36 protein-coding genes and 1 pseudogene are annotated in these 42,806 nt (G+C 66.0%); 20 read left to right on the top strand and 17 right to left on the bottom strand.

Features of this window, described 5'->3' with window-relative positions:
- The 5 genes from ACIP0B_RS17480 to ACIP0B_RS17500 all read left to right on the top strand — a co-directional run.
- Positions 1 to 1,036 (top strand): homoserine dehydrogenase (locus tag ACIP0B_RS17480; RefSeq protein ID WP_400834202.1); only part of this gene is annotated, 1,036 nt, incomplete at its 5' end.
- A 105-nt stretch (positions 1,037 to 1,141) separates the two neighbouring features.
- Positions 1,142 to 2,551, top strand: a complete 1,410-nt coding sequence (gene thrC, locus ACIP0B_RS17485) for a threonine synthase (protein ID WP_400834204.1) — start codon at positions 1,142 to 1,144, stop codon at positions 2,549 to 2,551.
- 140 nt (positions 2,552 to 2,691) lie between these two features.
- Positions 2,692 to 4,050 (top strand): transporter substrate-binding domain-containing protein, encoded by a 1,359-nt coding sequence (locus ACIP0B_RS17490; RefSeq protein ID WP_400834291.1) that lies wholly within the window; start codon positions 2,692 to 2,694, stop codon positions 4,048 to 4,050.
- 112 nt (positions 4,051 to 4,162) lie between these two features.
- The gene (locus ACIP0B_RS17495; protein ID WP_400834207.1) at positions 4,163 to 4,570 is read left to right on the top strand and encodes a response regulator; all 408 of its coding nucleotides are present in this window, start codon (positions 4,163 to 4,165) and stop codon (positions 4,568 to 4,570) included.
- A gap of 163 nt (positions 4,571 to 4,733) precedes the next feature.
- Positions 4,734 to 5,015, top strand: a complete 282-nt coding sequence (locus tag ACIP0B_RS17500) for a DUF3509 domain-containing protein (RefSeq protein WP_400834210.1) — start codon at positions 4,734 to 4,736, stop codon at positions 5,013 to 5,015.
- 173 nt (positions 5,016 to 5,188) lie between these two features.
- On the opposite strand, the gene ACIP0B_RS17505 is transcribed toward ACIP0B_RS17500, so the two are convergent.
- Positions 5,189 to 6,082, bottom strand: coding sequence for a TIGR02285 family protein (locus ACIP0B_RS17505; protein WP_400834212.1), 894 nt, complete (start codon positions 6,080 to 6,082; stop codon positions 5,189 to 5,191).
- Positions 6,083 to 6,095: 13 nt separating this feature from the next.
- On the bottom strand, positions 6,096 to 7,295 hold the full coding sequence (locus ACIP0B_RS17510; protein WP_400834215.1) for a CaiB/BaiF CoA transferase family protein: 1,200 nt from the start codon (positions 7,293 to 7,295) through the stop codon (positions 6,096 to 6,098).
- 146 nt (positions 7,296 to 7,441) lie between these two features.
- Between ACIP0B_RS17510 and ACIP0B_RS17515 the strand changes: the two genes are divergently transcribed.
- The 4 genes from ACIP0B_RS17515 to ACIP0B_RS17530 all read left to right on the top strand — a co-directional run bounded on the left by ACIP0B_RS17515 (position 7,442) and on the right by ACIP0B_RS17530 (position 11,787).
- Entirely contained in the window at positions 7,442 to 7,984 is a 543-nt protein-coding gene (locus ACIP0B_RS17515) for a YaeQ family protein (RefSeq protein ID WP_085581262.1), read from the top strand.
- Between the two features lie 52 nt (positions 7,985 to 8,036).
- Positions 8,037 to 9,746 carry a single-stranded-DNA-specific exonuclease RecJ gene (recJ, locus tag ACIP0B_RS17520; protein WP_400834218.1) on the top strand — a complete coding sequence of 570 codons (1,710 nt, stop codon included), beginning with the start codon at positions 8,037 to 8,039 and terminating at the stop codon, positions 9,744 to 9,746.
- A 307-nt stretch (positions 9,747 to 10,053) separates the two neighbouring features.
- Positions 10,054 to 11,160: an NADH:flavin oxidoreductase/NADH oxidase gene (locus ACIP0B_RS17525; protein ID WP_400834221.1), complete on the top strand. Its 1,107-nt coding sequence runs from the start codon at positions 10,054 to 10,056 to the stop codon at positions 11,158 to 11,160.
- 93 nt (positions 11,161 to 11,253) lie between these two features.
- Positions 11,254 to 11,787: a GNAT family N-acetyltransferase gene (locus ACIP0B_RS17530; protein ID WP_400834224.1), complete on the top strand. Its 534-nt coding sequence runs from the start codon at positions 11,254 to 11,256 to the stop codon at positions 11,785 to 11,787.
- Between the two features lie 134 nt (positions 11,788 to 11,921).
- On the opposite strand, the gene ACIP0B_RS17535 is transcribed toward ACIP0B_RS17530, so the two are convergent.
- On the bottom strand, positions 11,922 to 13,547 hold the full coding sequence (locus tag ACIP0B_RS17535) for a glucan biosynthesis protein D (RefSeq protein WP_400834226.1): 1,626 nt from the start codon (positions 13,545 to 13,547) through the stop codon (positions 11,922 to 11,924).
- Positions 13,548 to 13,954: 407 nt separating this feature from the next.
- Here ACIP0B_RS17535 and ACIP0B_RS17540 point away from each other — a divergent pair, with 407 nt between their 5' ends.
- Positions 13,955 to 14,137 (top strand): hypothetical protein, encoded by a 183-nt coding sequence (locus ACIP0B_RS17540; protein ID WP_085581272.1) that lies wholly within the window; start codon positions 13,955 to 13,957, stop codon positions 14,135 to 14,137.
- A gap of 66 nt (positions 14,138 to 14,203) precedes the next feature.
- On the opposite strand, the gene ACIP0B_RS17545 is transcribed toward ACIP0B_RS17540, so the two are convergent.
- The 8 genes from ACIP0B_RS17545 to ACIP0B_RS17580 form a co-directional block, all read right to left on the bottom strand.
- Positions 14,204 to 15,688 carry an APC family permease gene (locus ACIP0B_RS17545; protein WP_400834229.1) on the bottom strand — a complete coding sequence of 495 codons (1,485 nt, stop codon included), beginning with the start codon at positions 15,686 to 15,688 and terminating at the stop codon, positions 14,204 to 14,206.
- A gap of 302 nt (positions 15,689 to 15,990) precedes the next feature.
- Positions 15,991 to 17,415: a gamma-aminobutyraldehyde dehydrogenase gene (locus ACIP0B_RS17550; protein WP_400834232.1), complete on the bottom strand. Its 1,425-nt coding sequence runs from the start codon at positions 17,413 to 17,415 to the stop codon at positions 15,991 to 15,993.
- An 80-nt stretch (positions 17,416 to 17,495) separates the two neighbouring features.
- Positions 17,496 to 18,305: an ABC transporter permease gene (locus ACIP0B_RS17555; protein ID WP_085581276.1), complete on the bottom strand. Its 810-nt coding sequence runs from the start codon at positions 18,303 to 18,305 to the stop codon at positions 17,496 to 17,498.
- Positions 18,295 to 19,230, bottom strand: coding sequence for an ABC transporter permease (locus ACIP0B_RS17560; protein ID WP_400834235.1), 936 nt, complete (start codon positions 19,228 to 19,230; stop codon positions 18,295 to 18,297). The genes ACIP0B_RS17555 and ACIP0B_RS17560 overlap by 11 nt, the downstream gene beginning before the upstream one ends.
- Before the next feature lies 1 nt (position 19,231).
- Positions 19,232 to 20,269 carry an ABC transporter ATP-binding protein gene (locus ACIP0B_RS17565; protein ID WP_400834238.1) on the bottom strand — a complete coding sequence of 346 codons (1,038 nt, stop codon included), beginning with the start codon at positions 20,267 to 20,269 and terminating at the stop codon, positions 19,232 to 19,234.
- Positions 20,270 to 20,492: 223 nt separating this feature from the next.
- The gene (ydcS, locus tag ACIP0B_RS17570) at positions 20,493 to 21,644 is read right to left on the bottom strand and encodes a putative ABC transporter substrate-binding protein YdcS (RefSeq protein WP_400834241.1); all 1,152 of its coding nucleotides are present in this window, start codon (positions 21,642 to 21,644) and stop codon (positions 20,493 to 20,495) included.
- 82 nt (positions 21,645 to 21,726) lie between these two features.
- A complete protein-coding gene (locus ACIP0B_RS17575) occupies positions 21,727 to 23,214 on the bottom strand; it encodes a gamma-aminobutyraldehyde dehydrogenase (protein WP_400834244.1) in 1,488 nt (495 codons plus the stop codon).
- A 100-nt stretch (positions 23,215 to 23,314) separates the two neighbouring features.
- On the bottom strand, positions 23,315 to 24,229 hold the full coding sequence (locus tag ACIP0B_RS17580) for a LysR family transcriptional regulator (RefSeq protein ID WP_400834247.1): 915 nt from the start codon (positions 24,227 to 24,229) through the stop codon (positions 23,315 to 23,317).
- Between the two features lie 176 nt (positions 24,230 to 24,405).
- On the opposite strand from ACIP0B_RS17580, the gene ACIP0B_RS17585 reads away from it, so the two are divergent.
- Entirely contained in the window at positions 24,406 to 25,083 is a 678-nt protein-coding gene (locus ACIP0B_RS17585; RefSeq protein ID WP_400834250.1) for a tellurite resistance TerB family protein, read from the top strand.
- Between the two features lie 56 nt (positions 25,084 to 25,139).
- Here the strand turns inward: ACIP0B_RS17585 and ACIP0B_RS17590 are convergent, their stop codons facing one another.
- From ACIP0B_RS17590 to ACIP0B_RS17615, 6 genes are all read right to left on the bottom strand, one after another.
- Entirely contained in the window at positions 25,140 to 25,400 is a 261-nt protein-coding gene (locus tag ACIP0B_RS17590) for a PAAR domain-containing protein (protein WP_400834253.1), read from the bottom strand.
- Positions 25,401 to 25,464: 64 nt separating this feature from the next.
- Positions 25,465 to 25,740, bottom strand: coding sequence for a hypothetical protein (locus ACIP0B_RS17595; RefSeq protein ID WP_400834256.1), 276 nt, complete (start codon positions 25,738 to 25,740; stop codon positions 25,465 to 25,467).
- A gap of 105 nt (positions 25,741 to 25,845) precedes the next feature.
- Positions 25,846 to 27,009 (bottom strand): T6SS immunity protein Tli4 family protein, encoded by a 1,164-nt coding sequence (locus tag ACIP0B_RS17600; RefSeq protein ID WP_400834258.1) that lies wholly within the window; start codon positions 27,007 to 27,009, stop codon positions 25,846 to 25,848.
- 104 nt (positions 27,010 to 27,113) lie between these two features.
- A complete protein-coding gene (locus ACIP0B_RS17605) occupies positions 27,114 to 28,820 on the bottom strand; it encodes an esterase/lipase family protein (protein ID WP_400834261.1) in 1,707 nt (568 codons plus the stop codon).
- 79 nt (positions 28,821 to 28,899) lie between these two features.
- The gene (locus ACIP0B_RS17610; protein ID WP_400834264.1) at positions 28,900 to 31,395 is read right to left on the bottom strand and encodes a type VI secretion system Vgr family protein; all 2,496 of its coding nucleotides are present in this window, start codon (positions 31,393 to 31,395) and stop codon (positions 28,900 to 28,902) included.
- A gap of 144 nt (positions 31,396 to 31,539) precedes the next feature.
- Entirely contained in the window at positions 31,540 to 32,055 is a 516-nt protein-coding gene (locus ACIP0B_RS17615; protein WP_400834267.1) for an Hcp family type VI secretion system effector, read from the bottom strand.
- A 525-nt stretch (positions 32,056 to 32,580) separates the two neighbouring features.
- Here ACIP0B_RS17615 and ACIP0B_RS17620 point away from each other — a divergent pair.
- From ACIP0B_RS17620 to ACIP0B_RS17660, 9 genes and pseudogenes are all read left to right on the top strand, one after another.
- Entirely contained in the window at positions 32,581 to 34,203 is a 1,623-nt protein-coding gene (locus tag ACIP0B_RS17620) for a methyl-accepting chemotaxis protein (RefSeq protein ID WP_400834270.1), read from the top strand.
- Complete coding sequence (locus ACIP0B_RS17625) at positions 34,203 to 34,739, top strand: chemotaxis protein CheW (RefSeq protein ID WP_400834273.1); 537 nt, start codon at positions 34,203 to 34,205, stop codon at positions 34,737 to 34,739. Before ACIP0B_RS17620 ends, ACIP0B_RS17625 begins: the two co-directional genes overlap by 1 nt.
- Entirely contained in the window at positions 34,736 to 36,019 is a 1,284-nt protein-coding gene (locus ACIP0B_RS17630; protein ID WP_400834276.1) for a CheR family methyltransferase, read from the top strand. The genes ACIP0B_RS17625 and ACIP0B_RS17630 overlap by 4 nt, the downstream gene beginning before the upstream one ends.
- Complete coding sequence (locus ACIP0B_RS17635; protein ID WP_400834279.1) at positions 36,016 to 36,699, top strand: chemotaxis protein CheW; 684 nt, start codon at positions 36,016 to 36,018, stop codon at positions 36,697 to 36,699. Before ACIP0B_RS17630 ends, ACIP0B_RS17635 begins: the two co-directional genes overlap by 4 nt.
- A complete protein-coding gene (locus tag ACIP0B_RS17640) occupies positions 36,696 to 39,017 on the top strand; it encodes a hybrid sensor histidine kinase/response regulator (protein ID WP_400834281.1) in 2,322 nt (773 codons plus the stop codon). The genes ACIP0B_RS17635 and ACIP0B_RS17640 overlap by 4 nt, the downstream gene beginning before the upstream one ends.
- Positions 39,014 to 40,024: a chemotaxis response regulator protein-glutamate methylesterase gene (locus ACIP0B_RS17645; protein WP_400834284.1), complete on the top strand. Its 1,011-nt coding sequence runs from the start codon at positions 39,014 to 39,016 to the stop codon at positions 40,022 to 40,024. The genes ACIP0B_RS17640 and ACIP0B_RS17645 overlap by 4 nt, the downstream gene beginning before the upstream one ends.
- Before the next feature lie 48 nt (positions 40,025 to 40,072).
- On the top strand, positions 40,073 to 41,074 hold the full coding sequence (locus ACIP0B_RS17650) for a diguanylate cyclase domain-containing protein (protein ID WP_400834287.1): 1,002 nt from the start codon (positions 40,073 to 40,075) through the stop codon (positions 41,072 to 41,074).
- A gap of 268 nt (positions 41,075 to 41,342) precedes the next feature.
- A protein-coding gene (prfB, locus tag ACIP0B_RS17655; RefSeq protein ID WP_400834290.1) for a peptide chain release factor 2 occupies positions 41,343 to 42,438 on the top strand; the annotation gives its coding sequence in 2 pieces (ribosomal slippage) (positions 41,343 to 41,414 and positions 41,416 to 42,438; 1,095 coding nt in all).
- A 129-nt stretch (positions 42,439 to 42,567) separates the two neighbouring features.
- A pseudogene (locus tag ACIP0B_RS17660) lies at positions 42,568 to 42,806 on the top strand (hypothetical protein); the annotation flags it as partial.

Raw genomic sequence — 42,806 nt, forward strand, 5'->3', positions numbered from 1 at the left:
GGCCATCGAGAATGGCAAGCATGTGGTCACCGCGAACAAGGCGCTCATCGCCGTTCACGGTAATGAAATCTTCGCCAAGGCACGCGAGAAAGGCGTGATCGTGGCGTTCGAGGCGGCGGTGGCCGGCGGCATCCCGGTGATCAAGGCGATCCGCGAAGGCCTGTCCGCCAACCGCATCAACTGGGTCGCCGGGATCATCAACGGCACCGGCAACTTCATCCTCACCGAGATGCGCGAGAAGGGCCGCACCTTCGAAGACGTGCTGGCCGAGGCGCAGGCGCTGGGCTATGCCGAGGCCGACCCGACCTTCGACGTCGAAGGCATCGACGCGGCGCACAAGCTGACGATCCTGGCGTCCATCGCGTTCGGCGTGCCGCTGCAGTTCGACAAGGCGTACACCGAAGGCATCACCAAGCTGACCACCGCCGACGTGAACTACGCCGAAGCGCTGGGCTACCGCATCAAGCACCTGGGCGTGGCGCGCAGCACCGCGGCCGGCATCGAATTGCGCGTCCACCCGACGCTGATTCCGGCCGACCGCCTGATCGCCAACGTCAACGGTGTGATGAACGCGGTGATGGTCAACGGCGACGCCGCCGGTTCGACCCTGTTCTACGGCGCCGGCGCCGGCATGGAGCCGACCGCCTCGTCGGTGATCGCCGACCTGGTGGACGTGGTCCGCGCCATGACCTCCGACCCGGAGAACCGCGTGCCGCACCTGGCCTTCCAGCCGGATTCGCTGTCGGCCCATCCGATCCTGCCGATCGAAGCCTGCGAAAGCGCGTACTACCTGCGCATCCAGGCCAAGGACCATCCGGGCGTGCTGGCCCAGGTGGCGAGCATCCTGTCGGAGCGCGGCATCAACATCGAGTCGATCATGCAGAAAGAGGCCGAGGAACACGACGGCCTGGTGCCGATGATCCTGCTGACCCACCGCGTGCTGGAGCAGCGCATCAACGACGCGATCGCCGCCCTCGAAGCCCTGGCGGGCGTGGTCGGCCCGGTCGTGCGGATCCGTGTCGAATCTCTGAATTAACAGCAGCGGCAAGCGGCAAGCGGCAAGCGGCAAGGCAAAAGCAGTTCGGCTTTTCCTTGCTGCTTGCAGCTTGAAACTCGCGGCTCGAACCGAAGGTTTGAAAACATGCGCTACATCAGTACCCGCGGCCAGGCACCGGCCCTGAATTTCGAAGACGTCCTGCTGGCCGGCCTCGCCACCGACGGCGGCCTGTACGTCCCGGAAAACCTGCCACGCTTCACCCAGGAGGAGATCGCCTCCTGGGCCGGCCTGCCGTACCACGAGCTGGCTTTCCGCGTCATGCGCCCGTTCGTCACCGGCAGCATCGCCGACGCCGATTTCAAGAAGATCCTCGAAGAAACCTACGGTGCGTTCGCCCACAGCGCCGTCGCGCCGCTGCGTCAGCTGAACGGCAACGAATGGGTGATGGAGCTGTTCCACGGCCCGACCCTGGCCTTCAAGGACTTCGCCCTGCAACTGCTCGGCCGCCTGCTCGACCATGTGCTGGAAAAGCGCGGCGAGCGCGTGGTGATCGTCGGCGCGACCTCCGGCGACACCGGTTCGGCCGCCATCGAAGGCTGCAAGCGCTGCGAGAACGTCGACATCTTCATCCTGCACCCGCACAACCGTGTGTCCGAGGTGCAGCGCCGGCAGATGACCACGATCCAGGGCGAGAACATCCACAACATCGCCATCGAAGGCAACTTCGACGACTGCCAGGAAATGGTCAAGGCCAGCTTCGCCGACCAGGGCTTCCTCAAGGGCACGCGCCTGGTGGCGGTGAACTCGATCAACTGGGCGCGGATCATGGCCCAGATCGTCTACTACTTCCACGCGGCCCTGCAGTTGGGCGGTCCTGCGCGTTCGGTGTCGTTCTCGGTGCCGACCGGCAACTTCGGCGACATCTTCGCCGGCTACCTGGCGCGCAACATGGGCCTGCCGATCAACCAGCTGATCGTCGCCACCAACCGCAACGACATCCTGCACCGCTTCATGAGCGGCAACCAGTACGTCAAGGAAACCCTGCACGCCACGCTGTCGCCGTCGATGGACATCATGGTGTCGTCGAACTTCGAACGCCTGCTGTTCGACCTGCACGGGCGCAACGGCGCGGCGATCGCCGGCCTGATGGATGCCTTCAAGCAGGGCGGCGGCTTCAGCGTCGAGCCGGAGCGCTGGACCGAGGCCCGCAAACTGTTCGATTCGCTGGCGGTGGACGATGCGCAGACCTGCGAGACCATTGCCGAAGTCTTCGAGCAGTGCGGGGAAGTGCTGGATCCGCACACCGCCATCGGTGTGAAGGCCGCCCGTGAGTGCCGTCGCAGCCTGGACATCCCGATGGTGATTCTGGGCACGGCTCACCCGGTGAAGTTCCCGGATGCGGTGGAGCAAGCTGGTGTAGGAAAAGCTCTCGAACTACCTGCACATCTTTCTGATTTGTTTGAGCGAGAGGAACGCTGCACCGTTCTGCCAAACGAGCTGAAAGCCGTGCAGGCCTTTGTCAGTCAGCATGGCAACCGCGGCAAGCCGCTTTAGGCCCGCGAAGCTGTCACATTTTGAAGCCCGTCCGATGACGGGCTTTTTTGTTCCTGCGTGCCACACTGCCCGGGTTTTCGCCCCAGAAAAGGACGGGTGAGCCGATCACGAAGGAAGTGGCAATGCGGTTCTATGAAAAAATGAAGGCAGCGCTTGGCTGCCTGTGCCTGATGGTGCTGCTGGGTGGTGCCCAGGAGGGGAAGGCGGCGCAGCTGGTGCTGCATGACGAAGAGGTTGCGCCACCCGCATCCGTTGAGCTGGACGCCGACGAGCGCCAATGGATTCGCGAACACCCCGAAGTCGTCGTCGCGTCGGTGCAGTATCCGCTGTACCTGTTCCAGGATGAGCACGGTCACTGGAGCGGCCTGAACAACGATGTGCTCAAGCGCATCGGCGCCATGACCGGGCTCGAGTTTGTCCACCAGGAGTCGTTCTCCACCGATCAGTTGCTTGAGCGGCTGGAAAGCGGGGCGGCGGACATCAGCACGACGCTGGCGATGAATGACGAACGCAAGGTGTTCCTGGACTTCAGCCACGCGTTCGGCGGGGCCGGCTGGGTGTTTGTCGGCCGGTCGGGCGCACCTGTGGTGACGTCGCTGGAGCAGTTGTCCGGCCGGGAGCTGGTGTTGCCGGCCAGGCATGCGTTGGAGGAAGTCATCCGCCGGGAGTACCCGGCCATTCGCGTGCGCTCGGTCAAGACCTATGCCGAGGCCCGCGCGCTGGTGGAAAGCGGGGAAGCCTACGCCACCATCGAAAACGAAATCGGCGCCCAACTGTATCCCTCGGGGCTGCTCAAGGTGGGAAGCGCCGTCGAGGGCCGGTGGGAAGCTGACCATCTGGCGGTGCGCAAGGGCCAGCCCGAACTGCTGGGCATTCTCAACAAGGCGCTGGAGGCGTTTCCCGCCGAGGAGCTGCGGGCCATCCGCCTGAAGTGGCTGGGGGGCATCTCGCCTGCGCCCAAGTCCGGGCTCTTCTACCCGATGACCTGGTGGGGATGCTGGGCCATGTTTTTCGTGGGCGTCTTCGGATTGCTTTCGTTGCTCTGGAACCGGCGGTTGAGCGCCGTGATCAGGCAGCGCAGGGACGTCGAAAGGCATCTGGGCGACCAATTGGCCTTTCAGCGCGCCCTGATCGACGCCTTGCCGGATCCGGTGTTCGTGCGGGATCTGGAGGGGCGTCTGGTCATGTGCAACAAGAGCTACGAAGAGACGCTGTCCGTGCGGTTCGACCGGGTGCAGGGCCGGCGGCTGATCGACGTGGATACGTTGCCTGAGCCGACCGCCCGGTTGCTGCACGACGAGTTCATGGAGCAGATGGGCTCGCGCAAGACTCGCTTCAGCAAACGCCAGTTGCTGTTCAAGGGCGGTTTGAGGGACATCTATCAGTGGACCGTGCCCTTCTACGGCGTCGATGGCCAGCTGCGGGGCCTGGTCGGAGGCTGGACGGACATCAACCAGCGCAAGGCGGAGGGCGGGTCGGGATGTCCGCGAAAAAACTAGGAAACGTCCTATAAAACGTGACCACTTTTCTGATGGGCGTCTGAAGGGAGGCTGGCCTAGAGTGGACGGCACATGCGGTGAGAGTCCGCGATTGTCGTCCCGGAGGTCGTCCATGCGCGCGCTCAAGATCCTGATACTCGAACACAATCCATTCCGGTTGATGGCCCTGCACCAGATGCTCAACGCCGTCGGCATCTACGATGTGCTGACGGCCCCGACGCTCGGTTCGGCGCTCCGTTCGCTCAAGTGCCGGGGCACGGTCGACATCGCCATCTGCGATCCGCAGCTCAAGGGAGGGGACGGCCTGGCGCTGATCCGCCATCTGGCGGTCGAGAAGCGGGCGCGGGCGCTGATACAGCTGGGCAATGTCGCGCCGAGCCTGTCGGCGGACCTCGACGTCCTGTCCCGGGATCACGGGCTCGCCTTGCTGGGGCGGTTGCAGTCGCCGGTATCGGCGGTGCTGATGCGGGGGCTGCTGGACCGTTACCTCCAGACCGCAAGGCAATCGGCGAGCGCCTGAGCGGACGGTTATGTTCCTGTCATCTTCGCCGCGCATGCTCTGATGCATTGGCGGCGCGCAGGTCCGGAGGTTCCGCTGGCAGAACTTTCTTCCCGGATCGCGGGTCATTCACGGTGTACACGCCCAAGGCACTTCGCTGCCGGACGAACGAGTGGAGATCCAGATGGAAAGTATCAGTCTTTTGCTGGGCGAGGCGCTGAGCCCCTATCAGGTGACGGTGACGCCGAGCGGTCAGAACGGCGATTGCCAGGTGACGCTGAGGAACCCCGAGGGCATCCTCGTGCTGAAGCGCGGATTCAACCGGGCTCAATTGGGCGACAAGCGTCAGCTGACGGACGTGGTCGACGGCCTGCACCGAGACCTGCTGATCGCCGAAGGGCGGTTGGAGCCTTGCGTCATCGCGGCCTTGCGCAATGTGGGGGCGCTTCGCCCTCCGGCCCTCTGAGATCGAAGGCATTTTTGTGGGAACCTTCCTGCGCTCCCGTCAGTCAGACCCATGGCAGCAGGATCAAGCATTGTGCTCCGGTGCTTGTCGCCTGCCGCCACGGGCCTCTGTTGAAGGCCACGTTTGACCCCGAGTCGACTCCCCACTTCTCGGGGTTTCTTTTTGCCTGGAATTCAGGGGGCGGACTGTTGCTGGAAGAACACCCGTGCCTGCTCGAGGTAGTCGTCGCGCATGTCGGGATCCAGCCAGTCGGCGTACAGCCGGTTCAACTGCTCATGGGGGAGGGTGCGCAGCAACCGGTCGATCTCGGTGATCGCCTGCCGGCCCTGGGTGGTGTCGGTGCAGCCGACGTGGCTCGACAGGTACTTGTCTGCGCCGAGGATCGGAAAGAACAGCAACTCCTCTTCGTCGATGTCGGCCTGCCGGGCCTGGTAGCGGATCTCCGGCCAGTAGCCCAGCACCACCTGCAGTCGGCCAAGGCGCTGCATGGACAGCAGGCTGCTCACGGCATCGTTGCCGTAATGCGGGGTCAGGGCATTGGCCGGAGCCTGCCGCAGCAGGGTGTCGAGGTAATCGCCATAGCTGCGTTCGGCCACCACCCCGACCTTCTTCTCGCCGCTGGCCAGCAGCGCCGTCAGGTCGACTGCGCCGTCGGCCAGGAACGGCGTCAGCACCTCGCGGTCCTGTCGCCGGACCACCAGACCGTTGCTGACCGCCCGGACGGCCGGTATGGAAAAGGCGATCCACTGTGCCCGCTCCTTGTTCCAGAGCAGCGAGGGGTCGCAAGCGAAGGGGTGTTCATGCAGCATCTGCAGGCCACGGGCGCGGTTGACCCGCATCAGCGTGTGTTCGTACTGCGGCATCCCGGCGATCAGCATCGGCATCAATTGGTCGATCACGCCCTGGCCTTTCTTCGGGCCTTCGAAGATGGTCAGCGGCGGCAGGTCGCGCAACAGCCAGATCAGCGTAGGCTTGGCCTGGGCCCAGGCCGGGAGCGCGAGCAGGAAAAGCAGGCCGAACAACCGCCACGTCCACCAGTGACGGGCGCGGTTGTGCGTCTGGTTCATCCGGGGCTTCAGCTTAAATGGCTCCGTCTTCGCGCAGCCGGGCGATCCGCTCGTCGTCGTAGCCAAGACCCTGGAGCACCTGTGCGTTGTGTTCGCCCAACTGCGGCCCGACCCATTCGGAGGTGCCGGGCGTTTCAGAGAGTTTCGGCACGATGCCCGGCATCTTGAAGGGTTTTCCGTCCGGCAGGTTGGCCTGCAGGAACATTTCCCGGGCCAGGTATTGCGGATCGCTGAACATGTCTTCGGCGCTGAAGATGCGGCTGGCGGGGACGTCGGCCTCGTTCAGCTTCTCCAGCACCTGGGCCAGCGGCAATGAATTGACCCAGCGGTCGATCACGCCGTACAGCTCGTCGCGGCGGCTGTCGCGCCCGTCGTTGCTGGCCAGCGCCGGGTCGTTGGCCAGGTCGTCGCGGCCGATGATCTGCATGAAGCGCTTGAAGATCGCATCGCCGTTGGCGCCGATCTGCACATGTTTGCCGTCGGCGCTGGTGTGGATCGATGAGGGGGTGATGCCCGGCATGATGTTGCCGGTGCGCTCGCGGATGAAGCCGAACACGTCGAACTCCGGCACCATGCTTTCCATCATGGCGAAAATCGCTTCGTACAGCGCCACGTCGACCACCTGGCCGAGGCCGCCGTTGACCTCACGGTGACGCAGGGCCATCAGGGCGCCGATCACGCCCCACAGCGCGGCGATCGAATCGCCGATGGAGATGCCGGTGCGCACCGGCGGCCGGTCCTCGAAGCCTGTGATGTAGCGCAAGCCACCCATGGATTCGCCCACTGCGCCGAAACCCGGCTGATCCTTCATGGGGCCGGTCTGGCCGAAGCCGGACAGGCGCACCATCACCAGTTTCGGGTTGAGCGCGTGCAGGGTGTCCCAGCCCAGGCCGAGTTTCTCCAGCACGCCGGGACGGAAGTTCTCGATCAGGATGTCGGCCTCGGCCAGCAGTTGCTTGAGGATCGCCAAACCGTCCGGGTGCTTGAGGTTCAGGGTCAGGGACTTCTTGTTGCGGGCCTGGACGAACCACCACAGCGACGTGCCTTCATACAGCTTGCGCCACTTGCGCAACGGATCGCCGCCGTCCGGCGATTCGACCTTGATCACGTCGGCGCCGAATTCGCCGCAGATGCGCGAGGCAAAGGGGCCGGCAATCAATGTACCCAATTCGATGACTTTCAGACCGCTGAGCGGTTTGCTGGAGAACGGCATGCTGAATCCTGTAGGACAAGGCGTGGCGGATACAGCGTTTTAACATAGCCGGCTGTCAGACGCGCAAGGTTGATCGCCATCAATTCGTGGATTGCCTGCAGCATCGGTTAGACTGGCCGACTTTCCACGTCTCAAGAAGCCCGTCCATGGCCCAGCCGTCCACCACCTACAAATTCGAACTGAACCTCACCGACCTCGACCGCAACGTCTACGAGAGCGTGAAGCAGACCATCGCCCGTCACCCTTCGGAAACCGAAGAACGCATGGCCGTTCGGCTGCTGGCCTACGCCCTCTGGTACAACGAGAACCTGTCGTTTGGCCGTGGTCTGTCGGACGTGGACGAAGCAGCGCTGTGGGAAAAGAGCCTGGACGACCGTATCCTGCACTGGATCGAAGTCGGCCAGCCGGACGCCGAGCGCCTGACCTGGTGCTCGCGCCGCACCGAACGCACCAGCCTGCTGGCCTACGGCAGCCTGCGCGTGTGGGAAGGCAAGGTGGTGCCGGCGGTCAAGACGCTGAAGAACGTCAACATCGCCGCCGTGCCGCAGGAGGCGCTGGAAGCCCTGGCCACCGACATGCCGCGTGCCATCAAGTGGGACGTGATGATCAGCGAGGGCACGGTGTTCGTGACCGACGACCGCGGTCAGCACGAAGTCCAGCTGACCTGGCTGCTGGGCGACCGCGGCTGAGGCCGGACCGCTCACGGATTCCCACCCATTCAAGAGAAATACCTGTCGCCCCATGCGTATCGAACCTCGCCCGTTGCCTGAAACCCTGCCTTTCCTCGGCGATCTGCCGCCGCTGCTGACCCGCCTGTACGCGGCGCGGGGCGTGCGGTCCGAGGCGGAACTGGACAAGAGCCTGGCGCGGTTGATTCCGTTCCAGCAGCTCAAGGGCATCGACGCGGCGGTGGATCTGCTGGTGACGGCGCTGGACCTTCGGCAGCGGATCCTGATCGTCGGCGACTTCGACGCCGACGGCGCGACCGCCAGCACCGTGGGCGTGCTGGGCCTGCGTCTGTTGGGGGCGGCCCACGTGGATTACCTGGTGCCGAACCGTTTCGACTACGGCTACGGCCTGACCCCGGAAATCGTCGAGGTGGCCAAGACCCGCGAGCCGCACCTGCTGATCACGGTCGACAACGGCATCTCCAGCGTCGACGGCGTGGCGGCGGCGAAGCGGGCCGGGTTCAAGGTGCTGATCACCGATCACCACTTGCCCGGCGATGAACTGCCGCAGGCCGACGCGCTGGTCAACCCGAACCAGCCCGGCTGCGAATTCCCGAGCAAGGCGTTGGCCGGGGTCGGGGTGATTTTCTATGTGCTGATGGCCTTGCGCGCACGCCTGCGCAGCCTCGGCCGCTACGACAGCCAGCCGCAGCCGAACATCGGCGAACTGCTGGACCTGGTGGCCCTGGGCAGCGTCGCCGACGTGGTGCCGCTGGACGCCAACAACCGGATCCTGGTGCATCAGGGGCTGGAGCGGATCCGCGCCGGGCGCGCGCGGCCGGGGATCAAGGCGATCCTGGAAGTGGCCAAGCGCGATGCGTCGCGCATCACCTCCACGGACCTTGGCTTCATCGTCGGCCCGCGCCTCAACGCGGCCGGCCGGCTCGACGACATGAGCCTGGGCATCGAATGCCTGCTGACCCAGGATGCCGCGCTGGCCGGGGACATGGCCGCGCAGCTGGACGGCATGAACCAGGACCGCAAGTCCATCGAGCAGGGCATGCAGCGTGAGGCCATGGCCCAGCTCAAGGACCTGCCGGTGGAGTCGATGCCGTTCGGCCTGTGCCTGTTCGACCCGGAGTGGCACCAAGGGGTGATCGGCATCCTCGCCTCGCGGATGAAAGAGCGTTATCACCGCCCGACCATCGCCTTCGCCGATGCCGGCGACGGTCTGCTCAAGGGCTCGGGCCGTTCGGTGCAGGGCTTCCACATCCGCGATGCCCTGAGCGTGGTGGCGGCGCAGCATCCGCACCTGATCACCAAGTACGGCGGTCACGCGATGGCGGCGGGCCTGACCTTGCCGCAGGAGCATTTTCCGCAGTTCGCCGAAGCCTTCGACGCGGAGGTGCGTCGCCAGCTCCGTGAAGAGGACCTCACCGGGCGCCTGCTGTCGGACGGCACGCTGGCGGTGGAGGAGTTCCACCTGGAACTGGCCCGCGCCCTGCGCCATGCCGGCCCCTGGGGGCAGCACTTCCCGGAGCCGCTGTTCCATGGCGTGTTCCAGTTGGTCGAGCAGCGGGTGGTCGGCGAACGGCACCTCAAGGTGGTGCTCAGGAGCGAATGCGGGTCGGTGAAGCTGGACGGCATCGCGTTCGGCATCGACCGCGACATCTGGCCGAACCCGACCATCAAATGGGTGGAACTGGCCTACAAGCTCGACCTCAACGAGTTCCGCGGCAATGAGACCGTGCAGCTGATGATCGCCCACATCGAGCCGCGCTAGCGCCAAGGGCTTTGTGGCGAGGGAGCTTGCTCCCGCCCGGCGGCGCAGCCGTCGTCATCTGTTGCCCGCGGATTGGGGCGGCTTCGCCGCCCAGCGGGAGCAAGCTCCCTCGCCGCAGGGCAGCGAAAGCTTGCGGGACGCCGCCATCCTCCGCGGATGTCGTCTAGGCTCTAAGCACTGCTTGATTGGCCTTGTGACGTCTTGTCGAGTTTTTTGCCCGCGGGGGCGGGTGCTGCATCCTTTCCTGTCACTCGTCGACTTTTCAAACAGAACCCTGGAGCCTGCCCACTGAATTGAGAGGTGCCCCATGAGTCTGCTGCTTGAGCCCTTCACCCTTCGCCAACTGACCCTGCCCAACCGCATCGCCGTGTCGCCGATGTGCCAGTACTCCAGCGTCGACGGCCTGGCCAACGACTGGCATCTGGTTCACCTCGGCAGCCGTGCGGTGGGCGGCGCCGGCCTGGTCTTCACCGAAGCCACGGCGGTCACCGCCGACGGCCGGATCACCGCGCAGGACCTCGGTCTGTGGAACGACGAGCAGATCGAGCCCCTGCAACGCATCACCCGTTTCATCACCGCCCAGGGCGCCGTGGCCGGCATTCAGCTGGCCCATGCCGGGCGCAAGGCCAGCACGTTCCGTCCGTGGCTGGGCAAGCACGGCAGCGTCAAGCCGGAAGACGGCGGCTGGACGCCGGTGGGGCCGTCGCCGATCGCGTTCGACCCGCAGCACACCCAACCCAGGCCGCTCGATGAAGGGCAGGTCGGCGAGATCGTCCAGGCCTTCGTCGCGGCGGCCAAGCGAGCGTTGGCGGCGGGGTTCAAGGTGGCCGAGGTGCATGCCGCCCACGGCTATCTGCTGCATCAGTTCCTGTCGCCGTTGAGCAATCAGCGGCGTGACCAGTACGGCGGCTCGTTCGAGAACCGCATCCGGCTGGTGCTGCAAGTCACCGAGGCGGTGCGGGCGGTGTGGCCGGAGGAGTTGCCGGTGTTCGTCCGGGTGTCGGCCACCGACTGGGTGGAGGACGGCTGGAATCCGGACGAGACGGTGGAGTTGGCGCGGCGCCTGAAGGCGCTGGGCGCCGATCTGGTCGATGTGTCGTCGGGCGGCACCGCCGCGAACGCCGAGATCCCGGTGGGGCCCGGCTATCAGACCCGGTTCGCCGAACGGGTGCGCAAGGAGTCGGGGATATCCACAGGCACCGTGGGCATGATCACCGAGCCGGCCCAGGCCGAGCACATCCTGCGCACCTGTCAGGCCGACATCATCTTCCTTGCCCGCGAACTGCTGCGCGACCCGTACTGGCCGCTGCACGCCGACGACGACCTGGGCGGACGCAAGGCGACCTGGCCGGCGCAGTACCAGCGCGCGACCCACCGCGACCAGCCGATCCACGAGTCAGACCTGCGGGATTGATCGCAGGCCCGCTCAGGCCTATAAAGACCCGCCGCAGGTACGGCGGGTTTTTTCTGGCCTGCCGAAACGTGAACGCAAAGGAATGAGCCCCGCATGCTGAACGAACGCGCCCTGACCGAAGGTGATCTGCCGCTGCTGGCGCTGATCGACCGCACCGAACTGATCGAGCAGTGCTATCGCCTGGAGAACGGCGGGCTGGTGCTGTACCCGGTGCATTACGACATGCGCGGCTGGCCGGAGGGCGAAGCGCAGCGCGATGCCGTGACGCTGACGGAATGCTTCAGGCGCGGCGGCTGGTTTCACGGCGTGTTCGACGGGGCGGCGCTGGTGGCGGCGGCGGTTGTGGATAACCGGGTCATCCGCAACGGGAACCTGCGCATGCGCCAGTTGAAGTTCCTGCACATCAGCCATGGCTGGCGGGGGCGCGGGCTGGGGTCGCGGCTGTTTGCCCTGGCCTGCGGGCAGGGGCGGGAAACGGGGGCGCAGGCGCTGTACGTCTCCGCCACCGAGTCGCGCAATACCGTGGAGTTCTATCTGCGCCAGGGGTGTCGGCTGCTGGAGCGGCCGGATCCCGAACTGTTCGAGCTTGAGCCGCTGGACATTCACCTGTATTGCCCGCTGGGCTGAGTCGGCTGTGCGGGCCCTATCGCGGGCAAGCCCGCTCCCACAGGTCATGTGGGAGCACAACAGTGTTGAGCATCCCCCGATCACTGTGGGAGCGGGCTTGCCCGCGATGGCGCCAGTGATGGCGCCGCAAAGCTTCAGGTGTACTTGCGCTTGTCCGGCGCCGGCGGGAAGTACTGGTACAGCCAGGTCTCGCTCAGGGTGCGGTCGTTGGTGCGGATGAACAGGCGCAGTTCCACAGGATCCACGCTGTCGTTGGTCGGGTACCAGTCGAACAGGATCCGGTAGCCCTTGATGTCGTCCAGCGCCAGCACGCTGAAGTCCTGCACCTTGCCGTTGGAGCAGGTGACCACCGGTTCGATCCCGGTGCCCTGCGGCAGGCGCTCCAGGCCGCCGCCGGTGAAGTCCACGGCAAAGCGGCGGGCCCAGACCTCAGGGTAGTGCTCGCCCGGCGCCCAGCCCTCGGTGAAGCCGCCCATGCCGGAGCGGGTGGCGTGCACCCGTGCCAGCGGCGTGCCGACCGGCGGCAGGGCACTCCAGTAGAGTTTGTAGCCGTAGTTCAGCGAGTCGCCGGCGGCCACCGGTTTCTTCGGCGTCCAGAAGGCCACGATGTTGTCCATGGTCTCGCCGGTGGTCGGGATCTCCAGCAGGTCGACCGAACCTTCGCCCCATGGGGTCGTCGGCTCGACCCACAGGCTCGGGCGACGGCTGTACCAGTCCACGGTGTCCTGGTAGTTGGCGAACTCGTGGTCAGTCTGCACCAGGCCGAAGCCTTTCGGATCCTTGTCGGAAAAGGCGTTGAACTGCAGGGTCGCCGGGTTGTTCAGCGGGCGGCAGATCCACTCGCCGTTGCCGCGCCACATGGCCAGGCGGTCCGAGTCGTGGATCTGCGGGTGGATGGTGTCGCACATGCGCCGCTCGTGGGTGCCGCAGCTGAACATGCTGGTCATCGGTGCGATGCCCAGCTGGTCGATGGCGGTGCGGGCGTTGACGTGGGCGTCGACCTCCATCACCACGCGCTCGGCCTGGCAATCGATGTCGAAGCGATACGCGCCGGTGGCGCTCGGCGAGTCGAGCAGGGCGTAGACCACGAAGCGGGTGGCGTTCTGGTCAGGGGTCTCGAACCAGAACTTGGTGAAGTCGGGGAACTCTTCGCGCTTCTTGGCGTAGGTGTCGATGGCCAGGCCACGGGCCGACAGGCCATATTGGCCAGTGGCGTCCACCGCGCGGAAGTAGCTGGCGCCGAGGAACGACACCACGTCGTGGCGGTCCAGCTCCGGCGCCTTGAACAGCTTGAAGCCGGCGAAGCCCAGGTCGCCCTTGAGCTGCTGGGTGTCGACCGAGGTGTTCTCGTAGTTGAACAGCGACGGCCGGAAGTGCACTTCGCGGGCCATGCGGGTCTTGGTATCGACGCTGTACATGCGCACCGGCTGGCGGAAGCCCATGCCGACGTGGAAGAACTGCACATCGAGCTGGCCCTTGTTGTCCTTCCACAAAGAATGCTCGCCGTCGTAGCGGATGGCGTTGAAGTTCTGCGGGGTCATGGTCGCCAGGGTCGGCGGCAGCACCTGCTTGGTGTCCTGATAGCCGCTGCCGGCCAATTGCTTGGCCTGGCGCTTGAGCGTCTCGAAGTCGAAGGCCTGCGCCTCGCCGTCGGCGGCGCCGCTGGCTGCCCAGGCCCGGGCGGCCAGCAGGCCGCTGGCGGAAAGACCGGTGTAAGCCGCAATGGCCATGGACGCTTTGAGCAAATTCCTGCGGTGCATAGATACAACCTGTCGTGGGCAATCCCGCGCCGTTCCTGGCACGTGCTGGATCAGAAATTACGGTTCGGACAAGCCTTCGGCCAAACGCTGCGGACTATAAACAGATGCGCGCTAGCTTAAACCGTTCGCTTGAATTGCAAAATTCGTTGATAGCACGGCGCTAGCGTCTCAATGAAACAAGACGTTACGGTTAATTAATCCGACAGGCTTTTCTGATTTAGAGGGCATTTCTGCTTTTTTCGATTAATTACTCTAAAAACCGCTTTCCAGCGCCGATTAAATTTCTATCCTAGGGGCATGGCCGGCCACGGTCCGTCGGGCCGGCGGGGGCAAAGATCGCTCCTGAAGGGAGCAGGGCGATGCGGTTTTCAGGAAATTCTTTGACGTATTGGAGAAGGACATCGTCCATGGCAAAAGCACAAGGCATCACCGAAATGTTGGGCATCTTTCCCTGCCTGGGCAGCCGGCGAAGGCGCAGGCTCAGCTCCGAGGAACTGAAACTGGTGGAGCGCTACCGCGAGCTGTCGGAAAGCGACCGGATCGCGATGCGCTATCTGGTGGATGCGATGCGCAGCGTTTCGCGGTTCTGAAACAGGAAGTTGCGGCGAGGGAGCACGCTCCCTCGCCGCAGGCATCCAACGGCAAGCGCCCTGTTTTCAGCGCCCCACCTTCCACGCATCCCCGGCCGGCGCCTTGCCGTGGTCGTACGGCTTGCCGATCCACATGTACAGCAGGCCCAACCCCACCACGATGGCGGTGCTCAGCACCATCGCGTAGTTGATGTACCACGCCGCGTCCGGCGTGCGCGGCCAGGCCATGTTGACGATGGCGCCGACGCCGTACGCCAACGCGCCGACGTTCACCGGCCAGCCCCAGGCGCCGAGGGTGAACCTGCCGTTCGGTTTCCAGCCTTTGGTCCGCGCGTACAGCGCCGCCAGCACGATCATCTGGAACGCCAGGTAGATGCCGATGGCGGCGAAGCTGACGATGGTGGCCACGGCGTCCTGCAGGAAGAAGCCCAAGGCGATGATCAGGCCGGGCAGGACGCCGGACACGAACAGCGCCGCCACCGGAACCTGGGTTGTGGGAGAAATCCGTTTCAGCAGTCGGCTGCCGATCACCATCTCGTCACGGGCGTAGGAATACAGCAGACGGCTCGCCGCCGCTTGCAGGCTGATGACGCAGGAGATGAAGGAAATCATCACCACGCCCATCACCACTTTCGAGCCCACCGGGCCGAAGGCGTTGTTGAGGATGGTGGTGACCGGGTCCTTGTCGGTGCCGTTGATCACCGCCTGCATGTCCGGCACGGCGAGGATCAGCGCAAGGCAGGCGAACATCGCCGCGATGCCGCCGATGTAGATGGTCATGCGCATGGCCACCGGGATCCGCTTGCTCGGGTTCGGGGTCTCTTCGGCGACGTCGCCGCAGGCCTCGAAGCCGTAGTAGAGGAACATCCCCGCCAGCGAGGCGGTGAGGAAGGCCGGCAGGTAGGAGCCGTCGACACTGATGTCGAACGTATCGAACAGTACGCCGAGCGGCTGGTGGCGTTCGAAGATCAGCAGGTACACGCCGACGATCACCGCGCCGACCAGCTCGCAGAGGAAGCCGAACATGGCGATCCGCGCCAGGGTCTTGGTGCCGCTGAGGTTGACCAGCGTGGCGAACAACGTCAGCGCCAGGGCGATGACGATGTTGGTGTTGTTGCTCGGCTCGAAGCCCATCATGGCCGCCAGGTAAGGGCCGGCGCCCACCGCCACCGCCGCGATGGTCACGCACAGGGCGATGGAGTAGATCCAGCCGACCATCCACGCCCATTTCTTGCCGACCAGGCGCCGGGCCCACGGGTAGACGCCGCCGGAGATCGGGAACTGCGAGACCACCTCGCCGAAGATCAGGCACACCAGCAACTGGCCGCAGCCCACCAGCAGGTAGGCCCAGAACATCGGCGGCCCGCCGGCCGCCAGGCACAGGCCGAACAGGGTGTACACGCCGACGACCGGCGACAGGTAGGTGAAGCCCAGGGCGAAGTTCTCCCACAGGCTCATGCTGCGGTTGAAGTTGGAGGTGTAGCCCAGCTGACGCAGCTGTTCGGCATCGTTGTCGGCGACGGCGGTGGAGAGTTCGGGTGACGCGCTCATGGGTGTTCGCTCCGCAGGATCGGCAGATTCCGGATGGCCGAAGCCGTGGCGGGGCCGTGCAGGCGCCGCCCGGATCGGTGGTTATTGTTTTGGGTGTCGCGGTGAAGTCAGGTGGTGCGTTGAAACCGTGGCGCCGTCATCGCCGGCAGGCGGGCTCCCACATTGTTCTGCAGTGACTGCAAAAGCAGCATTCAACCAAGATCCCTGTGGAAGCCGGCCTGCTGGCGATGGCGTCATCCCTGGCGCCGCAGGGCAGTGGCTTGCTCAAGGGACTGCATTTCAACGATGGGAGCAGCGCCCCGTCAGTGCTTGAACATCACATGCCGCACGGTGGTGTAGTCCTCCAGCCCGTACATGGACATGTCCTTGCCGTACCCGGACAGTTTCTGACCGCCATGGGGCATTTCGCTGACGAGCATGAAGTGGGTGTTGACCCAGGTGCAGCCGTACTGCAGCCGCGCCGACAGGCGATGGGCGCGGCCGACGTCGGCGGTCCACACCGAGGACGCCAGGCCGTAGTCCGAATCGTTGGCCCATTCCAGCGCCTGGGCCTCGTCGGTGAACTTAGTCACCGACACCACCGGCCCGAACACTTCGCGGCGCACGATTTCGTCGTCCTGCTGCACGTCGGCCAGCACGGTCGGCTCGAAGAAGAAGCCGTTGCCCTCGACCTTCTTGCCGCCGGTGACCAGCCGGATGTGCGGCTGCGCCACCGCACGCTCGACGAACCCGGCCACGCGGTCGCGGTGCTGGGCGGTGATCAGCGGGCCCAGTTCGGTGGACGGATCGTTCTGCAAGCCATGCTTGATGGTGCTGACCGCGGCGCCGAGCTTCTCGACGAACTTGTCGTAGATGCCCTGCTGCGCGTAGATGCGGCACGCGGCGGTGCAGTCCTGGCCGGCGTTGTAGAAGCCGAAGGTGCGGATGCCTTCGACGGCGGCGTCGATGTCGGCGTCGTCGAAGATGATCACCGGGGCCTTGCCGCCCAGCTCCATGTGCATGCGTTTAACGCTCTCGGCGGTGTCGCTGATGATGTGGGCGCCGGTGGCGATGGAGCCGGTCAGCGACACCATGCGCACTTTCGGGTGGGTGACCAGCGGCTGGCCGACGCTCGGGCCGCGGCCGAACACCAGGTTGAGCACGCCGGCCGGGAAGATGTCCGCCGCCAGTTGGGCCAGGCGCAGCGCGGTCAGCGGGGTCTGCTCCGACGGCTTGAGCACCACGGTGTTGCCGGCGGCGAGGGCCGGGGCGATTTTCCAGGCGACCATCATCAGCGGGTAGTTCCACGGCGCGATGGAGGCGATCACGCCCACCGGGTCGCGGCGGATCATCGAGGTGTGGCCGGGCAGGTACTCGCCGCCGGCCGAGCCGCTCAGGCAACGGCTGGCGCCGGCGAAGAAGCGGAACACGTCGGCGATCGCCGGGATCTCGTCGTTGAGGGCTGCGCTGTAGGGCTTGCCGCAGTTGTCCGATTCCAGCTTCGCCAGTTCCTCGCCGTGGGCTTCGATGGCGTCGGCGAGTTTGAGCAGCAGCAGCGAACGGTCTTTCGGGGTGGTCTGCGACCACGCGGCGAAGGCGCCGTCGGCGGCGCGCACGGCGGCATCGACCTGGGCCTCGGTGGCTTCGTTGATCTCCGCCAGCACCTCGCCGAGGGCGGGGTTGAGCACCGGTTGCGCCGGGCCTTCGCCGGTGACGAGCTGGCCGTTGATCAGGAGTTGCGTTTGCATGGTCATGTCCTCTCTAGCACCTTTGTTTTTCTGCTTGATCCGAATGGCCCCTGGTGGGAAGGGGCGTGTCTGTCAGGTGTTCATTTGCCGCCGCTGCCCGCCACGCTTTCGCCGCCCCGGGTCAGGTAATAGGCGCCCAGGATCGGCAGCATGGTCACCAGCATCACCAGCATCGCCACGACGTTGGTCACCGGCACGTCCCGCGGGCGGCTGAGCTGGTTGAGCAGCCACAGCGGCAGGGTGCGTTCGTGGCCTGCGGTGAAGGTGGTGACGATGATTTCGTCGAACGACAGGGCGAACGCCAGCATGCCGCCGGCGAGCAGGGCCGAGCCCAGGTTGGGCAGGATGATGTAGCGGAAGGTCTGCCAGCCGTCGGCGCCCAGGTCCATCGAGGCCTCGATCAGGCTGTGGGACGTGCGGCGCAGGCGGGCGATGACGTTGTTGTAGACGATCACCACGCAGAAGGTCGCGTGGCCGGTGACGATGGTGAACATCCCAGGCTCGATCCCCAGCGTCTTGAAGGTCGCCAGCAGCGCGATCCCGGTGATGATCCCCGGCAGCGCGATCGGCAGGATCAGCATCAGCGAAATGCCCTGCTTGCCGAAGAAGTCCCGGCGGTACAGCGCCGCCGACGCCAGGGTGCCGAGCACCAGGGCGATCAGCGTGGCGATGGCCGCGATCTGCAGCGACAGCTTGATCGCCTCCAGCACGTCGGGCCGCCCGAAGGCCACGCTGAACCAGTGCAGGGTGAAGCCCTTGGGCGGAAAGCTGAACGCCGCGTCTTCGGTGTTGAAGGCGTAGAGGAAGATGATCAGGATCGGGAAGTGCAGGAACGCCAACCCGCCCCAGGCGGCTGCGCGCAAGCCCAGGGAAGCTTTTTCAGAGTGCATCGAAGGCCCCCAGGCGTTTGACGATGGACAGGTAGACCGCGATCAGCACGATCGGCACCAGGGTGAACGCCGCGGCCATGGGCATGTTGCCGATGGCGCCCTGCTGGGCGTAGACCATGCTGCCGACGAAGTAGCCCGGCGGGCCCACCAGCTGCGGCACGATGAAGTCGCCCAGGGTCAGGGAAAACGTGAAGATCGAGCCGGCGGCGATGCCCGGCACCGACAGCGGCAGGATCACCTGCATGAAGGTCTGGCGCGGCTTGGCGCCGAGGTCGGCGGACGCTTGCAGCAGCGACGGCGGCAGGCGTTCCAGCGAGGCCTGGATCGGCAGGATCATGAACGGCAGCCAGATGTAGACGAACACCATGAACCGTCCCAGGTGCGAGGTGGACAGCGTGCTGCCGCCCACGCCGGGAATGCCGAGGATCACCTGCAGCACCGGCTCCAGCCCCAGGTGCTGGACGAACCACTGCGCCACGCCGCCCTTGGCCAGCAGCAGCGTCCAGGCGTAGGCCTTGACGATGTAGCTGGCCCACATCGGCATCATCACCGCGATGTAGAAGAACGCCTTGGTCTTGCCGGTGGTGTAGCGCGCCATGTAGTAGGCGATCGGGAACGCCACGACGGCGCTGGCCACCGACACGGCGATCGCCATGCTCAGGGTGCGCAGGATGATGTCGAAGTTCGACGGCTGGAACAGCGCCGCGAAGTTGGCCAGGGTCAGGTCGGGGGTGACCGCCATGGTGAAGTCGTCGAAGGTGTAGAAACCCTGCCACAGCAGCACCAGCAGCGAGCCCAGGTAGATCGCGCCGAACCACAGCAGCGGCGGCACCAGCAGCAGCGACAGGTACAGGTTGGGCTTGCGGTACAGCAGGTTGGAGAACCTGCGCAGCGGCGCCGTCTGGGGGAGAACCATGGTGTTCATCTCACACCCCGCCCGCGACGGTGTCGTGCAGCGGGATCATCGCCTCCCGCGCCCAGCGTGCGCTGATGCGCTGGCCGGTGCGGTGCTGCGCGCCCGTGTCGGTCCACTGGCTGTTGGCCTGGCTGACGCTCAGGGTCTGGCCGTTGTCCAGTTTCAGCTCATAGCGGGTGGCGCTGCCCTGGTACTGGATGTCGTGGAGCAGGCCGCTGACTTCGATCTCGTGGCCGGCCAGCGGGCCTTCGGCGAAGCGCACGTGCTCCGGGCGGATCGAGAACGGCTGCGGGTGGCCGCTGAGCTGGCGGGCCAGGTCGCCGCGGATCACGTTGGAGGTGCCGACGAACTCGGCGACGAAGGTGGTGGTCGGTTTCATGTACAGGTTGCGCGGGGTGTCGACCTGTTCGATCCGGCCCTTGTTGAACACCGCCACGCGGTCGGACATCGACAGCGCTTCGGTCTGGTCGTGGGTGACGAAGATGAAGGTGATGCCGAGCTGGCGCTGCAGCTTTTTCAGCTCGCTCTGCATCTGCTCGCGCAGCTTGAGGTCGAGGGCGCCCAAGGGCTCGTCGAGCAGCAGCACGCGGGGACGGTTGACCAGGGCGCGGGCGAGGGCGACGCGCTGGCGCTGGCCGCCGGACAGCTGCACCGGCTTGCGCTCGCCGTAGCCGCCGAGGGCGACCATCTCCAGGGCCTCTTCGGCGCGCTGGTGGCGTTCGGTCTTGCTCACGCCCTTGACCTTCAGGCCGTAGGCGACGTTGTCCCGCACGTTCATGTGCGGAAACAGCGCGTAATCCTGGAACACGGTGTTGACGTCGCGCTGGTAGGGCGGCAGCCCGGCGGCTTCGGCGCCGTGGATGCGGATCGAGCCGGCGCTCGGCTGCTCGAACCCGGCGATCAGGCGCAGGCAGGTGGTCTTGCCCGAGCCTGAAGGGCCGAGCATGGAAAAGAACTCGCCGTCCTGGATGTCGATGGAGACCCGGTCAACGGCCTTCACGTCGCCGAAGGTGCGGGAAACGTTGGTGAACTGGACTGCAAGCGTCATGGTGCGGTACTCCGGGAAGGCGAGGGCCGTCGCAGCGGCCCTGCCTGGACTTCTGAAAAAGCTGAAGCGTTGTGCGTGTGTGGCGAGGGAGCTTGCTCCCGCTGGAGTGCGCAGCACTCCCAAAACCTGCGTGTGCGGTTTGACTGCACGACCGCAGAAGATGGTTTGGGGTGGCTGCGCCACCCAGCGGGAGCAAGCTCCCTCGCCACCGGTGAGCGGCGTGTCAGCGGCCGCCCATGATCGCGATGTAGTCCTGGGTCCAGCGGCTGTACGGCACGAACTTGCCGCCCTCGGCCTGCGGGGTCTTCCAGAAGGCGATCTTGTCGAACTGGTCGAAGCCGTTGGTCTTGCAGCCTTCGGCGCCGAGCAGTTCGCTTTCCTTGCACGCCGCCGGCACCGCCGGCAACGAGCCGAACCACGCCGCCACGTCGCCCTGGACCTTCGGTTGCAGCGACCAGTCCATCCACTTGTAGGCGCAGTTGGGGTGCTTGGCCTCGCTGTGCAGCATGGTGGTGTCGGCCCAGCCGGTGGCGCCTTCTTTCGGGATGGTCGAGGCGATCGGCTGCTTGTCGGTCGTCAGCCCGTTGACCTGGTACGGCCAGGAACTGGACGCCGCCACGCCCTCGTTCTTGAAGTCGCTCATCTGCACGGTCGCGTCGTGCCAGTAGCGGTGGATCAGCTTCTGCTGGGCGCGCAGCAGCTCAAGCACGGCCTTGTACTGGTCTTCGGTGAGCTGGTACGGATCCTTGATGCCCAGCTCAGGCTTGGCGGTCTTGAGGTACAGCGCCGCGTCGGCGATGTAGATCGGGCCGTCGTAGGCCTGCACGCGGCCCTTGTTCGGCTTGCCGTCGGGCAGGTTCTGTTCGGCGAACACCACGTTCCAGCTGGTCGGCGCGGTCTTGAACACGTTGGTGTTGTACATCAGCACGTTCGGGCCCCACTGGTAAGGGGTGCCGAAGGTCTGCTTGCCGACCACGTACCAAGGGGCGTCCTTGAGGCGCGGGTCGAGGTTTTTCCAGTTCGGGATCAGCGCGGTGTTGATCGGCTGCACACGCTTGCCGACGATGAGCCGCAGGGAGGCGTCGCCGGACGCGGTCACCAGGTCGTAGCCGCCCTTGGCCATCAGGCTGACCATCTCGTCGGAGGTGGCGGCGGTCTTCACGTTGACCTTGCAGCCGGTTTCCTTCTCGAAGCCGGTCACCCAGTCGTAGGCCTTGTCGCTTTCGCCACGCTCGATGTAACCCGGCCAGGCGACGATGTCGAGCTGGCCTTCGCCGGCGCCGACGGACTTCAGCGGCTCGGCGGCCTGGACGCCGGCGCTGGCCAGCAGGGCCGTGGTGATTGCACTGAGCAGTGCGGTCTTGTGCACGAACATGGTGAACCCTCTTCTTCAAATTATGGTCGGGGCAGTGGTGAACGCGGTGAAGCATGCCGTGGTCGGCTTGTTATTAGCGTAGTCAGAGATGCTGTCCGTGACGGGCCATGATGTGCCGCACCACGCTGTAGTCCTGCAGCGAGTCGCTGGATAAGTCTTTGCCGTAGCCGGAGCGTTTCAGGCCGCCGTGGGGCATTTCGCTGACCAGCATGAAATGGCTGTTGATCCAGGTGCAGCCGTACTGCAGCCGTGCGGCGACCTGCATGGCCTTGTCCAGGTTCTGCGTCCACACCGACGAGGCCAGGCCGTATTCGGAGTCGTTGGCCCAGTCCACCGCCTGCGCAAGTTCCTCGAAGCGGGTCACGGTCACCACCGGGCCGAACACTTCGCGCTGGACGATCTCGTCGCTCTGCCGGCAGCCGGCCAGCAGGGTCGGCTGATAGAAGAAGCCGGGCCCGGAATGCACCGCCGCGCCGGTCACCCGTTCGATGTGCGGCTGGCCGAGGGCGCGTTCGACGAAGCTGGCCACCCGGTCGCGCTGACGGGTGCTGATCAGCGGGCCGATCTCGTTGTCGGCGTCGCGCTTGCCGGCGAAGCGCAGGCTGCCGACGGCGGCGCCGAGCTCGGCCACGAGCCTGTCGTGGATGCCGGCCTGGGCGTAGATCCGGCAGGCGGCGGTGCAGTCCTGGCCGGCGTTGTAGTAGCCGTAGGTGCGCACGCCCTCGACCACGGCCTTGAGGTCGGCGTCGTCGCAGACGATCACCGGGGCCTTGCCGCCCAGCTCAAGGTGCGTGCGCTTGAGGGTCTTGGCGGCGGCCTGAAGGATTTTCTGCCCGGTGACGATGTCGCCGGTCAGCGACACCATGCGCACCTTCGGGTGGCCGACCAGATGGCTGCCGACCCCTTCGCCGCCGCCGCAGATGATGTTGATCACCCCGCGCGGCAGGATCTCGGCCAAGGCCGGCGCCAGCGCCAGGATCGACAGCGGCGTGTGCTCCGACGGCTTGAACACCAGCGTGTTGCCGGCGGCCAGGGCCGGGGCGATCTTCCACGCGGCCATCATGATCGGGTAGTTCCACGGCGCAATCGATGCCACCACGCCGATGGGGTCGCGGCGCACCATGCTGGTGTAGCCCGGCAGGTACTCGCCGCTGAGCTGACCGGTCTGGCAGCGCACGGCGCCGGCGAAGAAGCGGAACACATCGACGGTGGCGCTCAAGTCGTCTTGGCGGGCCAGGTGCAGCGGCTTGCCGCAGTTCAGGGCTTCGAGGCGGGCGAGGTGGTCGGCGTGCCTTTCGACGGCGTCGGCGATGGCCAGCAGCAGGCCGGAACGTTGTTGCGGGGTGGTGCGCGACCATTCGCCGAAGGCGCGGTGGGCGGCGAGGATGGCGGCCTCGACCTGCTCGGTGCTGGCCTCGGCGATCTGGGTCAGGACCTCGCCGGTGGCCGGGTTGAGGATCGGTTCGACGAAACCCTGGCCTGCGACCAGTTCGCCGTCGATCAGCAACGCGGTACACATCGGGGTCTGCGCGCCAGCCATTTTCCGTGATCTCTTTTCTTGTGTGTTCATGGCACTCCCTGTGACCGGGAGCCGAACGTCTTATGGATGCAGCAAGACTAGTGCGCGGCTCCGGGGTCGACAAATTCTAAATACTGAAGGTGGCATTCGATTAAATAGATGGCTTGCGGCCGCCGTGGGGTTGCTCGCGGGCCACGGTCAGGAACGGATCGACCAGCGCCGGGCGGGCGGTGCCGCGGCGCCAGGCGAGGCCGACGTCGAGGGTCTGGCTGAGGTCGGCGACGGGCCGCGCTTCGATGATGTCGCCCTCCAGCGACCACGGGCGGTACGTCATGTCGGGCTGGATCGACACGCCGAGCCCCGCCGCCACCAGGCTGCGCACCGCCTCGGTCGAGGCGGTCCTGAGGGTGACCTTCGGTTGCAGCCCGGCGCCGCGCCACAGGCGCTGGGCGCTGCGGTCCATCTCGTCGACGTTCAGCTGGATCAGCGGTTCGCGGGCCACGTCGGCCAGGTTGATGCTGTCGTGCTCCAGCAGCGGGTGCTGGGCCGGCAGCCACAGGCGGTGCGGCGAGTGGGTCAGCACCTCGGTCTGCAAGGCGTGGCGGTCTTCCAGGTTGGACAGGATCAGCACGCCCACGTCGATTTCGCCGCTGACCAGCAAATGCTCGATGTAAGGCCGCTCGTCCTCCATCACCCGGATCTCGACGTTGGGGTAGGCACGCTGGAAGCGGGTGAGCAGGTCCGCCAGGTAGTAGCCGGCCACCAGGCTGGTCACGCCGACGGTCAGTTGCCCGGCCACCTGGTCGGTGCTCTGCTGCAGGCTGCGTTTGGCGTTGTCCACGGTGGCCAGGATCAGGTGCGCCTGACGCAGGAACTGATGGCCCTGATGGGTGAGCGTCATGCCCTTGGCGTGGCGGTTGAACAGGCTGACGCCGATTTCCTCCTCCAGCTGCTGGATGGCCAGGGTCAGGGTCGACTGGGAAATGAACGCGGTCTGCGCGGCGGCGGAGATCGAGCCGGTCTCGGCCACGGCGATGAAATGGCGGATCTGACGCAGGGTCATCATGGAGGTGTACCCGGTGGGCTGTTTTTATCGATTGCCCCGAGTGTATATCGGTTTTCGCGAAGGGAGGCTGTCCGGTGCGCAACATCCGGAAGCACACTCGGGGGCCGGCGCCGGGCACTTTCGAACTAGGCTCAAGGCCTTACCGATCTGGAAAATCCCTGTTTTGGAGGCGGAACATGAACACCCGTGGATTGCTCGATCAACTGCTCAAGTCCGGCCAGGCGCTGCTGCAGGACAAGGCCGGCGCAGGGCAGGGCAAAGCGGCGGCCGGCGGACTCGGCGGCTTGCTGTCCGGCGCGGGCGGCGGCGCGCTGGCCGCCGGCGCGATGGGCCTGCTGCTGGGGAGCAAGAAAGCCCGCAAGGTCGGCGGCAAGGTCGCGCTCTACGGCGGCCTCGCCGCGCTCGGCGTGATCGCCTACAAGGCCTACGGCAACTGGAACGCCCAGCAGGGCCGGGCGCCGGAAACCGAACCGCAGACCCTCGACCGTCTGCCGCCGGCCCAGGCCGAGCAACACAGCCAGGCCATCCTCAAGGCGCTGGTCGCCGCCGCCAAGGCCGACGGCCATGTCGATGAGCGCGAGCGTCAACTGATCGAGGGCGAATTCGCCAAGCTCGACAACGACCAGGCCCTGCGCCACTGGCTGCACGCCGAACTCAACAAACCCCTCGACCCCGCCGACGTCGCCCGCGCCGCCGGCACGCCGGAGATGGCGGCGGAGATGTACATCGCCAGCGTGATGATGGTGGATGAGGAGAACTTCATGGAGAAGGCGTACCTGGACGAGCTCGCACGGCAGTTGGGGCTGGAGCCGGGGTTGAAACTGGAGCTCGAAAGGCAAGTCAGGGCGGTGTAGGCAGGGGGGCTCAAGGCGACAGGCGGATGGCCGCTGTCGCCCGAGGCGAGCGGTGGCTATTGGTGTGCGTCCCCGTTGGGGCCGCTGGCGATCAGGCTGGCGCCGCACTCGGTCTTCATGCCGTGCAGGGCCACCGGCACGCCGTCGACGTCCAGTGTGGCGCTTCCCTCGGCGATCGGAAACTTGCCTTTGCACTTGGGGCAATCGACCTTGTGCCCCACGCCGGCCATGGGCTTGCCGTTCAGGTCGGTATGGCCGAAGGCTTCGATCACTGTGCCGCCATGGCTTGTGGAGTCGCCGAGTCGAATGATGTCCATATCGGTTGCCTGGTTGGTTTGCGTGAATGAATGCGCGGATTGACGGCGTCTTTGAGCGGGCGCTCTACCAGTAGTGGATCTCTGCGCCCAGCATCAGGAGAACCAATGCCAGCCCTGTCTTGCCGAACAGCAGCGGCGCGACGGTGATGGCGAACTGGGCCACGACGCCGATCTTCAAGGCCCCCCGCAGTCCGTGGCGTTTCCAGTACAGCGCATGCACCGCCATCGTCAGCGCGTTCGCCACCCAGACGGCGCCGATGGCCATGACGTACTCCTGCTGCGCGATGCGCAGCAGCATGAGCAGCAGGCCGAAGAAAACGATGAGAAACGAGGTGACCATGAGCCCGGATCGCCCGTTCTGTTCAGGGAGTGCAGCGTGTTGTGGCATCGGATGTCCGTCCATGTCCGTGTCTGGGTGTGCGGCCGGCCCGGATTACCGACAGGCCTATAGCTTGTCCATCCAGTCCTGGGTCGGCGGCACGCCGGTAAGAAACTCCTCCAGCACATAATCGCCGCCGCCTGGCTTGCTGACAACCGTGGAGACGACCGGATCCGGAGCGACGGGCGCTCCGCCCGGCGGCGGTGGCGTCAGGGCCGACGGGCGCAGGCGCACACTTTCGACGATGGCGTCCCAGACTTCGAAGAACTCGGTTTCGGTCGGGCCGTCGGGGGCGTCGGCCCGTTCGGGAAAGTCCCCCAATGCCGGTGGCTGCCGTGTTGTCCGAAAACTCGTGCCCATGCCCAGATTGATGCCGGGCAGCGGTGACGGCGCTGCGCGCCCGCCGAAATCCCATTCGCCGCCGATGTTGGTTTTGAAGACCTGGGGTTCGACCCCTTCGGTCCCGCCCATGACGTATTCTTCGCCTGTCAGCTCACCGACCCTGCGCTCTTCGGCCCGGTACTCCTTGCGGCCGGCGACGACGCCGGGCTCTGCCAGGATCCGGGCGATCAGGCCCGCGCTTTCCTTGTCCGCCTCGCGGCGCCGTTGGAGCATGGACGGCCCCGGTTCCCACACGGTGGCGTGCCTCACCACCAGCCCGAGGTTGCGGGGCAGGGCAAACCCCCAGCTCACCTCTTCCTGCTCCCCTCTGGCCGGATCGAAATAGCCGTCCACAAAGGCATTGCTCAAGCAGAGGCCGGGACGGGTAGGCACGTCGTCCCCGGCCCGGGCATGCAGCCTCGGAAACAGCCGGGCGATGGCGTTCCTTGCGTTGAGCGCCGGTGCGACCTTGAACAGGGTGCCGTCGCGCCACAGGTAGCCTTCCGCCTGGTGGAAGAGTTTCTGCACGACGGTCTCGTCGTCCTCGGCCAGGCCCTCCACGCGTTCGAACCCGTAGACGAAGAGGGTGCCTCCTTCCGCTGTCGAAAGGCGTTCGGGTGCCTGCAGCCAGGGCCTGCCGTTGTCGTCGGCCTTGGCGGCCTGCACCGCTTGCCAGCGCTGCTCGATCAGTTCGTCGTAGCGGGCCTGGCTGACGTCCGTTTCCACGACAAGCGTCAGGTCGCCCAGGCGGGCGCTGCTGGCGGTGGCGTTCCAGGTCGTTCCCTCCGGCAGGTCGATCAGCAGGCGGCCGATGCAGTGGGTCTGCACGTTCCGGGTCAAGTCGGTCATCACAGGGCTCCGGTCTGTCTGGGAAGGGCGCCAATGGCTCCAGCCAAAGGAAACGCCCCCCAGTATTGAAACGAAAAGGATGGCTTTCGCCAGGCGGCGGGCGGTCATGCCGGCAGCTTCTTGGCGTTGGCGCCGATGCGCAGAACCGAGTACAGCGTCAGGTTCTGCACGTTGCGGTTCTTGTAGGAACCCTGGTGGTCGTAGCCGGTCATGCGCGCCGCGAACACGGCTTTTTCCGCGGCGTCTTCGGCGGCGTGCGCAGGGACGGTGCCGTCGCCGGCCTGGTCCTGATCCTGGATATCGGCACGGTAGCCGTCGCCCCGGCTGTCATGGATGACTGCGCTGCCTTGCCGGTTGATCCAGGATTTTTCCCCGAGGTCGTTGACCATCCATGCGCGGCCCTCATGGGTGTCTCCGGTCAGGCGCAGGGCGATCGCCTGTTCGCGGGAAGGGGCCGGCAGCAGGGTGGGCGGTACGCCTGGGCGCCCGGACGGGATGAAGCCGGGCGTCACCGCCCAGGTGACACGGTGGAACGCCTGATGGCCGGGGTCGGAGCCGTAGTGGACAAAACTGTTCGGGTGGTAGTAATCGCCCAGCGACGCGTGAAAGGCCTTGGCGTGTCCCAGCATCCTTTCGTAGTTGCTCCAGGCGCTGACGAGGGTGGCCTGGGTCGTGTTGCCGGTGGGGTTGATCCAGGCGGCGTTCATCAGCCGCCACCAGGCATTCTGCTTCAGGTAGATCTGGGTGTACGGATCGGTGCCGTTGGGCATCCGGAACAGCTCTTTGCCGTCGCACGTCGCCCTCAGCCAGCCTTCTCCGTAGCGCTGGTTCGGCAGCAGTTCCAGCGGCCCGGCGGCGTTGGCGAAAATGGGCATGATTTTCTTGCCCGTTCCGCCGAGTCCGACGGCGCCTTTGAAGTCCTCCCAGCCGGCGCGCACGCGCCGGTAGGCGGTCGCCGCACCGATGGCGGGCTGGACGCCGTGCACCACCCCCTGGACCAGCTCGGGATTGCGCTTGGCGCACATGCGTGCCACGAGTCCGCCCATCGAATGGGTGACCAGGATCACGCCGTGCTCGCATTTGACGTTCAGTTCCTTGCGGCAGCGCTCAAGGGTCGCCCGGATCTTGCCGGCCAGGTAATCCGCCGCCTGAGCGTTGGAGTTGAGCCAGTTGTAGCCCACCGCGTACACGGGATAGCGGAATTCCGCCGCTGCCTTCAGGGCCTCGGGTTTCAGGGGACTGTAGCCCTTGAGGTCGCCCCAGATCGATGCGGAGTGCGGCACGGCGGCCATCACGCCGGGGTAGGGCTTGCCTTCCGGCGTCTGGATGAAGCGCAGCTGGGCTTCCAGAAAATTCAGGATCGGCCCGTAGGAGTCGAGGGACACTGAACCCCACCCCCGGTTCCTGGCTTCCTGGACGGGCAGGGTATTGACGAATTTGGCCAGCGTTTCCCGGTCGGCGTCCTCCGGGGCCGAAAACGCCCGGGTCTGCTGGGGATCCAGCAACTGTTTGCGCTCAAGCGGCGTCAGGCTGTTGTAGCTCTTCCATCTGGTGAGTCCGGCGATCCAGCCCTTCGGATCGTCGGGAAACCAGGCCCAACGGTTGTCTTCGCCCAGAAGCGTGGCGGCGGGCCCCGTCGACATCAGCGGGCTGCCCATGATCCCGGGCACGAAGATGACGGGAATCGCATGGTCGGGCGGTGCGTTGAGTTCCGCGCGGACGGTGTTGGCGCTGGGGCTCATGGTCACGCGGGCGGTCACGTTGCCGTCCGGCCCGATCTGGGTGGGCACCGGCCTTGTCGGTTCGCTCATTCAGGCTCTCCCTGCCTAGGCATCTGTTCGTTTCCGGTAAGGGACACCGTCACCGGGTGAAGGGAACGCTCGCACCTGATCATTCGGCAGGCCCGAGCAGATGGAACTCATAGCCCTCGGTCGTCAGCCCCTGCTGCAGGGCGGCCCAGCCGTCGCCGTCCGTCACCCCCTCGATCCTGGCGCCGTCCGCCCGCGTCATCGCGTAGCGGTAGTTGGGCAACGGATTGCCGTTGCGCACGACGCGCACCCGCTCATTGAACGGCGTCTGCTCCCAGGTGTTGAAGGTGGTGGACGCATGGGCCGGGCCGACTAGGCTGTGCTTGGCGGCCTTGACGGTGAAGTTGCCGGGCATGCCCAGTTCGATGTTGCCGCCCTTGAGCGTGAGGTAGGCGCCGGCGCAGGTCAGCGTGATGTGCTCTTTGGCGCTGACGACCACATGCTGGTTGCTGGCGCTGATCTCGACGCTCTGGTCGGCCTCCACGCGGATGGTGTCCTGCTGGGCCTGCAGCAGCATCGGCCCTTGATGGGTGATGTGGCGCATTTCGCCGCTTTGCGCGAACAGCCCGAGGTCCGCCCCGGCGTTGATCACGAACTTCTGTCCTGAGGTGAACTGCTGGTTCTGTTGCGCGACCGCATCGATGTGCCCGCCGGCGGCCAGGGTCAGGTTGGCGGGGGAGGCGGCCGCGATGCCCGCCTGACCGCTCAGGGCGAGGGCCGGGTTGCCGCCGTTGGCCTTGCCCGACTCGTCGTTGGCGCCGTGCCCCAGGTCGCGCACCGCTTCGCTGAGGGTCTTCTGTTGCCCGGTGTCATGGTTCACCCCTTGATGCTCCTGGGCGTAGTCGCCCAGTTCCTTCGCCAGTTGCAGCGCCGCTTCCAGCACCTGGACGGCCGTCGCCCGGTGCAGGTGCCCGCCGTTGGCGTTCAGCTGCTCTTCGGTGCTCAGCAGCAGGCCCTTGGCGGCGCGCAGGGCGCCGTGCTCGTCGGTGCGCAGTTCGAAGCCTTCTCCGCGCGGCTCTCCGCCCTTCGGACGCGGATGGGTCAGGTAACCCAGGTGCAACGCGGTGCTGCCGTGATCGCTCATCAAGGCGGCGCTGATCTGCTTGGTGGTGTCGTCGATCCGCAGCTCGTTCGCGCGGTTGCCCTTGTACTCCTTGCTCTTGATGGTGCTGAGGATCTTGTGGTCGGGCAGCCGGTAGGGCGGCGCGTTGGTCGCGCGGTAGGTTCGCCCCGTCACGATCGGTTGATCGCAGTCACCGTCGAGGTAGTCGACGATCACTTCCTGTCCGATGCGCGGAATCGCCATGTGGCCCCAATCGGCGCCGGCCCAGTTCTGCGAGACCCTGATCCAGCAGGTGCTGAACTCATCGTTCTCGCCTTCCCGGTCCCAGGGGAACTGGACTTTCACCCGTCCCCATTCGTCGCAATGGATTTCCTCTCCCTCGGGACCGACCACGTTCGCGACCTGCGGGCCGTCGATCCGGGGTTTGGGCATCGGCTCGGGTCGCCACTCCGTTTCTTCCCGGACGATCTCGGCGGTGTAGTCGTAGCTGACGCCCATTTGCGCATCGGCCGACTCTTCCTGCTGGCTGGCGTGCTGCACGCCTTTGTGGGTGACCCTGACCGTCCGCCACCAGCGGTTGAACTGTGCGCCGGGATGTTCGGCGAGTTCGAAGGAGAAACCCGGCATCAGGCGCGGGTCGTCGCCTTCCACAATGGCGAGGTGGGCGTCGCGGCGATGGCCGCGAAGGCGGGTTTCGGTAAAGGCCTTGCCGACGGAGCTGACCTTGTAGCGCCCCGGGTAGTCGTAGCGCTCATAGCCTTGGTCCGTGCGCTGCAGCCCGTCGCCGACGAGATTGTTTTCCTGGTCGTACATCGGGCGTTTGAAGGTGTAGTCCCGTTGGGTCTGTTCGGTCGTGCGGATGCTTTCGGTATAGGTGAAGGTGTAGATGCCCGGGTGTTCGGCATCCGCGACCGGCTGCGGCGAGTAGCGCACCGGCCCGCCCGGGATGCGTTCCTGGACATACAGCTTGTCGGCGTGGATGAGGGTGTGCGTGCTTTCGTCGAACTTGAAGTAGTAGAAGAGGCCTTCCTCGGCCGAGAGCCGGTCGAAGAAGTAGAGATCCGTGTCGCCGGCCTGAACGCAGTATTCGCGGGGCAAGTGCTCTACGTTGATGTTTTGCTCATGGTTCATGATCCCGTGCTCGGTCAGCACGGACTTGAGGATCTCCGGCACGGTCTTCTGCTGGTAGATCCGCCAGTCGGAGTTCAGCGCCAGGCGGGCCAGTTGCGGTTCGATGACCGCCCGGTAGCGGGTGCGGCGGAAGCCGGTCTTGCTCTGGGTGAAGCTCGAGACCAGGCCGTGTACGTAACGCACCGCCGTGGCGCCTTGCCAGATCGTGAGCAGCGCCGGGTGATCGAGCACCTGGCCGAAGTCGATGGCGCTGTTGTAGCTGGCGAGCTCCACCGTCAGGCGGAAAGGTTCGCAGAGGGCCTCCTCCAGCGTGAACTCGACAACCTCGAACTCCAGTTGGCCGGACAGCACCGAGAAGGTGAACCGCAAATCCCTTTGACGCATTCGACTGCTCCCTGATTGAAAACGTGGCGGCACCCGCGTTCGACGGTGCAGGTCCCTGCGCCCGTCGGGCCGATCCCTGCGAAATCCCTTCAGTCGGGCACGCCCCGGCCTTCAAGGCCGGGGCGGATTGACGGCCGGGCGTCCTCAGACGACCGGAGCGCGCCAGTCATCGGAGCCGGAAGTGCCGGACACTTCGTGGGTCCAGGTGATCTTGCGGTAGGTCATCTCGATGTCCTCCAGGTGGGTGAAGCACGCGGTGGCCGGATCCTGGCAGTTGTGCATGTAGTCCTTGGCGGACACGAGGATCGCGTCTTCCAGCACGGTGGTGTAGTAGTGCTCCTGGGTGCCTTGGGCCGAGGTGCGGAACCATTTGATCTCGACTTTGCTCAGGCGCTCGCCGGACGTGAGGGCCGCTTGCAGCAGGGGCGAGGACTTGTCGAACACCTTGGTGATTTTCACCGGCTTGTGAACGCGCTGGCCGGTCGGCTGGCCGGACTGCGGGTCGCGCGGGATGATCACGTCGTGGTGGAACGCCTGCACCATCACTTCGTCTTCGTGGCCTTCCTGGAAGGTGTTGCCCACGGAGTCGGAGGTGAATGCGCCAGCGGTGATCAGGCCTTGCTTTTCGCCGGTGATGGACATGTACGCGGGGGTTGCCATGGGGAAGCTCTCCTTGCTCGAAAAGGCAGAACCGGACGGCGTGATTGCCGGCCGGCGCGTCTGTGCAGGCATCAACTTCCATGCCAGCCGACATAAAGCCGCCAGTAATCAAAACCTTATGCAGCGTGAGCGGGATCTGTGCGTCCTTGCGCCTGCCGGAACCCGCTCAAAGTGCGCAAGAAGTTGCGCAGTGGTGCGCAAGAAGTTGCGCACTTGGCCGCAGCCAGCGGTGGGCGGGGTTTGCGGCGGTGACGGCGGGCCATTTCCGGATTCGACTGCGCAAAAAGTTGCGCAGCAAGGCAGGTGGCCACTCCCGGTAGGGGCATGCACGACGGGAATGGCCGATCCATCGCCCCTTTTTGCCGCTACGCCACTGGTGCGCCGCCCCCCGCTTGCCGGAAAGTCGGCTGCCGGGCCTGTACCGATTCAGCGCCGGCAGGCCTGAGCGCGGCAAAGCGTCTTATAAATGAAACACCGCCCTCAGCTATACTCCCCCGCATTTCGACCAAGGCACGAGGAATCACTGTGAAGAACTGGACGTTGCGCCAACGCATTTTGGCGAGCTTTGCGGTGATTATCGCCATCATGCTGCTCATGGTGGTCGTCTCGTACTCGCGCCTGCTGAAGATCGAGGCCAGCGAGAACAGCGTGCGCGACGACGCGATTCCCGGCGTCTACTACAGCTCGATGATCCGCGGCGCCTGGGTCGACAGTTACCTGCAGACCCAGGAACTGCTGGGCCTCAAGGAAGGCGAGGGGGTCAGCGCCGAAGACGCGGCGGACTACAAGTCGTTCGAGGCCCGCCTGCAGGAGCAGATGACCAACTACCGCAACACCGTGACCACCGACGAAGACCGGATCGAGTTCACCGCCTTCGAGAAGGATCACGACAACTACATGAAGATCCAGGACGCCGTGCTGGATCTGCACAAACGCAACCTCGAAGCCGAGGCGATCAAGCTGTTCAACGAGAAGCTGACCCCGGCGTGGGTCGGCGGGCGCATGAAGCTCAACGACATCATCGGCGAGAACAAGAAAGTCGCCGACCAGGCCATGAACAACATCGACGACGCGGTGGCGGCGGCCAAGGTCAGCATGTTCGTCTCGCTGCTGGTGGCGGTGCTGGCCGCCGGCCTGTGCGGCCTGTTGCTGATGCGCGCGATCATGGCGCCGATGAACCGCATCGTGGACATCCTCGAGATCATGCGCACCGGCGATCTGAGCACCCGCCTGAACCTGGACCGCAAGGACGAGTTCGGCGCGGTGGAGACCGGCTTCAACGACATGATGACCGAGCTCACCGCGCTGGTGTCCCAGGCCCAGCGCTCGTCGGTGCAGGTCACCACCTCGGTGACCGAGATCGCGGCGACCTCCAAGCAGCAGCAGGCCACCGCCACCGAAACCGCCGCCACCACCACCGAGATCGGCGCGACCTCCCGGGAGATCGCCGCCACCTCGCGCGACCTGGTGCGCACCATGACCGAAGTCTCCACCGCCGCCGACCAGGCCTCGGTGCTGGCCGGTTCCGGCCAGCAGGGCCTGGCGCGCATGGAAGACACCATGCATTCGGTGATGGGCGCGGCGGACCTGGTCAACGCCAAGCTTGCGATCCTCAACGAGAAGGCCGGCAACATCAACCAGGTGGTGGTGACCATCGTCAAGGTCGCCGACCAGACCAACCTGCTGTCCCTCAACGCGGCCATCGAGGCCGAGAAGGCCGGCGAGTACGGCCGCGGCTTCTCGGTGGTCGCCACCGAAGTGCGGCGCCTGGCCGACCAGACCGCCGTCGCCACCTACGACATCGAACAGATGGTGCGCGAGATCCAGTCGGCGGTGTCCGCCGGGGTGATGGGCATGGACAAGTTCTCTGAGGAAGTGCGCCGGGGCATGGCCGAGGTGCAGCAGGTCGGCGAGCAGCTGTCGCAGATCATCCATCAGGTGCAGGCGCTGGCGCCGCGGGTGCTGATGGTCAACGAAGGCATGCAGGCCCAGGCCACCGGCGCCGAACAGATCAACCACGCGCTGGTGCAGTTGGGCGACGCCAGCAGCCAGACCGTCGAGTCGTTGCGCCAGGCCAGTTTCGCCATCGACGAACTGAGCCAGGTGGCCGTGGGCCTGCGCGGCGGCGTTTCGCGATTCAAAGTCTGATGAGCGAAATCACCGCCAAACGCAGCGTCGCGCCGGTGACGAGGCAGGCGCTGTTCCTGCTGTTCCGCATCGGCGACGAACGCTACGCCCTGCGCGCCACCGAAGTGGCGGAGGTGCTCCCGCGCCTGCCGCTGAAGCCGATCGCCCGGGCCCCGCACTGGGTGGCCGGGGTGTTCGCCTACCGCGGCGTCGTGGTGCCGGTGATCGACCTCAGCGCCCTCACGTTCGGCCATGCGGCCGAGGCCCGCACCAGCACACGCCTGGTGCTGGTGCATTACCGCCCCGACGAGGAACAGCCGTCGCGCAGTCTCGGGCTGATCCTGGAGCAGGCCACCGACACCCTGCGCTGCAACGCGGACGAGTTCCAGCCGTACGGCCTCGACAACCGCCAGGCGCCGTACCTGGGGCCGGTGCGTGAGGACGCCCAGGGCCTGGTGCAGTGGGTGCGGGTGGACGATCTGCTGGACGACGCCGTCCGTGCGCTGCTGTTTCCGTCGCCGCCGCTGGATCCGGTACGGCTTGAGGAGACCCCATGAGCGGCGATCAGCGCTTCTTCGTCTTTCTCAAGGAACGCATCGGCCTGGACGTGGCGTCGGTGGGGCCGGCCATCATCGAGCGTGCCGTGCGCCAGCGCATCACCCTGTCGCAGTCGGCGACCGCCGAGGAGTACTGGCAGATCCTGCAAGGTTCGCGGGACGAGCAGCAGGCGCTGATCGAAGCGGTGATCGTGCCCGAGACGTGGTTCTTCCGTTACCCGGAATCCTTCGCCACCCTGGGCAAGCTGGCGCGCAAGCGCCTGGGCGAACTGAACGGCATGCGTGCGTTGCGCATCCTCAGCCTGCCCTGTTCGACGGGGGAGGAACCCTATTCGATCGCCATGGCGCTGCTTGACGCGGGGCTCAAGCCCCATCAATTCAAGGTCGACGGCATGGACGTCAGCCCGATGTCGGTGGAGAAGGCCCGGCGGGCGCTGTACGGCAAGAATTCCTTCCGCGGCCAGGACCTGGCGTTCCGCGACCGCCACTTCAGCGCCGAGCAGGACGGCTACCGGGTCAATGACCCGGTCCGCGAGCAGGTGCGCTGGCAGACGGGCAACGTGCTTGACCCGGCGCTGCTGGCCGGCGAGCCGACGTTCGATTTCGTCTTCTGCCGCAACCTGCTGATCTATTTCGACCAACCGACCCAGCGGCTGGTGTTCGAACTGCTCAAGCGCCTGACCCACGTCGACGGCGTGCTGTTCATCGGCCCCGCCGAAGGCAGCCTGCTGGGACGGTTGGGCATGCGTTCGATCGGCATCCCGCAGTCGTTCGCCTTCAGCCGTCAGGACGATCCGCAGCCCGAACCCTTGCCGGCCAAGTTCGCGCACCCGTTGCCTGCGCCTTTGCCGGTGCGCCAGCCGATCCGCAGCGCCCCTGCCGCCCCGGTGCGCCAGCGGCCGTTCGCCCCGGTGACGCCGTTGCCGGTGGCCGGCAAGGGCGTGCCTTCCGATGCGTCGGCCTTGCTGGCGGACATCGCCGGCCTGGCCAATGAAGGCAAGAGCGCCGAAGCCCGCGCCGCGTGCGAGCGCTATCTGCGCACCCACGAGCCCGTGGCCCAGGTGTTCTACTGGCTCGGGTTGCTCAGCGACGTCGCCGGCAATGCCCTCGAAGCCCAGGGCCACTACCGCAAGGCGCTGTACCTCGAACCGCAGCATCCTGAAGCCCTGATGCACCTGGCCGCCCTGCTGCAGGCCCAGGGCGACGGCGCAGGGGCCAGACGATTGCAGGAGCGCGCGGCCCGCAGCGCCCGTTCCGCCGACAGTGAGCGCAAACGATGATCCCGTCCGACACCTTGAACGTCACCCATGAAGACGCCCGGGCCATCGACGATTGCTGGAACCGCATCGGCATCCATGGCGACAAGTCCTGCCCGCTGCTGGATGAGCACATTCATTGCCGCAACTGCTCGGTGTATTCCGCCGCGGCCACGCGCCTGCTCGACCGCTACGCGTTGCAGCAGGACGAGCGCGACCCGGTGGCGACCGCCGTCGAATCCGAACTCAAGACCCGTTCGCTGCTGATGTTCCGCCTCGGCGAGGAATGGCTGGGCCTGGCCACCCGCAGCCTGGTGGAGGTGGCGCCGCTGCAGGCGATCCACTCCCTGCCGCACCAGCGCTCCCGCGCCTTGCTCGGGGTGGCGAACGTGCGCGGGGCGCTGGTGGCGTGCCTGTCTCTGGTCGAACTGCTCGACCTTGAGGCCGGCAACGCCCCGGCCAACGGCGCCCGTGTCATGCCGCGCATGCTGATCATCGCCGCCCAAGGGGGGCCGGTGGTGGTGCCGGTGGATGAGGTGGACGGGATCCACGCCATCGACGAGCGCCTGCTCGAGGCCGCCTCCCGCTCCGGTGCCCAGGCCGGCGCCAAGTACACCCGGGGCGTGTTGCCCTTCAAGGGCCGCAGCCTGCGTTGGCTGGATGAAGAACAGCTGCTGTCCGCCGTGACCCGGAGCCTCACATGACCCCCGAGCAAATGCGCGACGCCTCCTTGCTGGAGCTGTTCAGCCTCGAAGCCGAGGCCCAGACCCAGGTACTCAGCGCCGGGCTGCTGGCGCTGGAGCGCAATCCGACCCAGGCCGACCAGCTGGAGTCGTGCATGCGCGCGGCCCACTCGCTCAAGGGGGCGGCGCGGATCGTCGGCATCGACAGCGGCGTCAGCGTCGCGCACGTGATGGAGGATTGCCTGGTCAGCGCCCAGGAGGGACGGCTGTTCCTGCGTCCCGAACACATCGACGCGCTGCTGCAGGGCACCGACCTGCTGATGCGCATCGCCCATCCGGCCAACGGGCCGCAGCCTGCCGACATCGAAGCCTATGTGGCGTTGATGGGCCGCCTGATCGATCCGGCCGCCGCGCCGGTCGCCCCAAGCCCGCCGCCCATGGCCGGGTTGGCGCTTGAGCCGCCGCCCATGGCCGGGCTGGCGCTTGAGCCGCCGGTTCGGGCGCCGGCAGCGGAACCCGCGCCCGAGCCGCCGGAGCCCGAACCGGCCCCGATCCCTGCGCCGCGCAAGAGCAAGCGCGCGGCCGAAGGCGGCGAGCGGGTGCTGCGGGTCACCGCCGAACGCCTGAACAGCCTGCTCGACCTGTCGAGCAAGTCCCTGGTGGAGACCCAGCGCCTGAAGCCGCACCTGGCCACCATGCAGCGCCTCAAGCGCATGCAGAACAACGGTTTGCGGGCGCTGGAGAGCCTCAACGTCCACCTCAAGGAACATGCGCTGAGCCTGGAGGCCCAGGAGGCGCTTGAGGATGCGCGGCGCCTGCTGGCCGAGTCCCAGCAGTTGCTGGCGGAGAAGAACGCCGAGCTCGACGAGTTCGCTTGGCAGGCCAGCCAGCGCGCCCAGGTCTTGTACGACACGGCGCTGGCCTGCCGCATGCGGCCGTTCGCCGACGTGCTGTCCGGGCAGGTGCGGATGGTGCGCGACCTGGGCCGCAGCCTCGGCAAGCAGGTGCGGCTGGAGATCGAGGGCGAGAAGACCCAGGTCGACCGCGACGTGCTGGAAAAGCTTGAGGCGCCGCTGACCCACCTGCTGCGCAACGCCGTCGACCACGGCATCGAGACCCCGGCGCAGCGCCTGTTGGCGGGCAAGCCGGAAGAGGGCCTGATCCGTCTGCGCGCCTCGCACCAGGCCGGGCTGCTGGTGCTGGAACTGAGCGACGACGGCAACGGCGTGGATCTGGACAAGGTGCGCCGCAGCATCGTCGAGCGCCAGCTGTCGCCGGCCGAGACCGCCGCCCAGTTGAGCGAAGAGGAACTGCTGACGTTCCTGTTCCTGCCGGGGTTCAGTCTGCGGGACACCGTCACCGAGGTCTCCGGCCGTGGCGTCGGCCTCGACGCGGTGCAGCACATGGTGCGCCAGTTGCGCGGCGCCGTGGTGCTGGAGCAGGTGGCGGGCGAGGGCAGCCGCTTCCATCTGGAGGTGCCGCTGACCCTGTCGGTGGTGCGCAGCCTGGTGGTGGAGGTCGGCGATGAGGCCTACGCCTTTCCGCTGGCGCACATCGAACGCATGTGCGACCTGGCGCCGGAGGACATCGTGCAGGTCGAGGGCCGCCAGCATTTCTGGCACGAAGGCCGCCATGTCGGGCTGGTCGCCGCCAGCCAGTTGCTGCAGCGTCCGGCCAGCCAGAACAGCGGCGACACCCTCAAGGTCGTGGTGATCCGCGAGCGCGACACCATCTACGGCGTGGCGGTGGAACGCTTCATCGGCGAGCGCACGCTGGTGGTGCTGCCGCTGGACGAACGTCTGGGCAAGGTGCAGGACATCTCGTCCGGGGCCTTGCTCGACGACGGTTCGGTGGTGCTGATCGTCGATGTCGAGGACATGCTGCGGTCGGTGGACAAACTGCTCAACACCGGGCGCCTGGAGCGCATCGCCCGCCACGGCGGCCAGGCGGCGGAAGCGGCGCGCAAGCGCATTCTGGTGGTCGACGACTCGCTGACGGTGCGCGAGCTGCAGCGCAAGCTTTTGCTCAACCGCGGCTACGACGTGGCGGTGGCGGTCGACGGCATGGACGGCTGGAACGCCCTGCGCTCCGAAGACTTCGACCTGCTGATCACCGACATCGACATGCCGCGCATGGACGGCATCGAGCTGGTCACCTTGCTGCGGCGCGACAACCGCCTGCAATCGCTGCCGGTGATGGTGGTGTCCTACAAGGACCGCGAAGAGGACCGGCGCCGTGGACTGGACGCCGGCGCCGACTATTATCTGGCCAAGGCCAGTTTTCATGACGACGCCCTGCTCGATGCGGTGGTCGAACTCATCGGAGGGGCGCGGGCATGAGGATCGCAATCGTCAACGACATGCCCCTGGCGGTGGAGGCCCTGCGCCGGGCGCTGGCGTTCGAGCCGGCGCACCAGGTGCTGTGGGTCGCCGGCAACGGCGCCGAGGCGGTGCGGCTGTGCGCGGAAAACACCCCGGACCTGATCCTGATGGACCTGATCATGCCGGTGATGGACGGCGTCGAGGCCACCCGCCGGATCATGGCCGAAACCCCGTGCGCCATCGTCATCGTCACGGTCGACCGCCAGCAGAACGTGCATCGGGTGTTCGAGGCCATGGGCCACGGCGCGCTGGATGTGGTCGACACCCCGGCCCTCGGCGCCGGCAACGCCCAGGAGGCGGCGGCGCCGCTGCTGCGCAAGATCCTCAACATCGGTTGGCTGATCGGCGAACGGACCGCCCGCTCGCGCCCGGCGCAGGCGCCCCAGCGCAGCTCGGCGTCGCGCAAGCGGCTGGTGGCCATCGGTTCGTCCGCCGGCGGGCCGGCGGCGCTGGAAGTCCTGCTCAAGGGCCTGCCGCGCAACTTTTCCGCCGCCATCGTGCTGGTGCAGCATGTCGATCAGGTGTTCGCCGCCGGCATGGCCGAATGGCTGGCGAGCGCCAGCGGCCTGGATGTGCGCCTGGCCCGCGAGGGCGAGCCGCCGCAGGCCGGCGCGGTGCTGCTGGCCGGCACCAATCACCACATCCGCCTGCTGAAGAACGGCACCCTGGCCTACACCGCGGAGCCGGTCAACGAGATCTACCGGCCCTCGATCGACGTATTCTTCGAGAGCGTGGCCAACTTCTGGAACGGTGACGCCGTCGGGGTTTTATTGACCGGGATGGGACGCGACGGGGCCCAAGGGCTTAAGCTCATGCGTCAGCAGGGGTATTTGACCATCGCCCAGGATCAGCAAAGCAGTGCGGTGTACGGCATGCCCAAGGCCGCGGCGGCGATCGACGCGGCCGTGGAAATCCGTCCGCTGGAAAAGATAGCGCCACGGTTGCTGGAGATTTTTCCCAAATGAATCCATGTTTCAGCAATCCCGGCTCCCGCAGTATTCAGGTGACCGCCCATGAATGACTTACAGATCGATGACATCAAGACCGACGAGAACGCCGCCATGGTGTTGTTGGTGGACGATCAGGCGATGATCGGCGAAGCCGTGCGCCGCGGGCTGTCGAACGAAGAGAACATCGACTTCCACTTCTGCTCCGACCCGCACCAGGCGGTGGCCCATGCGGTGCGGATCAAGCCGACGGTGATCCTCCAGGACCTGGTGATGCCCGGCCTCGACGGCCTGACCCTGGTGCGCGAATACCGCAACCACCCGGCGACCAAGGACATCCCGATCATCGTCCTGTCGACCAAGGAAGACCCGCTGATCAAGAGCGCGGCGTTCTCGGCCGGGGCCAACGACTATCTGGTGAAACTGCCGGACAACATCGAACTGGTGGCGCGCATCCGCTACCACTCGCGTTCCTACATGACCCTGCTGCAGCGCGACGCGGCCTACCGCGCCCTGCGGGTCAGCCAGCAGCAGCTGCTCGACACCAACCTGGTGCTGCAGCGGCTGATGAACTCCGACGGCCTGACCGGGCTGTCCAACCGCCGGCACTTCGACGAATACCTGGAGCTGGAATGGCGCCGCTGCCTGCGCGACCAGAGCCAGCTGTCGCTGCTGATGATCGACGTCGATTACTTCAAGTCCTACAACGACACCTTCGGCCACGTCGAAGGCGACGAAGCCCTGCGCAAGGTCGCCACGGCGATCCGCGAAGCCAGCGCGCGGCCGTCGGACCTGCCGGCGCGCTACGGCGGCGAGGAATTCGCCCTGGTGCTGCCCAACACTTCGCCGGGCGGTGCGCGGCTGGTGGCGGAAAAGCTGCGCCAGACCGTCGCGGCCCTGAAGATCCCGCACATCGCGCCGACCGAAGGGTCGAGCCTGACCATCAGCATCGGCCTGGCGACGATGGTGCCGGAGGCGGGCAGCGACTGCCGGCTGCTGATCTCGGCGGCGGACCGGGGCCTTTACCAGGCCAAGAACAACGGGCGCAACCAGGTGGGCATCGAGTAATCCCTGCCAGCCGGCATCGTCAGCAGGCTGGCTCCCCCAGGCATTTCGGCCGGAGGCGGAGTCTGCGGTCACTGCGCCGCACTGTGGGAGCGAGCCTGCTCGCGATGGCGGCGCATCGGTCACCGTGGTGCCGACTGCACACCGCTTCCGGGTTGCGCAGGCCGCTGTCAAGCGAATTGAGGTTACAGCCGCCGGACGGGCTGCCGTGCCAGCCCGATTACGTTATACTCGCCGGCTTTCAAAAGTTCGCCAACGAGTGCTGCCTGCCATGGAAATCAACCCGATCCTGAACACTATCAAGGACCTGTCCGAGCGCTCCGAAACCATTCGGGGGTATCTTTGACTACGATCAAAAGCATGAGCGTCTGACCGAGGTCAACCGCGAGCTTGAAGATCCGAGCGTCTGGAACAAGCCTGAATACGCCCAGGAGCTGGGCCGCGAGCGCGCCGCCCTGGCGCAGATCGTCGAGACCCTCGACGAATTGAGCGGCGGTCTGGCCGATTGCCGCGACCTGCTGGAGATGGCCGTCGAAGAGAACGACGAAGGCGCGGTCGGTGACGTGGTCGCCGAGCTGGAACGCCTTGAGGAAAACCTCGCCAAGCTCGAATTCCGTCGCATGTTCAGCAACGAAATGGACCCGAACAACGCCTACCTGGATATCCAGGCCGGTTCCGGCGGCACCGAAGCCCAGGACTGGGCCAATATCCTGCTGCGCATGTACCTGCGCTGGGCCGACAAGCGCGGTTTCGACGCGACCATCATGGAACTGTCCGCCGGCGAAGTCGCCGGGATCAAGGGCGCCACCGTGCACATCAAGGGCGAGTACGCCTTTGGCTGGCTGCGGACCGAGATCGGCGTGCACCGCCTGGTGCGCAAGAGCCCGTTCGACTCCGGCGCCCGTCGCCACACCTCGTTCTCGGCGGTGTTCGTGTCCCCCGAGATCGACGACCGCGTCGAGATCGACATCAACCCGTCGGATCTGCGCATCGACACCTACCGTTCTTCCGGTGCCGGTGGTCAGCACGTAAACACCACGGATTCCGCGGTACGTATCACCCACGTCCCGACCAACACCGTGGTCAGTTGCCAGAACGAACGTTCCCAGCACGCCAACAAGGACACCGCCATGAAAATGCTGCGGGCCAAGTTGTACGAGCTGGAAATGCAGAAACGCAACGCCGCCTCCCAGGCGCTGGAAGACAGCAAGTCCGATATCGGCTGGGGTCACCAGATCCGTTCGTATGTTCTCGATGACTCGCGCATCAAGGATCTGCGTACCGGCGTCGAGCGCAGCGATTGCCAGAAAGTCCTGGACGGCGACCTCGACGGTTACCTGGAAGCCAGCCTGAAATCGGGGCTGTAAAAGACGCAATACAGGATCGACCGATTCAATCCGATCCCTGTAGGAGCCAGCGCCCCCTTGCGGGCCTGCTGGCGATCCCCGGGCCGCGAGGCCCGGGGGCAACGAACCTGTGATGGAAAATTTGAAGACATGAGCGACCAACAACCCGATTCGCAAGCCCTGCAACAGGAAGAGAACTCCCTGATCGCCCAGCGCAAGGAAAAGCTTGCCGCCGAGCGCGCCAAGGGCAACGCCTTCCCGAACGACTTCCGCCGCGAAAACTACTGCGATGCCCTGCAGAAGCAGTACGCGGACAAGACCAAGGAAGAGCTGGCAGCGGCAGCAGGTCGCGGCTGCGCACCACTTCCAGCACCCGGTGCCAGTCGTCG

This window comes from Pseudomonas sp. NPDC089534 (genome assembly GCF_044749305.1).
In the GTDB taxonomy this organism is placed as follows: Bacteria; Pseudomonadota; Gammaproteobacteria; order Pseudomonadales; family Pseudomonadaceae; genus Aquipseudomonas; species Aquipseudomonas ekonensis.

Coding starts and splice junctions, on each gene's coding strand:
- thrC (WP_400834204.1), top strand. CDS start 1,142: ATGCGCTACATCAGTACCCGCGGCCAGGCACCGGCCCTGAATTTCGAA.
- ACIP0B_RS17490 (WP_400834291.1), top strand. CDS start 2,692: ATGAAGGCAGCGCTTGGCTGCCTGTGCCTGATGGTGCTGCTGGGTGGT.
- ACIP0B_RS17495 (WP_400834207.1), top strand. CDS start 4,163: ATGCGCGCGCTCAAGATCCTGATACTCGAACACAATCCATTCCGGTTG.
- ACIP0B_RS17500 (WP_400834210.1), top strand. CDS start 4,734: ATGGAAAGTATCAGTCTTTTGCTGGGCGAGGCGCTGAGCCCCTATCAG.
- ACIP0B_RS17505 (WP_400834212.1), bottom strand. CDS start 6,082: ATGAACCAGACGCACAACCGCGCCCGTCACTGGTGGACGTGGCGGTTG.
- ACIP0B_RS17510 (WP_400834215.1), bottom strand. CDS start 7,295: ATGCCGTTCTCCAGCAAACCGCTCAGCGGTCTGAAAGTCATCGAATTG.
- ACIP0B_RS17515 (WP_085581262.1), top strand. CDS start 7,442: ATGGCCCAGCCGTCCACCACCTACAAATTCGAACTGAACCTCACCGAC.
- recJ (WP_400834218.1), top strand. CDS start 8,037: ATGCGTATCGAACCTCGCCCGTTGCCTGAAACCCTGCCTTTCCTCGGC.
- ACIP0B_RS17525 (WP_400834221.1), top strand. CDS start 10,054: ATGAGTCTGCTGCTTGAGCCCTTCACCCTTCGCCAACTGACCCTGCCC.
- ACIP0B_RS17530 (WP_400834224.1), top strand. CDS start 11,254: ATGCTGAACGAACGCGCCCTGACCGAAGGTGATCTGCCGCTGCTGGCG.
- ACIP0B_RS17535 (WP_400834226.1), bottom strand. CDS start 13,547: ATGCACCGCAGGAATTTGCTCAAAGCGTCCATGGCCATTGCGGCTTAC.
- ACIP0B_RS17540 (WP_085581272.1), top strand. CDS start 13,955: ATGGCAAAAGCACAAGGCATCACCGAAATGTTGGGCATCTTTCCCTGC.
- ACIP0B_RS17545 (WP_400834229.1), bottom strand. CDS start 15,688: ATGAGCGCGTCACCCGAACTCTCCACCGCCGTCGCCGACAACGATGCC.
- ACIP0B_RS17550 (WP_400834232.1), bottom strand. CDS start 17,415: ATGCAAACGCAACTCCTGATCAACGGCCAGCTCGTCACCGGCGAAGGC.
- ACIP0B_RS17555 (WP_085581276.1), bottom strand. CDS start 18,305: ATGCACTCTGAAAAAGCTTCCCTGGGCTTGCGCGCAGCCGCCTGGGGC.
- ACIP0B_RS17560 (WP_400834235.1), bottom strand. CDS start 19,230: ATGAACACCATGGTTCTCCCCCAGACGGCGCCGCTGCGCAGGTTCTCC.
- ACIP0B_RS17565 (WP_400834238.1), bottom strand. CDS start 20,269: ATGACGCTTGCAGTCCAGTTCACCAACGTTTCCCGCACCTTCGGCGAC.
- ydcS (WP_400834241.1), bottom strand. CDS start 21,644: ATGTTCGTGCACAAGACCGCACTGCTCAGTGCAATCACCACGGCCCTG.
- ACIP0B_RS17575 (WP_400834244.1), bottom strand. CDS start 23,214: ATGAACACACAAGAAAAGAGATCACGGAAAATGGCTGGCGCGCAGACC.
- ACIP0B_RS17580 (WP_400834247.1), bottom strand. CDS start 24,229: ATGATGACCCTGCGTCAGATCCGCCATTTCATCGCCGTGGCCGAGACC.
- ACIP0B_RS17585 (WP_400834250.1), top strand. CDS start 24,406: ATGAACACCCGTGGATTGCTCGATCAACTGCTCAAGTCCGGCCAGGCG.
- ACIP0B_RS17590 (WP_400834253.1), bottom strand. CDS start 25,400: ATGGACATCATTCGACTCGGCGACTCCACAAGCCATGGCGGCACAGTG.
- ACIP0B_RS17595 (WP_400834256.1), bottom strand. CDS start 25,740: ATGGTCACCTCGTTTCTCATCGTTTTCTTCGGCCTGCTGCTCATGCTG.
- ACIP0B_RS17600 (WP_400834258.1), bottom strand. CDS start 27,009: ATGACCGACTTGACCCGGAACGTGCAGACCCACTGCATCGGCCGCCTG.
- ACIP0B_RS17605 (WP_400834261.1), bottom strand. CDS start 28,820: ATGAGCGAACCGACAAGGCCGGTGCCCACCCAGATCGGGCCGGACGGC.
- ACIP0B_RS17610 (WP_400834264.1), bottom strand. CDS start 31,395: ATGCGTCAAAGGGATTTGCGGTTCACCTTCTCGGTGCTGTCCGGCCAA.
- ACIP0B_RS17615 (WP_400834267.1), bottom strand. CDS start 32,055: ATGGCAACCCCCGCGTACATGTCCATCACCGGCGAAAAGCAAGGCCTG.
- ACIP0B_RS17625 (WP_400834273.1), top strand. CDS start 34,203: ATGAGCGAAATCACCGCCAAACGCAGCGTCGCGCCGGTGACGAGGCAG.
- ACIP0B_RS17630 (WP_400834276.1), top strand. CDS start 34,736: ATGAGCGGCGATCAGCGCTTCTTCGTCTTTCTCAAGGAACGCATCGGC.
- ACIP0B_RS17635 (WP_400834279.1), top strand. CDS start 36,016: ATGATCCCGTCCGACACCTTGAACGTCACCCATGAAGACGCCCGGGCC.
- ACIP0B_RS17640 (WP_400834281.1), top strand. CDS start 36,696: ATGACCCCCGAGCAAATGCGCGACGCCTCCTTGCTGGAGCTGTTCAGC.
- ACIP0B_RS17645 (WP_400834284.1), top strand. CDS start 39,014: ATGAGGATCGCAATCGTCAACGACATGCCCCTGGCGGTGGAGGCCCTG.
- ACIP0B_RS17650 (WP_400834287.1), top strand. CDS start 40,073: ATGAATGACTTACAGATCGATGACATCAAGACCGACGAGAACGCCGCC.